This is a genomic window from Azospira inquinata (assembly GCF_018905915.1).
Classification (GTDB): Bacteria; Pseudomonadota; Gammaproteobacteria; order Burkholderiales; family Rhodocyclaceae; genus Azospira; species Azospira inquinata.
Map to the genome: position 1 here is coordinate 2,553,094 of NZ_CP064782.1, position 57,671 is coordinate 2,610,764.

The 57,671-nt window shown below is 63.4% G+C and carries 47 protein-coding genes and 1 riboswitch (2 of these 48 only partly in view); of the genes, 36 read left to right on the top strand and 11 right to left on the bottom strand.

Annotated elements, in window-relative coordinates; all coding sequences use genetic code 11:
* The 3 genes in view from rlmF to Azoinq_RS11720 are tightly spaced (at most 6 nt apart) and all read right to left on the bottom strand, a layout consistent with a single transcriptional unit that may run on beyond the window.
* Positions 1-667: the 5' portion of a 23S rRNA (adenine(1618)-N(6))-methyltransferase RlmF gene (gene rlmF / locus Azoinq_RS11710; protein ID WP_216128875.1), read on the bottom strand. It extends 350 nt beyond the left edge of the window; the window shows 667 of its 1,017 coding nt (coding positions 1-667); its start codon is at positions 665-667; its stop codon lies beyond the left edge, outside the window.
* Positions 668-673: 6 nt separating this feature from the next.
* Complete coding sequence (rsgA, locus tag Azoinq_RS11715) at positions 674-1,600, bottom strand: ribosome small subunit-dependent GTPase A (RefSeq protein WP_216128873.1); 927 nt, start codon at positions 1,598-1,600, stop codon at positions 674-676.
* A complete protein-coding gene (locus tag Azoinq_RS11720; protein ID WP_216128871.1) occupies positions 1,597-2,886 on the bottom strand; it encodes a M48 family metallopeptidase in 1,290 nt (429 codons plus the stop codon). Before Azoinq_RS11720 ends, rsgA begins: the two co-directional genes overlap by 4 nt.
* Positions 2,887-2,930: 44 nt before the next feature.
* Between Azoinq_RS11720 and orn the strand changes: the two genes are divergently transcribed.
* Together orn and Azoinq_RS11730 are read left to right on the top strand one after the other, a co-directional pair.
* Positions 2,931-3,476, top strand: a complete 546-nt coding sequence (orn, locus tag Azoinq_RS11725; RefSeq protein ID WP_216128869.1) for an oligoribonuclease — start codon at positions 2,931-2,933, stop codon at positions 3,474-3,476.
* 78 nt (positions 3,477-3,554) lie between these two features.
* Entirely contained in the window at positions 3,555-4,190 is a 636-nt protein-coding gene (locus Azoinq_RS11730) for a c-type cytochrome (protein WP_232368476.1), read from the top strand.
* Positions 4,191-4,609: 419 nt separating this feature from the next.
* Here the strand turns inward: Azoinq_RS11730 and Azoinq_RS11735 are convergent, their stop codons facing one another.
* The 4 genes from Azoinq_RS11735 to trxA all read right to left on the bottom strand — a co-directional run bounded on the left by Azoinq_RS11735 (position 4,610) and on the right by trxA (position 8,517).
* The gene (locus tag Azoinq_RS11735; protein ID WP_216128867.1) at positions 4,610-6,223 is read right to left on the bottom strand and encodes an ArnT family glycosyltransferase; all 1,614 of its coding nucleotides are present in this window, start codon (positions 6,221-6,223) and stop codon (positions 4,610-4,612) included.
* Positions 6,224-6,316: 93 nt separating this feature from the next.
* Positions 6,317-6,532, bottom strand: coding sequence for a 50S ribosomal protein L31 (rpmE, locus tag Azoinq_RS11740; RefSeq protein ID WP_216128865.1), 216 nt, complete (start codon positions 6,530-6,532; stop codon positions 6,317-6,319).
* Between the two features lie 127 nt (positions 6,533-6,659).
* Positions 6,660-7,919, bottom strand: coding sequence for a transcription termination factor Rho (rho, locus tag Azoinq_RS11745; RefSeq protein WP_216128864.1), 1,260 nt, complete (start codon positions 7,917-7,919; stop codon positions 6,660-6,662).
* A 271-nt stretch (positions 7,920-8,190) separates the two neighbouring features.
* Positions 8,191-8,517 carry a thioredoxin TrxA gene (gene trxA / locus Azoinq_RS11750; protein WP_216128862.1) on the bottom strand — a complete coding sequence of 109 codons (327 nt, stop codon included), beginning with the start codon at positions 8,515-8,517 and terminating at the stop codon, positions 8,191-8,193.
* Positions 8,518-8,720: 203 nt separating this feature from the next.
* Here trxA and fdxA point away from each other — a divergent pair, with 203 nt between their 5' ends.
* From fdxA to Azoinq_RS11815, 13 genes are all read left to right on the top strand, one after another.
* Complete coding sequence (gene fdxA / locus Azoinq_RS11755; RefSeq protein WP_216128860.1) at positions 8,721-9,044, top strand: ferredoxin FdxA; 324 nt, start codon at positions 8,721-8,723, stop codon at positions 9,042-9,044.
* A gap of 174 nt (positions 9,045-9,218) precedes the next feature.
* On the top strand, positions 9,219-12,137 hold the full coding sequence (locus Azoinq_RS11760) for a PD-(D/E)XK nuclease family protein (protein ID WP_232368477.1): 2,919 nt from the start codon (positions 9,219-9,221) through the stop codon (positions 12,135-12,137).
* A 210-nt stretch (positions 12,138-12,347) separates the two neighbouring features.
* Positions 12,348-15,701, top strand: a complete 3,354-nt coding sequence (locus tag Azoinq_RS11765; protein ID WP_216128858.1) for a UvrD-helicase domain-containing protein — start codon at positions 12,348-12,350, stop codon at positions 15,699-15,701.
* A gap of 278 nt (positions 15,702-15,979) precedes the next feature.
* Positions 15,980-16,429: a CBS domain-containing protein gene (locus Azoinq_RS11770; RefSeq protein WP_216128855.1), complete on the top strand. Its 450-nt coding sequence runs from the start codon at positions 15,980-15,982 to the stop codon at positions 16,427-16,429.
* A 460-nt stretch (positions 16,430-16,889) separates the two neighbouring features.
* Positions 16,890-18,608: an AMP-binding protein gene (locus Azoinq_RS11775; protein WP_216128853.1), complete on the top strand. Its 1,719-nt coding sequence runs from the start codon at positions 16,890-16,892 to the stop codon at positions 18,606-18,608.
* A gap of 108 nt (positions 18,609-18,716) precedes the next feature.
* A complete protein-coding gene (locus Azoinq_RS11780; RefSeq protein ID WP_216128852.1) occupies positions 18,717-19,340 on the top strand; it encodes a hypothetical protein in 624 nt (207 codons plus the stop codon).
* A 570-nt stretch (positions 19,341-19,910) separates the two neighbouring features.
* Positions 19,911-21,674 (top strand): acetolactate synthase large subunit, encoded by a 1,764-nt coding sequence (gene ilvB, locus Azoinq_RS11785; protein ID WP_216128850.1) that lies wholly within the window; start codon positions 19,911-19,913, stop codon positions 21,672-21,674.
* Positions 21,671-21,976 carry an acetolactate synthase small subunit gene (gene ilvN, locus Azoinq_RS11790; protein ID WP_216128848.1) on the top strand — a complete coding sequence of 102 codons (306 nt, stop codon included), beginning with the start codon at positions 21,671-21,673 and terminating at the stop codon, positions 21,974-21,976. Before ilvB ends, ilvN begins: the two co-directional genes overlap by 4 nt.
* Before the next feature lie 121 nt (positions 21,977-22,097).
* On the top strand, positions 22,098-24,788 hold the full coding sequence (locus Azoinq_RS11795) for a type VI secretion system Vgr family protein (RefSeq protein ID WP_216128846.1): 2,691 nt from the start codon (positions 22,098-22,100) through the stop codon (positions 24,786-24,788).
* Positions 24,789-24,796: 8 nt separating this feature from the next.
* A complete protein-coding gene (locus Azoinq_RS11800; RefSeq protein WP_216128844.1) occupies positions 24,797-26,485 on the top strand; it encodes an esterase/lipase family protein in 1,689 nt (562 codons plus the stop codon).
* Position 26,486: 1 nt separating this feature from the next.
* Complete coding sequence (locus Azoinq_RS11805; protein ID WP_216128842.1) at positions 26,487-27,461, top strand: T6SS immunity protein Tli4 family protein; 975 nt, start codon at positions 26,487-26,489, stop codon at positions 27,459-27,461.
* Positions 27,462-27,719: 258 nt separating this feature from the next.
* On the top strand, positions 27,720-28,124 hold the full coding sequence (locus Azoinq_RS11810) for a hypothetical protein (protein ID WP_216128841.1): 405 nt from the start codon (positions 27,720-27,722) through the stop codon (positions 28,122-28,124).
* Between the two features lie 8 nt (positions 28,125-28,132).
* Positions 28,133-28,699 carry a hypothetical protein gene (locus tag Azoinq_RS11815; protein WP_216128839.1) on the top strand — a complete coding sequence of 189 codons (567 nt, stop codon included), beginning with the start codon at positions 28,133-28,135 and terminating at the stop codon, positions 28,697-28,699.
* Between the two features lie 65 nt (positions 28,700-28,764).
* Here the strand turns inward: Azoinq_RS11815 and pepN are convergent, their stop codons facing one another.
* Both pepN and Azoinq_RS11825 read right to left on the bottom strand, forming a co-directional pair.
* Positions 28,765-31,386 carry an aminopeptidase N gene (gene pepN / locus Azoinq_RS11820; RefSeq protein WP_332460828.1) on the bottom strand — a complete coding sequence of 874 codons (2,622 nt, stop codon included), beginning with the start codon at positions 31,384-31,386 and terminating at the stop codon, positions 28,765-28,767.
* A gap of 377 nt (positions 31,387-31,763) precedes the next feature.
* Positions 31,764-31,919, bottom strand: coding sequence for a hypothetical protein (locus tag Azoinq_RS11825; protein ID WP_216128837.1), 156 nt, complete (start codon positions 31,917-31,919; stop codon positions 31,764-31,766).
* A gap of 51 nt (positions 31,920-31,970) precedes the next feature.
* Here Azoinq_RS11825 and aroC point away from each other — a divergent pair, with 51 nt between their 5' ends.
* The 19 genes from aroC (at position 31,971) to Azoinq_RS11920 (ending at position 53,422) form a co-directional block, all read left to right on the top strand.
* Positions 31,971-33,068, top strand: a complete 1,098-nt coding sequence (gene aroC / locus Azoinq_RS11830) for a chorismate synthase (RefSeq protein WP_216128834.1) — start codon at positions 31,971-31,973, stop codon at positions 33,066-33,068.
* A gap of 143 nt (positions 33,069-33,211) precedes the next feature.
* Positions 33,212-34,369 carry an MFS transporter gene (locus Azoinq_RS11835; protein WP_216128832.1) on the top strand — a complete coding sequence of 386 codons (1,158 nt, stop codon included), beginning with the start codon at positions 33,212-33,214 and terminating at the stop codon, positions 34,367-34,369.
* Positions 34,370-34,520: 151 nt separating this feature from the next.
* On the top strand, positions 34,521-35,927 hold the full coding sequence (gene leuC, locus Azoinq_RS11840; protein WP_216128830.1) for a 3-isopropylmalate dehydratase large subunit: 1,407 nt from the start codon (positions 34,521-34,523) through the stop codon (positions 35,925-35,927).
* A 17-nt stretch (positions 35,928-35,944) separates the two neighbouring features.
* Positions 35,945-36,067 carry an entericidin A/B family lipoprotein gene (locus Azoinq_RS11845; RefSeq protein WP_216128828.1) on the top strand — a complete coding sequence of 41 codons (123 nt, stop codon included), beginning with the start codon at positions 35,945-35,947 and terminating at the stop codon, positions 36,065-36,067.
* A complete protein-coding gene (gene leuD, locus Azoinq_RS11850) occupies positions 36,067-36,705 on the top strand; it encodes a 3-isopropylmalate dehydratase small subunit (protein ID WP_216128826.1) in 639 nt (212 codons plus the stop codon). The genes Azoinq_RS11845 and leuD overlap by 1 nt, the downstream gene beginning before the upstream one ends.
* Positions 36,706-36,780: 75 nt before the next feature.
* The gene (gene leuB, locus Azoinq_RS11855) at positions 36,781-37,839 is read left to right on the top strand and encodes a 3-isopropylmalate dehydrogenase (RefSeq protein ID WP_216128824.1); all 1,059 of its coding nucleotides are present in this window, start codon (positions 36,781-36,783) and stop codon (positions 37,837-37,839) included.
* Between the two features lie 104 nt (positions 37,840-37,943).
* Positions 37,944-39,077 carry an aspartate-semialdehyde dehydrogenase gene (asd, locus tag Azoinq_RS11860; RefSeq protein ID WP_216128822.1) on the top strand — a complete coding sequence of 378 codons (1,134 nt, stop codon included), beginning with the start codon at positions 37,944-37,946 and terminating at the stop codon, positions 39,075-39,077.
* A 219-nt stretch (positions 39,078-39,296) separates the two neighbouring features.
* Positions 39,297-42,215, top strand: a complete 2,919-nt coding sequence (locus tag Azoinq_RS11865; protein WP_216128820.1) for a FimV/HubP family polar landmark protein — start codon at positions 39,297-39,299, stop codon at positions 42,213-42,215.
* Between the two features lie 146 nt (positions 42,216-42,361).
* Positions 42,362-42,976, top strand: coding sequence for an energy-coupling factor transporter transmembrane component T (locus Azoinq_RS11870; protein WP_216128818.1), 615 nt, complete (start codon positions 42,362-42,364; stop codon positions 42,974-42,976).
* Positions 42,973-43,800: a tRNA pseudouridine(38-40) synthase TruA gene (gene truA / locus Azoinq_RS11875; RefSeq protein WP_216128815.1), complete on the top strand. Its 828-nt coding sequence runs from the start codon at positions 42,973-42,975 to the stop codon at positions 43,798-43,800. The genes Azoinq_RS11870 and truA overlap by 4 nt, the downstream gene beginning before the upstream one ends.
* Positions 43,797-44,435 carry a phosphoribosylanthranilate isomerase gene (locus Azoinq_RS11880; RefSeq protein ID WP_408627068.1) on the top strand — a complete coding sequence of 213 codons (639 nt, stop codon included), beginning with the start codon at positions 43,797-43,799 and terminating at the stop codon, positions 44,433-44,435. Before truA ends, Azoinq_RS11880 begins: the two co-directional genes overlap by 4 nt.
* Before the next feature lie 150 nt (positions 44,436-44,585).
* Positions 44,586-45,788: a tryptophan synthase subunit beta gene (gene trpB / locus Azoinq_RS11885; RefSeq protein ID WP_216128812.1), complete on the top strand. Its 1,203-nt coding sequence runs from the start codon at positions 44,586-44,588 to the stop codon at positions 45,786-45,788.
* 2 nt (positions 45,789-45,790) lie between these two features.
* A complete protein-coding gene (trpA, locus tag Azoinq_RS11890) occupies positions 45,791-46,594 on the top strand; it encodes a tryptophan synthase subunit alpha (protein WP_216128810.1) in 804 nt (267 codons plus the stop codon).
* A gap of 150 nt (positions 46,595-46,744) precedes the next feature.
* Entirely contained in the window at positions 46,745-47,611 is an 867-nt protein-coding gene (gene accD, locus Azoinq_RS11895; protein ID WP_216128808.1) for an acetyl-CoA carboxylase, carboxyltransferase subunit beta, read from the top strand.
* Positions 47,612-47,670: 59 nt separating this feature from the next.
* The gene (folC, locus tag Azoinq_RS11900) at positions 47,671-48,996 is read left to right on the top strand and encodes a bifunctional tetrahydrofolate synthase/dihydrofolate synthase (protein ID WP_216128806.1); all 1,326 of its coding nucleotides are present in this window, start codon (positions 47,671-47,673) and stop codon (positions 48,994-48,996) included.
* 12 nt (positions 48,997-49,008) lie between these two features.
* The gene (locus tag Azoinq_RS11905; protein WP_216128804.1) at positions 49,009-49,956 is read left to right on the top strand and encodes an SPOR domain-containing protein; all 948 of its coding nucleotides are present in this window, start codon (positions 49,009-49,011) and stop codon (positions 49,954-49,956) included.
* 12 nt (positions 49,957-49,968) lie between these two features.
* Positions 49,969-50,463 (top strand): CvpA family protein, encoded by a 495-nt coding sequence (locus Azoinq_RS11910; RefSeq protein ID WP_216128802.1) that lies wholly within the window; start codon positions 49,969-49,971, stop codon positions 50,461-50,463.
* A gap of 47 nt (positions 50,464-50,510) precedes the next feature.
* Positions 50,511-52,058, top strand: coding sequence for an amidophosphoribosyltransferase (gene purF, locus Azoinq_RS11915; protein ID WP_216128800.1), 1,548 nt, complete (start codon positions 50,511-50,513; stop codon positions 52,056-52,058).
* Between the two features lie 25 nt (positions 52,059-52,083).
* A riboswitch (SAM riboswitch) is annotated at positions 52,084-52,161 on the top strand.
* Between the two features lie 73 nt (positions 52,162-52,234).
* On the top strand, positions 52,235-53,422 hold the full coding sequence (locus tag Azoinq_RS11920; RefSeq protein ID WP_216128798.1) for an O-succinylhomoserine sulfhydrylase: 1,188 nt from the start codon (positions 52,235-52,237) through the stop codon (positions 53,420-53,422).
* A 107-nt stretch (positions 53,423-53,529) separates the two neighbouring features.
* On the opposite strand, the gene Azoinq_RS11925 is transcribed toward Azoinq_RS11920, so the two are convergent.
* On the bottom strand, positions 53,530-54,681 hold the full coding sequence (locus Azoinq_RS11925) for an ABC transporter substrate-binding protein (protein ID WP_216128796.1): 1,152 nt from the start codon (positions 54,679-54,681) through the stop codon (positions 53,530-53,532).
* 391 nt (positions 54,682-55,072) lie between these two features.
* Between Azoinq_RS11925 and Azoinq_RS11930 the strand changes: the two genes are divergently transcribed.
* Both Azoinq_RS11930 and Azoinq_RS11935 read left to right on the top strand, forming a co-directional pair.
* Positions 55,073-56,437 carry a DEAD/DEAH box helicase gene (locus tag Azoinq_RS11930; RefSeq protein ID WP_216128794.1) on the top strand — a complete coding sequence of 455 codons (1,365 nt, stop codon included), beginning with the start codon at positions 55,073-55,075 and terminating at the stop codon, positions 56,435-56,437.
* Positions 56,438-56,816: 379 nt separating this feature from the next.
* Positions 56,817-57,137 carry a hypothetical protein gene (locus Azoinq_RS11935; RefSeq protein WP_216128792.1) on the top strand — a complete coding sequence of 107 codons (321 nt, stop codon included), beginning with the start codon at positions 56,817-56,819 and terminating at the stop codon, positions 57,135-57,137.
* Positions 57,138-57,171: 34 nt separating this feature from the next.
* Here Azoinq_RS11935 and Azoinq_RS11940 read toward each other — a convergent pair whose 3' ends face one another.
* Positions 57,172-57,671, bottom strand: the final stretch of a protein-coding gene (locus Azoinq_RS11940) for a sensor domain-containing diguanylate cyclase (RefSeq protein WP_216128789.1). The gene runs 1,381 nt beyond the window's last position; 500 of the gene's 1,881 nt are visible here — the last part of the coding sequence; its start codon lies beyond the right edge, outside the window; its stop codon occupies positions 57,172-57,174.

The window sequence follows — 57,671 nt, forward strand, 5'->3', positions numbered from 1 at the left end:
TGAGGCGGGGAGCGGCGCCCCGGGGGGCTCCATGGCCCAGGTGCTTCTGCTTGCGCAGGGCGGCGGCCTGGGCTTCCGCCGGGGAGGCGTGGAAGGGGGGATTGCACAGGCTTAAATCAAACTTTTCCCCGGAACGGAGCACCCCGACGAAAATGTGTTCCGCCACGGGCTGGAGGCGCAGGGTGATGGTTTTGCCCAGGCCCGGATTGGCGGCCAGGATGCGCTTCACGTTATCCAGGGCCACCGGGTCCGTATCCACCCCCACAAATTGCCAGCCGTATTCCGCCTGGCCAATCAGGGGATAGACCCCGTTGGCCCCCACGCCGATGTCCAGCACGTGCAGGCCCGGTCCCCGGGGAATGTCCCCCCGCCGTTCCTCGGCGAGCAAATCCGCCAGATGGTGGATGAGATCCGCCCGGCCCGGGATGGGGGGGCATAGGTAACCCGGGGGAATGGTCCAGTTGTGTACCCCGTAGGCGGTTTCCAGGAGGGCCCGGTTTAAGGCTTTGACCGCCTTGGGTTGGGCGAAGTCGATGCTGGGGGTGCCCGCCGGGGTGGTGATTACATGGGCGGCCAGTTCCGGTGCGGCGGCGCAGAGGGTCGGGAAATCGTAGCCCTGGCCATGCCGGTTGCGGGAATGGAGCCCGGGTTTGGTGGGAGCGTTCATGGGAATTTATTCCTGGGCGGCCTGATACAGGCTGCGGAAGACGGACCAGCGCCGGGGATGGATGAGGCCAGCGTCCAGGGCGGTGTGCAGGGCGCAGTCCGGTTCCCGGTCGTGGCGGCAATCCCGGAAACGGCACTGGCCCAGATGGGCTCGTAGTTCGGGAAAGGCCTGCTCCAACTCGGCCCGGCTTAAATGGCCCAGGCCGAATTCCTGGAGTCCGGGGGAGTCGATGAGGTCGGAATGGGCGTCCAGATGGTAGAGCCGGGCGTGGGTGGTGGTGTGCTTGCCCGAATCCAGGGCGGCGGAAATTTCCCGGGTGGCGGCCTGGGCGCCGGGTACCAGGGCATTTACCAGGGTGGATTTGCCCATGCCGGACTGGCCCACCAGCACACTTACTTCCCCTTGCAGCAGGGGCCGCAGGGCGGCAGCCCCCTGGTCCCGGGCGGCCAGTTCCAGAATCGGGTAGCCCAGGGCGGCGAAGGGGGCCAGGGCTTGGCGGGCGGCGGGGAGCCGCTCCGCCAGGTCGCACTTGTTGAGGAGAATGTGGTGCTTCAGCCCCTGGCTTTCCGCCGCCACTAGGCAGCGGCTGATCAGGTCATCGCTGAAGGCCGGTTCCGTGGCGGCCACCACCAGCACCTGGGTCACATTGGCGGCGATGAGCTTTTCCCGGAATTCGTTGGAGCGGTAGAGCAGGGACTGGCGCGGGGCGATGCGCTCCACCACCCCCTGGCCCTTGGCCGGGAGGCTGATTTCCACCCGGTCGCCGCAGGCCAGCTCGCTTTTTTTGCCCCGGGTGAAACAGGGCAGGGGCGGGGCTTCCGGCTCGTCATCCAGTTCCACCAGATAGTGGCGGCCATGGGCGGCGATTACCCGACCGTTATGCCGTTCCCCAGGGGGGGCCGGGGAGCGGGGCGGGGCCTTGGGGGGGCTCAATGGGCGGTCCCCTGGGCCTTGAGAGCCCGGAGATGGCCGATGCGCAAGGCTGCCGGCGGGTGGGAATCGTAGAACAAGGAATGGAGCGGGTCCGGGGTCAGGGTAGAGGCGTTGTCCTCATACAGCTTCACTAGGGCGTGGATCAGTTCCTCTCCGTCCGCATGTTCCGCCGCATAGGCGTCCGCCTGATATTCGTGGCGCCGGGACAGGAGGCTGCCCAGGGGGGTGAAGAGGAAGGTGAAGACGGGCACCACCAGGAAAAAGAGAATCAGGGCCAGGGCCGTGTTCTGGGCCTGAACCCCCAGGCCGGCGTAGAACCAGGGGGCGCTGATGAGCTGGCCCAGCACCCAGAGAAAGCCCAGGGACATGAGGAACAGAAGGACGATGCGCTGCACGATATGGCGCCGCTTGAAGTGGCCCAATTCGTGGGCCAGCACCGCTTCCGCCTCCCGGGGGGCGAGCCGGTTGATCAGGGTGTCGAAAAAGACGATGCGCTTGTTGTTGCCGAAGCCGGTGAAGTAGGCGTTGCCGTGGGCGCTGCGCTTGGAACCGTCCATGACAAAGAGGCCGGAGGCGGCAAAGCCGCAGCGGCTGAGTAGGCCCAGGATGCGCTCCTTCAGCTCCCCGTCTTCCAGGGGGGTGAATTTGTTAAAGAGGGGGGCGATCCAGGTGGGGTAGATGAACAGGAGCAGGAGATTGAAGGCGCTCCAGAACAGCCAGACGTAGAACCACCAGTAGGCGCCCATGTGGGCCATGAGCCAGAGCACGGCCAGGAGCACCGGGGTGCCGATGACCAGGCCGATCAGGGTGCTTTTCAGCAAATCCCCGAAAAAGAGCCCCAGGCTCATGCGGTTGAATCCGAAGCGCTGCTCCAGGACAAACTGGCGATAGAGGCCGAAGGGCAGATCCACCAGGCTGGAGATGACCGTGACGCTGAAAATCAGGGCGATACCGTAGGCGTAGCCCGGCGCGGCGCCGGGGGCCACCAGTTGGCTGCTCCAGAAACCGTGCAGGGCTTCCAGGCCGCCTCCCAGGGTAAAGACCAGGAGCAGAGCCGTATCCGCCAGGGTTTGGTAAATGCCCAGGGTGCCCCGGGCCCGGGTGTAGTCCGCCGCTTTCTGGTGGGCGGCCAGGGCAATGCGGTCGGCAAATTCGGGGGGGACGGCCTGGCGGTGGGCCAGAACATGGGCCATCTGGCGCCGGGCCAGCCAGAGACGGACGCCCAGGCTGAGGGCCAGGGCCAGGAGGAAGAGGAGGCGGAAGGGGGAAATAAAGTCGTTGGGCATGAAGCTGTGCGAAAATATGGGCTTTGATAAGCAAGTGGCGAATTATGGCACAGGACGCAAACCACCTCGTCTGGCTGGATATGGAAATGACCGGTCTGGAACCGGATCGGGATCGGATTCTGGAATTGGCCATGATCGTGACCGACGGGAATCTCAATCCCCTGGCCCAATCCCCGGTGTGGGTGGTGCATCAGAGCGACACGGTGCTGGACGCCATGGATGACTGGAACAAGAACACCCATGGCAAGTCCGGCCTCATTGACCGGGTCAAGGCCTCGCCCCTGGACGAAGGGGCGGTGGAAGCCCAGGCCCTGGCCTTCATGGCCCAATGGGTGCCCGCCCGGGCCACCCCCATGTGCGGCAATTCCATCGGCCAGGACCGGCGTTTCATGGCCCGCTACATGCCCAAGTTGGAAGACTGGTTCCATTACCGCAACCTGGATGTGAGCACCCTCAAGGAACTGTGCCGCCGCTGGCGCCCGGACATCGCCCAGGGCCTGAAAAAGAAGGGCCTGCACACGGCCCTGGCCGATATTGAGGAATCCATCGAGGAACTGCGCTATTACCGGGAGCATTTTCTCAAGGTTTGAGGCAAGATACGGCCTAAGCGAAAGACATACTAAGAACCGATTAACTCAGGGGGCAAGACGATGAGATTTGTAGGACGAATGGGATTGGCCGCGGTGGCCTTGTTTGCAACCCTAGGCTTTTCCCCGGCCATGGCCCAGGTGACGGCCCAACAGACGGCGGCCCAGAACCGCCTTAAAACTGTCCTGGCCGATCCCAACGCCACCCGTGCGGCGGTGGTGGCAGGCAAAAAGGCCTCCTTTTTCTGCGCCAACTGCCACGGGGAAGACGGCAATAGCCGCTATCCGGAAGTGCCCAATCTGGCCGGCCAGCACCCGGTCTATCTGCTGGAACAGATCCGGAAATTCGGCTCCGGCCAGCGCAAAGACCAGTTCATGCAGGGCCTGATCAAGGTGCTGAGCGAAGAAGAACAGGTGCAGATCGCCGTCTATTTCGCCGAATCCAAGGTCAAGCCCGGGCGCTCCGACGCGGCGCTGGCGGCCCAGGGCAAGAACCTCTTCGGCAAGCTCTGCGTGCGCTGTCACGGAGAACAGGCCCGGGGCGCCGAGGCCATTCCCCGGCTGGCGGGCCAGCAGCGGGAATACCTGACCAAGTCCATTACCCGCTACCGGGACAAGACCGGGGAACGGATCAACACCCTGATGCAGATTGCCACGGCCCCCTTGAACAATGGGGACATTGCCGCCATTACCGCCTATCTGACCAGCCTCAAATAAGGATGGCCGGGCTGAACGCCCGGTTTCCCCTTTCCCTAAAACGCCCCGGAGCAATGCGCCCGGGGCGTTTTGTTTGGGGGGCGGAAGGCCGGTTGGGGGGGTGAGGGAGGGGCGGTCGTATTTCCAGGGGAAGCAGCGGCGTTTCGAATCGCGGAGACCGGCAGGTCTGGATGTATCGGATTGGGCGCCGGGCTGGCGGAGTCGGCAGGCCGCTTCGGTGGGAATGGCGGGGGTATGAATGTGGGGGGCTGGGGGCGGCTAAGACCCGTGGGTCTGGCGTTGGACCATGGGTTTCCTCCGCTTTGGCCGCTATCCGAGATTGGATGACTTGGGGCAGTTTCTCCCCGCCCCGCCCCCCGATCCCAGGCCCTTAGCTGGCTAGGGCCCGGATTGGGCGTTGGGGAGCGGCCCTGCTGGGGCTAGCGCTTATACAGGCGGAGTTTTTCCGAGCGGTCTCCAGGCCGGCTACCTTCCCAGACCGGTTGCCAGCCTTCTCCGGGGGAACGGTCGTCCCGGGGCTGGCCCAGGGTGATGAGCCAGCGGCATTGCTTGCCCGCGCTGCTATTGGCCCGCCGGGTGATGATGCCGGAAAAGTAATCCAGGGAGGCCCGCTGGGCTTCCCCCAGGCCCCGGGCTGCCACGCAGCCGTGGTTTGGCGGGAGCTGGGAGGACAGGGCTTCCGCCACCGGACGGTAGCTCTTGCCGTAGTCGATCCAGGGGGTCCACAACACCATGGTGAGGAGCCAGAACAGGGACAAACCGGCGGTCCACCGGGTCAGGCCCCGGAACGGGGAGCGGGGCGTGGCTCGGAGAAAGATCAGCCAGCCGATAGTGGCCACCAGGGCTACCCCGGCCTGGAGCCAGGAAAACTGGGCCATAAAGCCCGGTTCCAGCTTGGCGAAATTGAAGGCGATCTGCTTGGGGACTTGGAAGACCATGGCCACCCAGCCCAGCCAGATGAGTCCGGCGGCAAAGGTGAAGGTCATGATGCCGAACCAGTCCAGGGCGTTGGCGGCGCCCCGGCGCAGGCGCGTTACCCCGGCGGTGGCCAGCAGGGCCAGGGGCGGCAGGAGGGGCAGGGCGGAGGCGCTGCTAGGCACCTCCGTGGCGGCCTGTACCAGCCAGGCGGCCAGGAAAGCGAGGAGGGGCAGGAGCAGGGCGGGGCGGGACCATTCCCGGCGCAGGGTCCAGAGGGACCAGAGGGCCAGGGGCAGGGCGGGCCAGCCATACCAGGGCAGCATGGCCCCCAGTTCCCCGAAATGTTTGGCCAGGGCGGCGAAGCGGCCGATCTGCCGCCATTCCCCGGACCACCAGTAGGCCAGATGGTCCGGCGCCTGATAGTAGAGGGTGAGGGGCCAGAGGCCGCCGATGGCCAGGCCCAGGATCAGTCCCAATAGGGCGCCCAGGGCCGCCAGCCGGGCTTCCCGGGCAAACCAGGGGGCCAGCAGCAAGGGCGGCAGCAGGGCCAGGCTGGGGGCGATGCCCACGGACAGCAGGGCTAGACCCAGGCCGCCAGCGAAGACCAGTCCGCCCCCCAGGGGACGGCGCAACAACAGGCAGAGGCCCCAGAGGGCCAGGCTTTGTCCGGCCAGGAAGGCGATGCCCGGCTGAACCTGGTGAATGTGCACCAGGAGGCCCAGGGTGCCTGCCAGCATCAGGGGCGCGGCCCGCTGTTCGTCCCGGCCATAGAGTTCCCGGCCGGCGCCACCCAGGGCTCCCAGGGCCAGCAGGCCGAACAGGGCGGAGGCCAGACGGGCCCCGTCCGGGGGCAGGAGCAGCCAGGTGGTGGCTTTGGCGCAGAGGGCGGCGACGCCGTAATAGAGGGGGGCTTCCCGCCAGGGGCTGTCCGCCAGATGGGGGGTGAGCCAGTTGCCTTCCCGGAGCAGGTTCCAGACCACGCCGAAATGGGCGGCGTCTTCCAGTTTCCAGGGATCGTGGCCGATCAGACCGGGTAGAAGAAAGACAGCCAGCAACAGGCCCAGGGGCCAGCCGGCCAGGGGCAACGTCAATTCCTTACGGGGCGATGAAGTCATGGCAGGATGGGCGAGGGGAGACGGGGCGGGGCCCCAAACAAAAAAGGCAGCCCCAGGCTGCCTTTTTTAAACTTCGGTACTGGGAAAGCCGTATTAAGCGGACTTGCGCAGATTGCCGAACTTTTGGTTGAATTTTTCAACGCGACCGGCGGTATCCACAATCTTTTGCTTGCCGGTGTAGAAGGGGTGGCAGGCAGAGCAGACTTCCACGTGCAGGGGCTTGCCCAGGGTGGATTTGGTGGTGAAGGTGTTGCCGCAGGAGCAGGTGACCTGAAGGTCTTCGTATTCGGGGTGGATACCGGGTTTCATTTAAATGTCCTTTCGAATCTCTCGGCCGGCGGATGTGACCGGCCCCGGGAAACGCGTGATTATCCTGGAAAAAACCAGGATTGGCAAACGCTGTGTGAAACGTTGGGGGAAATGGAGCCAGGGCCCTTTAGCCACGCCGCATGGCGTCGAAGAATTCCCCGTTGGTCTTGGTGGCTTTCACCTTGTCCAGAAGGAATTCCATGGCTTCCAGGTCGTCCATGTTGTAGAGCAGCTTGCGCAGTACCCACATTTTTTGCAGCACGTCGGGCTTGAGCAGCAACTCTTCCCGGCGGGTGCCGGAACGGTTCACGTTAATGGCCGGGTAGATGCGTTTTTCCGCCATACGCCGGTCCAGGTGGATTTCCATGTTGCCCGTGCCCTTGAATTCTTCGTAGATCACGTCGTCCATGCGGGAGCCGGTTTCGACCAGGGCGGTGGCAATAATGGTGAGGGAGCCGCCTTCCTCAATGTTCCGGGCGGCGCCGAAGAAGCGCTTGGGCTTTTGCAGGGCGTTGGCGTCCATGCCCCCGGTGAGCACCTTGCCGGAGGCGGGCTGCACCGTGTTGTAGGCCCGGGCCAGACGGGTGATGGAGTCCAGCAGGATGACCACATCCTTTTTGTGTTCCACTAGGCGCTTGGCCTTTTCAATGACCATTTCCGCTACCACCACGTGGCGGGTAGCCGGTTCGTCGAAGGTGGAGGCCACCACTTCGCCCCGCACCGTGCGCTGCATTTCCGTCACTTCTTCCGGACGTTCGTCGATGAGCAGGACGATGAGATGGACATCCGGATGATTGGCCGTAATGGCGTGGGCGATGTGTTGCAGCATCACCGTCTTCCCGGACTTGGGGGGCGCCACCAGCAGGCCGCGTTGGCCTTTGCCGATGGGGGAAATCATGTCCACGATGCGGGAAGTGGTGTTTTCCTCAGCCCGAATGTCCCGTTCCAGCTTCAGGTGTTCCGTGGGATGGAGGGGGGTGAGGTTTTCAAAGAGAATCTTGCTCTTGCAGGCTTCCGGCGGCTCGTAGTTGATCCGATCCACTTTTACCAGGGCGAAGTACCGTTCTCCGTCCTTGGGGGTACGGATTTCCCCTTCGATGGTGTCCCCGGTGTGCAGATTGAAGCGACGGATCTGGGAGGGGGAGACATAAATGTCATCCGTACTGGCCAGATAGGAAGTGTCCGGGGAGCGGAGAAAGCCGAAACCGTCGGGCAGGACTTCCAGGACGCCGTCGCCGAAAATGCTCTCGCCGCGTTTGGCGTGCTTTTTCAGCAGGGCAAAAATCAGTTCCTGCTTGCGCAGGCGGTTGGCACCCTCGATTTCATTGGTGACAGCCATCTCCAGCAGTTGGCTGACATGGAGGGTCTTCAGTTCGGATAGATGCATGGCGCTACGAGCGTAATGGGGAGCTTTTCAGCAAAAGGCGCGGAGACTTCCGCGGTGGATGGGATATGGGTATGGCGTTAGGGCCGACGTCGCGGCGGACTACACAGGAATCAGAGAATCGGAAGAGAGGGTTCCCGGGCAGGAAGCGGGGGAACGGCCTGAAAGTCTTGCCGGGAAGTTGTTATTGGTTTCCGGGGAGGAGGGCGGATCTTTTTGGGATCAGGCGCCCCTACAGAGGGCGCAAGGCTTTCAGGCGCGGAGACTAAAGGCTTTACAGGTTGCTGTCAATAAAAGCGGTCAACTGGGATTTGGACAGGGCGCCCACCTTGGTGGCTTCCACGTTGCCGCCCTTGAACAGCATCAGGGTGGGAATACCACGGATGCCGTATTTGGCCGGCGTCTTTTGGTTTTCGTCGATGTTCAGCTTGGCCACTTTCAGCTTGCCGGCGTATTCGCCAGCCACTTCGTCCAGGATCGGGGCGATCATTTTGCAGGGACCGCACCATTCAGCCCAATAGTCCACCAGGACCGGTTCGGAAGACTGCAGCACTTCGGCATCGAAGGCGTCGTCGGTGACGTAATGGATGTGTTCGCTCATGAAAAAAAGTCCCTTCTGGTGTAACGCTTTGGGAAATATGGAAAATTATGCCGGAGGCCGACGGCCTGTCGGTCTGCCTCGGATTTGATACCGGGCTATGCTAGCGAAAATCATCCGGGTTGGGAAGTTGGCTGAACTTCTCCCCGCGCCCTGTTGCCAGAGGGGAAACCTGGGGTTTCTCCAATTATTCCGGAGGATAGGCCATGACCTATGTGGTGACCGAAAATTGCATCCGCTGTAAATACACCGACTGCGTGGACGTCTGTCCCGTGGATTGCTTCCGGGAGGGGCCCAATTTTCTGGCCATCGACCCGGACGAATGCATCGACTGCGGCGTGTGTGTACCCGAATGTCCGGCGGAAGCCATTTTCCGGGAGGATGACGTGCCCCTGGCCCAGCGTCCCTATATTGCCCTGAACCAGGAACTGGCCCAGTCCTGGCCCCCCATCCTGGCGCGCCACGCCGCCCCGGAGGATGCGGACGAATGGAACGGCAAGCCGGACAAGGGGCCCTTGCTGGAGCGCTGAGTAACGCGCTGATGCCTTTGTTTTTGCGGCCCTTGCCCACAGCTGGGGGCGCCTGATTTACCATTGGGCTTCACCCGACCTCGGCGCTGGAGGCATTGGCCCGGGCATTTTTTCGGGGGCCGGGCCCCGTTCCTAAAACTCCCATTCCTTCTTGTCACAGGCATTCTCCCGCCCATGGCCCGCTCCCCTGATACCCCCTCCCTGACCGGCGACCTGTTTGCTGCTTCCCTGCCCCTGGAGGACGGGGAGGCTCCGGCCGCCGGAGGCACCGGGGTGACCGCCCCCACCGCCGGGGTGGAGGAAATGGCCCTGGACGGGGGGGAAGATTTTCTCGCTGCCGTCTCCCGGGCGGTGCTGGATTTTATCGGCGGCGGACCGGATCTTTCCCGGCTGCGCTTAGTGGTGCCCGGCCTGCCCCTGGCCTCCCAGTTACGGCGGGAACTGGGGCGCACCTGGGGCCTTAGGGCCCCGACGGGGGTACCCCTGCTCCTGCCCCCTTGCGACACCCTGGCCCGCTGGGCCGCCGGGGTGGCCCTTACCCCCGCCCCCCTGCCCCCCGCCGAGCGGCTGGTGCTGCTTCGGGACGCCCTGGCGGAACGGGGCTGGTTCGAGGCGGGCAGCCTGTGGGGCATCAGCGAGGAAATGGCCGGACTCTTCGACGAGCTCACCACCCACGGGGTGACCTTGCCGGAGGACGAAGGGGATTTTCTCGCCCAGCTGGAAGGGGCCTATGCCCTGCGGGCCAGCCAGCCCCTGGCTTTTGAGGCCCGGGTAGTCCATGAGTTGTGGCGAGCCCTGGCCGGTCTGGGGCGGCCCGATGCCCCGGCGGCCCATGCCCTGCGTCTGGCTACCCTGGCGAAACAGGGAACGGTGCCCCTGGTGGCGGTGCTGGACGGTCCCCCCGCCGATCTGATTCCGGCGGAGCGGGCCTTTTACCATGCCTACGGGGAGCGCCAGCCCGTGCTGCTCCTCTATCCCCGTCCCCGGGATTTATCCCCGGCCCAGCCGCCCCTGGCCCGGCTGCTGGCAGCGGCTTGGCCTCGGAACGGCGCTGCGCCTGAAGATGGGGATACCCCCCTGGGGGAACGGGGCCAGGCCTTGGCCGGGGCCCTGGCCGCCTCGCCCCTGGCGGGCCGTCTGGAACTCCAGGCCACCCAGGGCCGGGAGCAGGAGGCCCGGGCCGCGGCGGCCACCGTGCTGGCGCTGCTGGCCGAGGGGCGCCAGCACATCGCCCTCATCGCCCAGGACCGGCTGGTGGCCCGGCGAGTCCGAGCCCTGCTGGAGCGGCGCCAGATTCTGGTGGCGGACGAAACGGGCTGGAAGCTTTCCACCTCCCGCTCCGGCGCCACTCTGGATGCCCTCCTGGAAACCGTGGCCGGGGGCGTCTATCACCGGGATTTGCTGGATTTGCTCAAATCCCCCCACCTTTTCGGCGACCTGGAGGACAAGGCCCGCAAGGGGGCGGTGTTCGCCCTGGAGCAGGCCATCCGCCGGGCCGGGGCCAAGTCCGGTCTGGCCGCCATGGAGCGGGCCCTGGAACAGGCCCGGCAGCGCCTTATCCGGGACGGGGCGGGGGGGGCCGGGACGGAAGACCGGCGTCAGGCCCTGGACCTGGCGGGCAGCCTGTTGCAGCGCCTGGGCCAGGCCCTGGTGCTCCTGGGGGACGGGGAGACCACCCTGTCCGCCTGGATCGACCGGCTGGAGCGGGCCCTGACCCTGCTGGACGCCCGGGGGCGGCTGGCCCGGGACACGGCGGGCCAGGTCATTCTCAGCCTCCTGGAACAGCGCCGGGATGAGTTGGCGGACACGGGCAGCCGCTTCCCCTTTGGGGTGTGGCGGGACTGGCTGAACCGGGAACTGGAAGGGGAAACCTTCCGGGACCGGAGTATTTCCAGTCCCCTGGTCATGACCCACCTGGCCGCCGCCCGGCTGCGGCCTTTTGACGCCGCCGTCATCCTGGGGGGGGACGGGGATACCCTGCGTCCCACCGAACCTTCCGCCGCCTTTTTCAACCAGGGGGTGCGCCGGGAACTGGGGCTGCCCACTCGGGAGGCGGCCCGGGAGCGGCTGCGTCTGGATCTGGCCCTGCTGCTCCAGACCGTGCCCCGGGTGGTGGTCACCTGGCAGCGGGAGCGGGACGGGGAAGCCTGCCTGCTGGCCCCGGAGCTGGATCGCCTCTCTGCCCTGCACCGCTTTGCCTGGGGGGACGATCTGCAACGGCCGCCCCGGCGTCTGGCCGATCCTCCGGAAAGCCCGGAAGCCCGTCCCGGCCCCACCACCCGCCCGGCCCCCTGCCTGGCGCCCGATGCCGTGCCCCTGCGCCTGTCCGTAAGCGCCTATGCCAGCCTGGTGGCCTGCCCCTACCGGTTTTTCGCCCGCCACGTGCTGGCCCTGGGGGAACTGGACGAGGTGAGCGAGGAAATGGAAAAGCGGGATTACGGGGAACTGGTGCACGGGGTGCTGGAGCGCTTCCACGCCCAATACCCGGTCCTGGCCCAAATTGACGATGAGGAGGCCCTGGCGGCCTTGCAGCGTCTGACGGAAGAAAGTTTCCGGGGGGCGGTGGGAGAAAACTACCTCTCCCTGGGCTGGCGCCTGCGCTGGGAAAAACACTGGCAGGCCTACCTGGACTGGCAGCGGGCCTGGGAGGGGGAGGGCTGGCGCTGGCAGCAGGCGGAGCAGACGGTGAGCTGCCAGCTGCCCCTGCCCGACGGCGCCAGTCTGGAATTCCACGGCCGTATCGACCGGCGGGATGCCCAGGCGGATGCCCCGGACTGCCTGGCCCTGCTGGATTACAAAACCCGCAGCCGGGCGGCCCTGCGCCAGGGGCTGGGGGAAGACGTGCAACTGGCCTCCTATGCGGTGCTGGTGGGGGAAAAGGCCCGCCAGGCGGCCTATGTGGCCCTGGACGACAGCAAGGTGGAAGCGGTGACGGCGGCGGAGGATTTGCAGGGGGCGGCCGCCGCCAACCGGGAGCGCCTCATCCACAGCGTGGCCGCCCTGCGCCAGGGCGCGCCTCTGCCCGCCCATGGGGCGGACCGGGTATGCGCCTTTTGTGAAATGGCCGGCCTGTGCCGGCGGGAGTATTGCTGATGCAGGGCTGGAAAAATACCGGGAAAGGCTTGCTAAAAGCCAATCTTAAAAATGAGGGGCGGGAGAAGGGCGATAGCCGGGGAAGTAGGGCTGGCAAGCTTGGAAAAGCCCTATTCATGGGCCTCTCCAAAGGAAGCCCTTGGGCCATGCCGATTTCTCTCCCTCTCCAGGCCCCTGCCCTGAAGCGCCCCTGCCCACGGGAGGCCGCCCATGGTTGATGCTCTCATTGCCCAGGCCCTGGACCCCCACCGGTCCGTGGTGGTGGAAGCCTGCGCCGGGAGCGGCAAAACCTGGCTCCTGGCTTCCCGCATCCTGCGCCTGCTCCTGGAAGGGACGGCCCCCGGGGACATTCTGGCCATTACCTTCACCCGCAAGGCCGCCCGGGAAATCGAAGAACGGGTCATGGGCTGGCTGGGCCAGCTGGCCGCCATGGAAGATAGGGAAGCCGCGGCCTTCCTGGAAGAGCGGGCCATGGACGCCACGCCGGCCCGGCTGCGGGCGGCTCGGGGCCTTTACGAGCGGGTGGCGGACGCCCAGCCCGGCCTCTCCGTGCATACCTTCCACGGCTGGTTTCTCCAGCTGGTGGGGGCCGCCCCCCTGACCAGCGGCCTGGCCGGGACTTCCTTGGTGGATTCGGGCAAACGCCTGCTGGATGAGCTGTGGCAGGGCTTTGCCGGGGACTTGCAGCAGGCCCCCGAAAGCCCCCCCGCCCAGGCCTTTGTCGCCCTGCTTCGGGAACTGGGGCTGGAAAGCCTGAAACATCTGGTTTTCCAGGTGGTGGCCCGGCGCGGGGAATGGCTGGCCTACGGCACGGGGGCGGCGAGCAGTCTGGACCGGGCCCTTACTGATCTGGGCCATTTTCTCGGCGCCGGGGCGCCGGGTCAGGCCTTGGCCGGCTTTTTCAAGCCCGGCTGGGACCTGGAATTCCAGGCCTACCTGGGGCTTTTGGAACAGAACGACACGGCCACGGACAAGGGCCTGGCCGCTACCCTGGCCCAAGCCCTAGCCCGGGGGGAAGCCCTGACCCAGGCCGGGGAACCAGTGATGGTGGGGGAGGAGGAGGGGAGCGAGGCCGGTGAGGTCGGTGAAAACGCCTCCTGGCTGGCCTGCTTCCAGGCTTTACGAGGGGTGCTCCTGACCCAGAGCGGCACGGTGCGGGCCCGTAAGTCCAGCAAGGCCCTGGATAAGCGCCTCGGAGCCGGGGGGGCGGCGCGCTTTCTCAGCCTCCACGCCCAGCTGGCGGAGGCCCTGCTGGGGGCGGAGGAGGGGCGGCTGGCGGAGCGCATTCTGGCCTTTAACCGCCGGGGCCTGACCCTGGCCCAGGCCTTTCTGGATAAGCTGGAAGCCCACAAGGGGAGCCGCCGTCTCATCGACTTTACGGACGCGGAATGGCAGGTGCTGCGCCTCCTGCGGGACGATAGCCAGGCTGCCTTTCTCCTCGCCCGCCTGGATTCCCGCTACCGGCACATTCTTCTGGACGAATTCCAGGACACCAATCCCCTCCAGTGGCAGATTCTCCTGGCCTGGCTGGACGCCTACGGCCCCGGGGAAACGGCCCCCACCCTGTTCCTGGTGGGGGACCCGAAACAGTCCATCTACCGCTTTCGCCAGGCCGAACCCCGGCTTTTTTCCCGAGCCAAGGATTTCTTGCTGGAGCGTTTCCAGGCGGTCTTCCTGGCCCAGGACCGGACCCGGCGCAATGCTCCGGCCCTGATCCGGGTGGTGAATGCCCTGTTTGGCCCGGAGGAATTGTTCCAGCCCTTCCGGAACCAGGAATCCCTGGCCCTGGGGCTGCCTGGCCGGGTGGAATTGCTGCCCCTATGTGCCGGGGAAGAAGGGGAACCCGAGGCCCCCACGGCCCTGCGGGACCCCCTCACCGAGCCGGAGGCGGAGGCGGTGGATCCCCGTCGGGCCCGGGAAGGGGCGGCCCTGGCGGCCCGGCTCCAGGCCATGGTGGGCCACTGGCAGGTGGTGGACGGAACGGGCCAGCGGGCGGCCCGCTATGGGGACGTGATGCTTCTGGTGCGTAAGCGTACCCAGCTGGCGGAATACGAGCGGGCCCTGCGGGCCGCGGGCATTCCCTATCTGGCGGCTTCCCGGGGGGGCCTGCTGCACACCCTGGAAGCCCGGGACATGGGCGCCCTGCTGGAATTTCTGGTGCTCCCCGCCGCCGACCTGAAGCTGGCCCATGTGCTGCGCACCCCCTTGTTCGCCTGCACCGACCCGGATCTGCTGGCTCTGGCCCACCAACCCGAGCCCACCTGGTGGGAAGGGCTCCAGGGCCTGGTGGCCCGGGGCCAAGCCTCCCCCCGGCTGGCCCGGGCCGCCCGGCTCCTGGGCCAGTGGCTGGAAGGGGCGGACCGGTTGCCGGCCCACGATCTGCTGGACCGCATTTACCACCAGGGGGAAGCCCTGGCCCGTTACCGGGAAGCGGTGGCCCCCGCCGTCTGGCCCGGGGTGGAAGCCAATCTCCAGGCCCTGCTCCAGCTGGCCCTGGATCTGGACGGGGGGCGCTACCCCAGCCTGCCCCGGTTTATCGACGAGCTGGCGGAGTTGCGTCAGGCGGACCCGGACGAAGCCCCGGACGAGGGGCTGGTGGAAGGGGAAGACGATGGCCAGGGCCGGGTGCGCATTCTCACCATCCACGCCGCCAAGGGCCTGGAAGCTCCCATTGTCTGGCTCCTGGACGCCAATGCCCCGGGCAACGGTCGCCAGGATGCCTACGAGGTGCTCACCGAATGGCCTCCGGAGGCGGATCGGCCCACCCATTTTTCCCTCTACGGGCGCAAGGAAGAGCGGGGCCGGGCCCGGGAGCCCTTGTTTGAGACGGAGGCGAATCTGGCGGCCCGGGAAGAGCTGAATCTGCTCTACGTGGCCCTGACCCGGGCCAAGCAGGTCTTTGTGGCCAGCGGCAGCGAAAACAGCCGGGCCGTGGCGTCCCCCCCGCCCTATCAGCGCCTGTCCCAGGCCCTGGCTACCCTGGGGGTGGAAGGGGGGGGCGAGGGCCAGGTCTACGGGGAGGAACTGCCCTGCACCCAGGACGGGGACGAGGTCAGTGTCCCCGCTGCGGTTTCTCCGGAAGCCGGGGCGGAGGCGGCTCCCCTGGGCCTGCGCCGGGAAGCGCCGGAAGGGGGCGCCCTGTTCGGCGTGCTGCTCCACGCCATCCTGGAACAGCGTACCGGGGGCATTACCCCGGCCCCGGGCTGGTGGCGGGCCCTGGGGGCGGAAGACGGGGAGGCCCGGGCGGCGGAAAAAGCCGCCCAGACCCTGTTGCAGCGGCCCGAACTGGCTCCCTTCCTTTTCCCTGGGCCGGAGGTGCGGGCCTGGAACGAGGCGGAGGTGGTGGATGGGGAAGGCCAGGTGCGCCGGGTGGACCGGCTCCTGGAAACCCCCACCCAGGTGTGGGTGGTGGATTACAAAAGCTCGTCCCCCGAGACGCCCCGGCTGGCGGAATACCAGCAGCAGGTGGGGGAATACTGCGCCCTCCTGGCCCCCGTGTTTGCCCCCAAGCCGGTCAAGGGCTGGCTCCTGTTTGCCGCCGGGGCCCTGGTGCCCGTGGTCTAGGCGGGCCAGGGCTATTCCCCCAAACCCGGGTGGGAGGCGCGCCTCGTGCCGGGCGGAGCTGGCGCCTTGGACTTAGCGGCCGCCTTGGCGGTCTCGCCCGAAAATCATGACGCGCCACAAAGGGCCCCCTGGGCCGGTTCTAGGGGGGTTAGGGAAAACACTTATTTCCAAACCCTTTCCCTGGGGGGAGGGATGCTCTAACATCCCCTCCATTATTTCAGCCACATTGTCCCGGTCGGACCGTTTGCCATCGGCCCCGGGAAAGAAGGGAATACATCATGCAAGTGCGGGAAATTCTGCGCATTAAGGGCAAGGTGCTCTTCACCACCACGCCGGACCACTGTCTGGCCGATGCCGTGGCCGCCATGGCGGAAAACGACGTGGGTTCCCTGGCGGTGATGGGTGAAGGCAAGATGCAGGGCCTGCTCACCTTCCGGGAAGTGCTGAAAGCGGTGGATGAAAGCAAGGGCAATATTGCCGCCATGCGGGTGGAAGAGGTGATGATGCGTAACCCCATGACCGCCCATCCCAGCATGGAAACCAACGAGGTCCGCCGTCTGCTGCTGGCCAACCACCAGCGCTATGTGCCGGTCATGGACGGCACCACCCTGATGGGGGTTCTGTCCCTCATGGATGTGGCCAAATCCGTGCTGGAAGACCAGACCTTTGAAAATGAGATGCTGAAGACCTATATCAAGCATTGGCCGGCGGAAGAACGGGTGGGCTAAGTCCCCGACTTGCCCGCCCCGGGCCGCCACTAGCAGCCCCGCCCCCCAAAACCCGCTTCTTCGGAAGCGGGTTTTTTATTGCTCGGCGTTGGAGGAGCTGGGGCAATGGAGGGGAAGGGCGAGGGGGCAGAGCGGAGCGTTCTCCGGGCTCAGGGGAGCGCCGGGCCCTGTTGCCAAAAAAGAATGAAGAGGCGCGGGCGATGGATGGGGACATGCCTCCGGGTGAGGCGCGCCAGGGGGGGCGGGCAAAGGGCCGATAAGGCGGCCACCAGCCACCGGCAAAGGCAAAGAAGCCTGAAAACATGCCGGGTAGGGGGTGTTTTTCCGGGCTGGGCCAGGTGGGGAAAAAAGTTGGGAGGTGGCCCTTCCGCCCATGGATTTATCCCGATACAATGAATTTAAACGATCGTTTGAATCGTAAATATCATATCCATGGCTGCACCCTTGGAGGAGACCTTCGATGGACAAAATCTGGCTGCAAAGCTATCCCCCCGGCGTGCCGCCGGAAGTTGATCTGCATGAGTTTTCCTCCCTGGGCCAGCTCTTTGAGCGCAGCTGTCAGCGCTTCCGGGAGCGCACCGCCTATATCAGCATGGGGGTGGGCCTCACCTACGGGGAGCTGGATCGGCAGGCTCGGGCGTTCGGGGCCTACTTGCAGCAATGCCTGAAACTGGCGCCCGGGGCCCGGATCGCCCTGATGATGCCCAACCTGCTCCAGTATCCCATCTGCCTGTTTGGCGCCCTGCGGGCTGGTTATACGGTGGTGAATTGCAATCCCCTCTATACCCATCGGGAGCTGGAACACCAGTTGGGGGATGGGGAAGTGTCCGCCATCGTCATTGTGGAAAACTTTGCCCATACCCTGGAGCAGGCCCTGCCCCGGCTGCCTACCCTGAAGCAGGTGATTGTCACGGGAATTGGGGACCGGCTGGGTTTCCCCAAGGGGCCGGTGGTGAATTTCGTCCTTCGCCACGGCAAAAAAATGGTGCCGCCCTGGACCATCCCGGGGGCCCGGTCCCTGAATGGGGTGCTGGCGGAAGGCCGCCGTCACGTGCTGCAGGGGGTCAAAGTCACCCAGGAGGATGTGGCCTTTCTCCAATACACGGGGGGCACCACCGGCGTGGCCAAGGGGGCCATGCTTACCCATGGCAATGTGATCGCCAATCTGCAACAGGCCCATGCCTGGATCGCCCCCTTTCTCCACGAGGGGGAGGAGATTATTGTCACCGCCTTGCCCCTCTACCACATCTTCGCCCTCACCGCGAACTGCCTCACTTTCTTGAAAATTGGCGCCACCAATCTGCTCATCGCCAATCCCCGGGATATTCCGGGCATGGTCAAGGAACTGGGAAAATACCGCTTCACCACCATTACGGGGGTGAATACCCTGTTCAATGCCCTGCTCAATCATCCGGATTTTGCCCAGCTGGATTTTTCCCGCCTCCATGTAACCCTGGGAGGCGGTATGGCGGTACAGAAGGCGGTGGCCCTGCGCTGGAAGGAAGTGACCGGGCGGCCCCTGATCGAGGCCTACGGACTGACCGAAACTTCCCCGGCGGTGACCATTAATCCCCTCAATCTGACGGACTACAACGGGGCCATCGGCCTGCCCATCAGTTCCACGGAGGTGGCCATTCGGGATGACCGGGGCTTTGATCAACCCTCCGGGGTTTCCGGGGAAATCTGTGTGCGGGGGCCCCAGGTGATGAAAGGCTATTGGCGCCGCCCCGATGAGACCGCCGGGGTCTTTTACCCGGACGGCTTTCTCCGGACCGGGGACGTGGGAGTCATGGACGACCAGGGTTTTGTACGCATCGTGGACCGGAAGAAGGACATGATCCTGGTTTCCGGCTTCAACGTGTATCCCAACGAGGTGGAAGGGGTGGTGGCCATGCTCCCCGGGGTGCTGGAAGTGGCGGCGGTGGGGGTGCCGGATGATCGCACAGGGGAAGCGGTGATGCTCTTCATCGTGCCCAAGGGCCCGGGTCTGACCCGGGAGGCGGTGTTGGCCCATTGCCGGGAAAATCTCACCGCCTACAAGGTGCCTCGCCGGGTGGAGTTCCGCCAGGAACTGCCCCGGACCAATGTGGGCAAAATTCTGCGCCGGGCCCTCAAAGAAGAGGCCCTGGCCGCCTGCCACCAGACTCCAGCGAGGGAAGGAAAGCAGGCGGCCGCCTAGGGGACGGGAAAGGGGCGTTCCTTTCCCCCGGGGGCGGCAAATCGGGCCAGCCCCCAGGGTCTGGCATCCCTTTTGCGTTGAGCTCCGGGACTTTATGAGGAGTTCCGGGTGTTATCCAGCCTGTCCCCGTTCGATTATTCGCCGACCGCCGCCTATCGCAGCTTGGCCTCCCTGGGCCAGGGGGGCGGGGCTGTGGCTGCCCAGGCCCAGGGGGACGGGGCGAAGGCGGCGGCTACGGCGGCCCTGGACAGCGCCGCCACCCCGGTTTCCAGCCAGACCACCAGCCTCCTGACCGACCCTACCGGGGCCGGGGGCGGTAGCGCCTGGGTGCAGGCGGCAACGGCGGAATTTGCCGAAACCCTCGGCAACTATTTCCGCAGTTCCGGCCTGTCGGACGTGGGGGAACCCATGCTGGCGGTCACCTCCTCCGGGGAAGTCCGGGTCATCAACGCCCATCCCAGCGCCCAGGCCATCCAGGCCCTGTTCCAGGCCCATCCCGAATTGAAGCAGCAGTTGGAAGCCATTGGGGTGGCCGCCGGTCAGTCCGCCAATCTGGTGCGCTCCGGCTTTGTCTCCTACGGGGAGGCCAACGCCCGGGGGACCGCCAGCGCTCCGGCCGGGGCCTATCAGCAGGCCAGCCAGGGGGGCGGGGAAAGCGTGAATTTCTGTCTGGTGCTCACTCCCACCGGGCCGGAAATGCTTTTCCCCGGTTCGGTCCGGGCCATGGCCTAAGGGTCTCCGATCCCGGGCATGGACTGCCTGATTTTTAGGCGGGGTAAGCTAAGTCCTCACCATAAATAGGGTTTATTCCCTTCCTCACCGGACTTCCACAGACTTATCCACAGAAATTGTGGATGAAAGCTTGCCCAAGTCTCCGGGGCTGTCCATAATCGTTCCCTTAGCCCCAACGTCTTTTCCCTGGTGGGGAGGCCGGTAAAAGGCGCTGTTTCCGATCTAGATCGGAAAGCGCCGCTAGCCTCACTCCCGGGCCGGATGAAGGGCCTAGGTGTAAACCCGAATATTGTTTTTACAGAAATTGCTTTAAATTTTCTCCATGCCTCTCTCCTACGCCCTTTCCGGTCAGAACATTGCCACCGCCTCCCTCGGGAAGGCGGTCGTAGTCGTTTCCGTCGTCGGCGTATCCGTAGTCCGTGTAGTCGTAGCGGCCTTACGGCGGAGTTTCCGGAGAGACTAGGACCCACAGCATTCCCCCCGAAAACCCCCGCCGGAGCGGCCAGCCCGGCGGGGGTTTTTGTTTTTGGACCCGCCAGGCCCCCGGAGCACACTGAAGGAGCTGTAGTGATGAAACTCAACGATATCCCCCCCACAGCCACCGCCTCCCTGGCGGCGGATTCCGTCCCGGCGGGCGGCGAAACCCTGTCCGGAGCCCAAATCCTGGTGCGTCTCCTGGAGCGCCAGGGCATTCAGGTGGTGGCCGGCATTCCCGGCGGGGCCATCCTGCCGGTCTACGACGCCCTGTCCCATTCCACCCAGATTCGCCATGTGCTCGCCCGCCATGAGCAGGGGGCGGGCTTTATCGCCCAGGGCATGGCCCGGGTGACTGGCCTGCCCCAGGTGTGCATGGCTTCCTCCGGGCCCGGGGCCACCAATCTGCTTACCGCCATTGCGGATGCCCGGCTGGATTCCATTCCCCTGGTGGCCATCACGGGCCAAGTGTCCCAGGCCATGATCGGCACCGACGCCTTCCAGGAGGTGGATACCTACGGCCTTTCCGTGCCCATTACCAAGCACAATTTCCTGGTCAATTCGGTGGCGGAACTGCTCACGGTGATTCCCCAGGCCTTCCGCATCGCCGCTTCCGGTCGGCCCGGCCCCGTGCTCATCGACGTGCCCAAGAACGTGCAGACCCAGACCCTGACCGTGGCAGCCTGGCCCGAGCCGGGCCGGGCCACCCCCCGGGCCAAGAATGGCGCCACGGAAGGCCTGGAGCTGGATCGCCGGTTGCAGGAGGCCGCCGCCCTGATTAATGGGGCGGAGCGGCCCGTGCTCTACCTGGGGGGCGGGGTGATCCACGCCGGGGCTGCCGATCTGGCCCTATCCCTCATGGAAAAGGCCTCCCTGCCCACGGTGATGACCCTCATGGCCCTGGGCGCCGTGCCCACGGACCATCCCCTGTCTCTGGGCATGCTGGGCATGCACGGGGCCCGCTACACCAATCTGGCCCTTCAGGAATGCGACCTGCTCATCGCCGTGGGGGCCCGCTTCGATGACCGGGCCACGGGTAAGGTGGCGGAATTCTGCCCCGGGGCCCGGGTTATCCACATCGACATCGACCCCTCCGAGCTGGCCAAGCTCAAGGCCGTGGAGGTGGGGATTGTGGGTGATGTGGGGGATGTGCTGAAGGCCCTCACGCCCCGGGTGGAAAGCCATTTGCGCAAACGCTGGCTGACCCATCTGGCCGGGCTCAAGGCCCGCTATCCCCTGGCCATGCCCGGCCGGGAAAATCCCCGCACCCATTACGGTCTGATCCAGGCCGTGGCGGACCGGCTGGATGAAATCGCTCCCCAGGGCGCCATCATTACCACGGACGTGGGCCAGCATCAGATGTGGGTGGCCCAGGCCTTTCCCCTGCGCCATCCCCGGCGCTGGCTCACCTCCGGTGGCCTGGGCACCATGGGCTTCGGCCTGCCCGCTGCCATTGGCGCCGCCCTGGCGGCCCCGGATAAGCCTGTGGTGTGCTTCAGTGGCGACGGCAGCATTCTCATGAATGTGCAGGAGCTGGCCACGGCGGCGGAGTTGGGGGTGAATGTAAAGGTGGTGCTGCTCAACAACGGGGCCCTGGGCCTGGTCCAGCAACAGCAGCAACTGTTCTACGGCCAGCGGGTGTTTGCCTCCCAGTTCCAGGGCCAGCCCCAGTTTCTGCGCCTGGCGGAAGCCTTCGGCCTGCGGGCGGTGGATCTGGACGGGGCGGCGGATCCCCGGGCGGCGCTTCACGATGCCCTGGCCACCCCGGGCCCCTGCTTAATCCACGTGGCCATTGACCCCCAGGAAAACGTTTTCCCCATGGTGCCTCCCGGCGCCGCCAATTCGGAGATGATCGGATGAGTAGCCTAATGAATCAGCCCCACGCCGTGCTGGCCGTGGATGTGAATAACCACCCGGGGGTCATGTCCCACGTGGTGGGCCTCTTTTCCCGCCGCGCCTACAACGTGGAAGGCATTTTCTGTATGCCCGTGGGGGATGGGGCCACCAGCCGCATCTGGCTTCTGGTGGGGGAAAACGAGCCCCTGGAGCAGATGATCCGCCAGGTGGAAAAGCTGGAAGATGTGCTCACCGTCACCCGCCACCCGGGGGACCACCCGGTGTTCGCCCGGCAGGAGGAGTTTTTTTTGGTCCAGGCTAATTAAGGTGGGTTTTCCCCAAAAATTTTGAAAATATATTGAGTGACCTATCACATTTTTCCTATGTCATAAATGAATTAATTGTCATAGACTCGGGCCGGTTCAAAAATAGCGAACCGGCCTTAGCATGACCTCCCTCAGCGACCTGCTTCCCAGTTATGGAAGCGCCTTTCGTCAGACCCATCGTTTAATCACCCTCTCGGTTTCCGGTTTAGAAGCAGAAAAGCTTTTGCCCCTGGAGGTGAGTGGCACGGAAAGCCTGGAAACCGACTACCGGATTCAGGTGACCTGCCTGTCGCCGGACACCCAGATGGAACTCAAGCAGCTGGTAGGGCGGGCGGCCCAAGTGTCGGTACTGCTGCCTGAGGGTTCCTACCAGCCCCGGTCCGGCTTAATCAGCCAGGTGGGACAGGTTGGCAGTGACGGGGGATTTGCCCGATACCAACTGGTTATCGAGTCCGGCTTCAGCCTGCTGACCCATCGGACCAACAGCCGTATCTTCCAGGACCAGAGTGTTCCGGAAATTCTGGATACGGTGCTAGGCGAACATCGGGCCCAGGGTGGTCCCTGGGCCACGGCTTTCCATTGGCAGAACCGGCTCACTAAAACCTATCCCCCCCGCTCCTACTGTCTCCAATACCAGGAATCCGACTACACCTTTCTGCGTCGTCTCCTGGCCGAAGAGGGCATTGCCACCCGCTACGAATTTCAAGGGGAAGAAGCGGACAGTCCTGCCCATACCCTGGTTCTCTTTGACGATCCCTACGACGCCCCCGCTGCCGGGCAGCAAGCCATTCGCTATCACCGGGACGACGCCACGGAGGAAGATGACACGCTCACCACCTGGGATGGCGTCCGTCGGGTACGCAGCAGCCAAAGCACCCTGGCCACCTACGACTACAAGCCCGTGGCCCCCCTGCAAGGGGAATCAGGTACCCGGATCGACCAGGGAGAAATGGGCAACGCCCTGGAAAGCCAGCTCACGGCCTATACCCCCCTGACCCACTACTACGGCAGCGACACCGACGATCTCTCCCGCTACACCCAGCTCCGTCAAGACCGGCTGGACCGTGAGGCTAAGGACTACGAAGGGGCAGGAAACGCCCGGGGCATGGCCGCTGGCACCTGGTTCCAGCTGGAAGACCACCCTCGTCATGAAGGGCAGGATGCAGACAGTCGGCGCTTTCTCGTCAGAAGCCTGGACTGGCAGGCCCAGAACAACCTCCCCACTGACCTGAAACAAGGCCTGGCCCAGTTGCTGGGCCAGGCCAAAGCAGCATCGCCAGAGGGGCAAGCCCCCTACCGCGTTCGTTTTCACGCCGTCCGCCGGGACACCCCGGTTCTTCCCGGCTTTGCTTCGGCGATCAAACCCACGGCCCCCGGACTACAAAGCGCCACGGTGGTGGGCCCGGCAGGAGAAGAAATCCATACGGACGACCTGGGACGCATCAAAGTGCAATTTCATTGGGCCCGGAACCAGGACCATCCCAATGGCGGAGCCGCCCTGGATGACCGGTCCAGCTGCTGGATTCGGATCTCCACCCCCTGGGCGGGGTCCCAATGGGGCAACCAGTTTCTGCCCCGGGTGGGCCAGGAAGTGCTGGTGGACTTCCTGGAAGGCGACATTGACCGGCCCATCGTCACCGGCGCCGTCTACAACGGACGCCACCGCCCCCCCGACTACTCCGGGCTAGGCTCACTACCCGCCAATCGGACCCTGGCGGGGATTAAGACAAAAGAATACAAAGGGGGCGGTTACAACGAACTGCTCTTTGACGATAGCACGGGACAAATCCGGGCCAAGCTTTCCAGCGAACACGGCAAAACCCAGCTGAACCAGGGCTACCTGATCCACCCCCGTAGCGAAGGCAAGGGGGATCCCCGGGGCGAGGGGTTTGAACTCAGAACAGATAACGCTGGAGCCCTTCGGGCCGCTCAGGGCCTGCTGCTGTCCGCCGATGCCAGAATAAGTGCAAAAGGCAAACAGCTGGATCGTCAGGAACTCATTGGCCTAATGAAATTGCTGGAGAGCGTACAGCAGAATCTCTCCAAACTATCCGCCCAGCATTCTGCCGAAGACACCGATACGGCAAAACTAACGGAAACCCGGGAAAACCTGGAAAACTGGGAAATGGGCAGTAATACCCAACCCAAAGGGGATGCAGCCAAAGGCGGGCGTCCTCTTGTCGCCATTACCGCTCCGGCCGGTATTGCCCTGGCCAGTGCGGATAACCTGACATTAGGTGCCAACAGCCATCTGGATATCGCCAGTGTCAAAAACACCCAACTTTCCGTCGGGCGGAAATTCCTGGTACGGGCCGCAGAACAGATCAGCCTGTTTGTCCACGACCTGGGTATGAAGCTTTTTGCCGCCAAAGGAAAGATCGAAATCCAAACCCATGGCGACAGTATCGAAGTCACCTCGGCCAAAAAGATCATCCTTACCGCCCAGGAAGAAATTGTCATTCAAGCCCCCAAAGTCACCTGGATTGCCGACGGTGCAAAATTTGACATGGGAGGAGGCGCCATTACCGGCCAATGCAGTGGCCCTTACACCCAAAAGGCGGCAACCCATGCCCTGACGGGGCCCGGAGGAGGCTCCCCGGACAAGCCCCACCTGCCTACTAGTGAGCTCAAGTCTGATGAACGCTTCATCGTCCACTACCGTGGCAGCAACGATCCGGTGAAAGACCGCCGCTACGAAATAAAACTGGATAACGGCAAAGTCATTCAAGGCAAAACCGATGCCCAAGGCCGTACCTCTTTGCTCAAAGAAGAGCAAATGCGTATTGCCCAAATTACTTTATTTAAAGACTGATGTTTCCCATGGCTGACGAAAACAATACCCCCGAACCTGTGCGTCCTCTGGCGATAACGCAAGACAAAGACGGCAATACCAAAGCGACTTCCAACACCTCCCCCGAAGGTTTCAAAGTCCGGGGCATGATTCATCTGTGGCCAAAAATTGTCATCCCCGTCATTTTTGTTCCTGGGGTCATGGGGACTAATTTGAAGGTCAAAGACGATACAGCTAAAGCCTGGGTTGCCCCTACCGGCACCTTCAGTAAGCTAGGCGCTTTGTGGAAATACAAGGGGCAAGATGCCGCTACGCGCCAGAAAATTCTGAACCCCAATACGACCGAAGTAGACCCGGGTGGCAGCATTAACGTGTGGCCTCAAAACGCGGGACTAATGCATGCTCCAGGGAAAGGAAAAACTCCGAAGGAGGTGGCCCACTGGCGGGGGTGGGGGGAAGTACACGAAGAAAGCTACCGCAGTATTCTCAACGAGCTGGAACAACAATTAGGAAACATGCTGCATGAGGGGGAGCCGACCCAGTATTGGCGAGACTATGTGCTCCACCCCAGTGCCAGCGAATTCGGGGCACGAAAGCCATGGCAGCCCCTAACGGAGGAAGAAATAAAGAAAGCAGCAAAAGCTGCCTATCCGGTGCATGCCTGCGGCTATAACTGGCTCCAATCCAATCGGGATTCGGGGCAACATCTCAAGGCCCGCATTCAGGAGATCATCGACTATTACCAGGGGCAGGGGCACCTCTGCGATAAGGTCATTCTGGTGACTCATTCCATGGGAGGCCTAGCCTCCCGTGCCTGCGTCAAGATGGCGGGAGGCGAGGACCTGATCCTAGGCATTCTGCATGGCGTAATGCCAGCGATTGGCGCTCCAGCGGCCTATAAGCGCATGCGTGCTGGGTTTGAGGGGGCGGAGAGCGTCATTCTGGGGCGCAATGCTGCTGAAGCTGCCGCCGTATTAGGCAACGCTCCGGCAGGCCTTGAGCTACTGCCTACCGCTGAATACTTCACCAAGATAGAGGAAAAGCAACGCCCGTGGCTGCGGGCTACCGGCAAGAGTCAGGACACCCTCCTGGGCGTAGGAGATCCCTATGAGACGATTTATCGGGATCAGGACCCTCAACACTGGTGGCGAATGATTAAGGTCGAATTGCTTAATCCACTGGGAAGAGAGAAGAAAGAAAGTGGTTATAAAAAAACGTCGCTGCCGATAAAAAACCCAAGAATTGATGAGGGAGAAGGAGATTTTGAATCTTTTTCTGAATTATTAAATATCGCTAAAGATTTTCACCAGGAGCTCAAAGGGGCTTACCACAAAAAAACATTTAGTTTTTATGCGGCGGATGCGGACTGCAAATCCTGGAACGAAGTCCAATGGCTCACGAAAGATGCCACCGAGGCTCTCCCCGAAGGAGAAATTATTGCGGATGACCTAGTCGGTAATATTACTGTCCAACTTCCTAATGGTCCGGCAAAATTCAAAATTCAATCGCCGAAAGGGCGGGGGGATGGCACGGTTCCAGAAGAATCGGGAGAGGCCCCGTTGGAAGCCTCCATTCAATGTTTTAGGCATGAAGGCACCGCCAAGGGACACATCAGCTACGAACATCAGTATTGTTACAACAACAACCTAACCAAAGGGGTTGCGCTGTATTCCATTGTGAAACTGGCAATTGCTTCGCCTATTTTTGAAAAAGAATAATATGCGCCTACTAGCTAATTATGTTCTTCTGATCTTTGTATCCTTTTTGATGACATGGGATTTTGCAATGGCACAACAAAACGAGAAAAATAAAACTTGGTGTATCGGGCGGTTTATGGTGACATTGCCTGCCAACGCAGAAATAAAGATGGAACGGGATTCTTATTTCTTTTATACCGTTGAGTCAAAAAAGTCGTCACGTCCGGAATTTAACTCTTTTGTTAACGGGCGAGAGGAGACTCTGCGTAAGGAACGACATAAATCCGGAACGCCATTATTGCAAAAAACAATTCCGGTGGGAAGTGATGGGAGATTGCTAACGTTTTGGGGAAATCGTTCTGCGAGTAGATTGGTTAATATTGAAGGCTATCGGTACCTAAACGGTAGGCAATTTTCTATTTCTGACAGATTCTCAATATCTAAAGAACAAATAGCACTCACATCGACAAAAGCCACGCTTTTGTCAATACGATCTCGTGACCGTTCTGAAATTCCCAGTGCCCCCGGTTTTTGTATCGATTATGGTTTTATCCCGGATGAAGGTTATAACAACGAAGAACTCAACGTGTCGTTTGTTTTTAAAGGCCAGCCTGACATGCATCTTCATATTGATACGTTAATCAAGGAGCCGGGGCCGACCCTGTTGGAGCGTACCAAGGATGTTTTATCCTCCCTAGGGTCACTGGCGGGATATATTCATACCGTCCGTTCTGGAAAAAGAGCCTTGGGCCCCCTGGTGGGCGAAGAATCGTTGGTTAAAGTGCCGACCGAGGGCGGTAACACAGGCCATCAATTCACCTGGGAAACCCAGGGAGAAGATCGATCTGACTACCCCTTTATTTCCATCGTATTTGAAACAGCGTTAAAGGGCGATAGTCTCGATGGCCGCCCCTCCAGTTTGAATGACAAGCAAGCCCTAGAACTCTGGGATTCTATCTTGTCCAGCTTCCGTCTCCGTCCTACGACAAAACCTTAGCCCAGAAGGATTTCGGCTTGCCACGCCTTCTAATCAATGGCTAGGGGATTTGTAGTGCGGAAGGCGTGGCCCCCCCTTAACAGGGAGAGAAATAACGAAAGCAGACAAAGTCGATTATCTGGTTTCGGCCTGTGGCTATAACTGGTTGCAATCCAATTGCTCACGGAGGAAATGCTTTAAAGCGGACATTGAAAAAATACGCCTATCGTCATGAACTAAGGGGCTATTTGCATTTTATTTAATTTTTTAGGAGGGAGTATGCGCTCGTTTGTTTTTAAAAAAAATTTCAATTTTGGTGGGTTCGCTGTATTGCTTTGTTTGTTCCTGTCGTTATCCGCCTGCGTTGAGGTTGTCCCGAAGAAGGTTACCGAAGTGATTACGGTATCCGACGATGGAAAAATTGACGTCACGTATAAAGGCAGTTTCGGTGATTTATACGACATAGCGATGGTGCTAAATGCATCAAAATTTGAAGATGGGGACGAAGAGCGGCCACCCCGGAGTATGCTGGAGTCCCAGATACTGGAAAAATTCAAGGGTCAGTCTGGTGTAAAAGAAATTCATAAAGAGGGGCCGAGTTCATATTATATTGAATATTTTGAGTCGGGTTCGCTGAATGAGGATGATACTTTTCCCAAGTTGCTACAAAAAAGTCGCAAATAAATGATCGGATGCCTGGGCTTGTTGGTGTGGAGGAATGGGGGGGAAGATATGTAATACAGCCCTTAATTTCATCGAAGGATTTTAAAGATATTTTTTCTAAGAATGATTCAGAGCCGTTGGCAAAAGAAATTAATAAAATTATTTCAAAGGTCGATGGTGAGGTTGTGGTTAAAATAAACCATCAATATGTTTTAGAGAGTAATGCTAGCGCAATATCGAAAGATAAGGATGGACGGTCAGTTTACAGATGGAAATTCAACGCAAAAAGCTATCCGAATATGAAAATGATATTTTCTTTTAGCCCCTCGGGTGCAAAGGAGGGAGAAGAGGGAGAGGCCAAGGAAGGGGCTGATTGCGTAAAACTGTTTGGAAAAAAATGCAAGTGCGGTCCTTTTCGAATGGCATATCCTAGTGGGGAAGTACAAAAAAATATGCCTTACGTATTGTCTGCCGGAGAAAATCGCTATGAGGGCTGCACCGATGAAAATGGGGATACGATGAGTGTGGATTTGGATAAGGTAGGGAAATGCTCTTTGGGGTTTGCGGCTAAAGATAAGTCTTGCGCGAAGAAATAAACCACAAGTATTAGGGTAGTTTTAAAGCCGGAGCCAGTAAGGGGCTCCGGCTTTTTATACGAGATTTACTGCAAAGCCTTGCCCACCACTTCCCGCACATCCGCTGACAGCCCGGCCTGGGTCAGGATGTCCCGGAGGGCGGCCTGGGCGTGGGCCTGGTGGGCTGGGTCGAACTTTTTCCAGCGATCAAAGCAGCGGGCCAGGCGGGAGGCGACCTGGGGATTTTTCGGGTCCAGGCGGCAGATCCATGCGGCGATAAAGCGGTAGCCGCTGCCGTCGGCGGCGTGGAAATGCCGGTGGTTGGCGCCAAAGCTACGGATCAGGGCGTAAATTTTGTTGGGATTGGCGGCGTCGAAGGCCGGGTGGGCGGTGAGGGCCCGTACCCGCTCCAGAACGTCGGGTTGGCGGCTGGTGGCCTGGACGGAGAGCCATTTGTCCATGACCAGGGCTTCGTCCTTCCAGCGTTCCCGGAACTGGGCCAGGGCCGTTTCCCCCAAGGCCCGGGCGGCGGGGGCCAGGGCATTGACCAGGACGGCCAGGGCGGCGAACTGGTCGGTCATGTTGTCGGCCCCGTCGAACTGGGCCTTGGCCAGTTCCCCGTAGCGGGGATCGTCCAGTTCATTGAGGTAGGCCAGACAGCAATTTTTCAGGGCGCGGCGGGCCATGGCCGGGCTGTCGATGGTGTAGGCCTTGCCGTCATGGAGGGCCCGGTAGCGGGCCAGCAGCTCACTCTCCAGGTTTTCCGCCAGGAAGCGGCGCAGGCCGTTGCGGGCGGCGTGGAGGGCTTCCGGCTGGACCTGGCCCATGGCTTCCGCCAGGGTGGCCTCCGTGGGCAGGGTCAGGGCTTCGGTGATAAAGGCCGGGTCCGCGTCCGGGGCGGTGAGCACGGCCCGGGCGGCGGCCGCCACGCTCTCTGGCCACTGGGGCGCTACGCCCTGGGTGATGTGCCGGATGGCGTCCAGAATCAGGTGGCCGTAGAGGCGTTGCCCCGCTTCCCAGCGATTGAAGGGATCGCTGTCGTGGGCCAGCAAATGGGTGAGCTGGGCGTCGCTGTATTCCGCCTCCAGAATCACCGGGGCGGAGAAATTGCGCAGCAGGGAGGGCACCGGGGCCGCCGGAATGGCTTCGAAGACGAAGCTCTGTTCCAGGGCGGAAAGTTCCAGCACCCGGGTGGTGGCGCCGCCCCCCAGGTCCATGTCCTGGCCGTCCGGGCCCACCAGGCCCAGGGCCACGGGCATCAGGTAGGGCTGGCCGCCTTCCGGGGGCAGCTGGCGCAGGGTCAGGGTGTAGCGCTGGGCGGCCCCATCATACTGGCCCCGGGCCTGGAGCCGGGGAGTGCCGGCTTGGTGATACCAGGTCATGAAGGGGGCGAAATCGTAGCCGTTGGCGTCTGCCATGGCAGCGACAAAATCCTCGCAGGTCACGGCCTGGCCGTCGTGGCGCTGGAAGTAGAGGTCCAAGCCCTTGCGGAAGCCGTCTCGGCCCACCAGGGTCTGGATCATGCGGATCACTTCCGCGCCTTTTTCATAGACCGTGGCGGTGTAAAAGTTGTTGATTTCCTCATAGACCCGGGGCCGGATGGGGTGGGCCATGGGGCCCGCGTCTTCCGGGTACTGGGCCGCCCGCAGGCCCCGCACTTCCCGGATGCGGGCCACCGTGGGATTGTGCCGGTCAAAGCCGAATTCCTGATCCCGGAAGACGGTCAGGCCTTCCTTCAGGGTGAGCTGGAACCAGTCCCGGCAGGTGACCCGGTCCCCGGTCCAGTTGTGGCAATACTCGTGGGTGACGACCCGGTCGATATTTTCAAAATCCCCGTCCGTGGCCACGTCCGGCCGGGCCAGCACGTATTTGGTGTTGAAAATGTTGAGGCCCTTGTTTTCCATGGCCCCCATGTTGAAATCCCCCACGGCCACGATCATGTAGTGGTCCAGGTCACATTCCAGGCCGAAGCGTTCCTCGTCCCAGGCCATGGCTTTTTTCAGGGCGGCCATGGCGTGGTCGCACTGGTCTAGCTTGCCCGGTTCCACGAACACGGCCAGCTGCACTTCCCGGCCAGAGGCGGTGGTGTACCGGTCCCGTAGCACCTCCAGGTGGGCCGCCACCATGGCGAACAGGTAGCTGGGCTTTTTGAAGGGGTCTTCCCAGGTGGCGAAATGGCGACCGCCGTCTTCCTCGCCCCGGGTCACCGGATTACCGTTGGCGAGCAGTTCCGGATAGGTGGCTTTGTCCCCGTGCAGGGTCACGGTGTAGCGGGCCATCACATCGGGCCGGTCCTGGAACCAGGTGATGCGGCGGAAGCCCTGGGCTTCGCATTGGGTGAAATAGCCGTTCTTGCTGCGGTAAAAGCCGGAAAGCTGGGTGTTCTGGTCCGGCTGGATGCGCACCCGGGTTTCCAGGGTGAATTGGTCCGGCAGGCCGGAAAGGGTCAGGCTTTCCCCGTCCAGTTGGTAATCCTGCTGGGCGAGCAGGCGACCGTCCAGCACCACGGCCAGGGTTTCCAGGTCCTCCCCGTCCAACACCAGGGGGAGGCCCGGGGCGGCCGCCGGATTGCGGCGGCAGGTCTGGGTGGTGGTGACCAGGGTGCCTTCGGGACGGATATCCACGTCCATGGTGACCGTGTCCACCAGGAAGGGGGGCGGGGTGTAATCCTTGAGATAAATGGGGGTAGGGGTTTCAGTACGCATCATGGCTTCTTTTCTGTGAATTCAATTAATTCAATGCAGGGGGCGGCCCTGGGGCCGGGGCCCAGGCCGGACCGGCAGGGTTCGGCTAGTCCAGGGAGGCTGGCCACCCCCGGCGTTGGGGGGGCGCGGCAGATTCCCGTGGGAACGGGCCGGTACGGCGTCTAGATTTATCCCAAGCCGGAGCGTTTGCCAAGCCGCTGCCCCCAATTCTCTGGGGATGGGACCGGCTTTAGACCTCGGAGTTCGCCCCTGGGAAGGGCCAACGGGGGAGCGCGGGGAGGGCAGGGGCGCCGTCGGGGCAGGGGGAAGGCCGGGCCATGGCCTCAGGAAAGCGCGGAAGGATTGGTTTCGACTGCCTGTCCGGGCGTTTGCCAGGGCCTTTAGCGTCGCCCGCCCTTGGCGCCCCCTTTGTCCCAGCCATAGCGCACTACCCGCTGCCAGCGGTTGTCCCCCTGCAAGCGGGGATTTTGCCAAGCCGGGGTCGGAAAGTCGGACCGGCGGCGGGGCGAAGTGGGGGAGGGGGGCTTGGCTTTCATGGGGGGGCGCTGTGTTAAACTTCAAGGCCATTTTAGCCTCCCCTTCCCCCCATGTCTGGCAATACCATCGGCACCCTGTTTACCGTCACCTCCTTCGGCGAATCCCACGGCCCGGCCATCGGCTGCGTGGTGGATGGCTGCCCTCCCGGGCTGGCCCTGTGTGAAGCGGATATTCAGGCGGAGCTGGACCGGCGCAAGCCGGGCACGTCCCGCCATGTGACCCAGCGCCGGGAGCCGGACACGGTGGAAATTCTTTCCGGGGTGTTCGAAGGCAAGACCACGGGAACCCCCATCGGCCTTCTGATCCGTAACCAGGATCAGCGCAGCAAGGATTACGGCAATATCGCCACCACCTTCCGGCCCGGCCATGCGGACTACGGCTATACCCAGAAATACGGCTTTCGGGATTACCGGGGCGGCGGTCGTTCCTCCGCCCGGGAAACGGCGGTGCGGGTGGCGGCCGGGGCCATTGCCAAAAAATGGCTGAAGGAACGTTACGGGGTCACGGTGCGGGGCTGGATGTCGGCTCTAGGGCCGATCCAGATTCCCTTCACGGACCCGGCCCAGATCGATCAGAATGCTTTTTTTGCCCCTGATGCGGCCATTCTGCCCGAGCTGGAAGCCTACATGGACCAGCTGCGCAAGGCCCTGGATTCGGTGGGGGCCCAGATTACGGTGACCGCCACCGGGGTGCCCCCGGGCTGGGGAGAACCGGTCTATGACCGGCTGGACGCGGAAATCGCCTACGCCATGATGGGCATCAATGCGGTGAAGGGGGTGGAAATCGGTGCCGGTTTCGCCGCCGTGGCCCAGAAGGGCAGCGAACATGGGGACGAATTGACGCCCCAGGGTTTTCTCTCCAATAACGCGGGGGGGGTGTTGGGGGGCATTTCCACGGGCCAGGACATTGTGGTGAATATGGCCATCAAGCCCACTTCCTCCATCGCCCAGCCCCGCCGCTCCATCAATCTCCAAGGGGAGCCGGTGGAAGTGGCGACCCAGGGCCGTCACGACCCCTGCGTGGGCATTCGGGCCACCCCGGTGGCGGAAGCCATGCTGGCCCTGGTGCTCATGGACCACGCCCTGCGCCACCGGGCCCAGTGCGGCGACGTGGTGAGCCCCACCCCGGTGATTCCGGGCCGGGTTTAAGGGGGCGAGCCCCGGTCGCCGTCGGGCCGGGGGTTTAGCGTTGCGCCACGGGGCTGGGGCGGGAACGCCCCTTCCCTTAGCCGTTGCCGTTCTGCCTTGTGGGCTTTGCCCTTTTTGCCCCGATTCTTTGCCTCGAGTCCGTCTTGCCTGCCTCCCTGTACTGGCGCCTGTCCGGCTACTACTTCTGCCACTTTGCCTTCATCGGCGTCTTTTCCCCCTATTTCAGTCTGTACCTGAAATCCCTTTCCCTGTCGGCCTGGGATATTGGCTTGGTGGCGGGGCAGATGCAGCTCATGCGCATGTTCGCCCCGGCGTTCTGGGGCTGGCTGGCGGACCGTCAGGCCCGGCGTATTTCCCTGGTGCGTCTGGCCGCCGGGGTCAGTGTGCTGGCGGTCACCGGCCTTTACTACGCTCGGACTCCCTGGCCCCTGCTGGGGGCCGTGGGCCTGCTCTCCTTCTTTTGGGCCGCCTCCCTGCCCCTCATGGAAACCCTGGTGTTCAACCACCTGGGGGCCCATCCCCAGGGCTATAGCCGGATTCGCCTGTGGGGTTCGGTGGGCTTTATCGTCACCGTTCTGGGGGTGGGAGCCTGGCTCGACCACGCCGGTCCCTGGGTGGTGCCCACGGCCTTTCTGGTGCTGATGAGTGGGGTGTTCCTCTTTTCCCTGGTGGTGCCGGAAGGCCGGGGAATGGTGCGCAAGGGGACGGCGGTCTCCCTCAAGGCGGTGCTGGCCCAGCCCCGGGTGCGGGCTCTGCTGGGGGCGGCCTTCTGCATGTCGGCGGCCCACGGGGCCTATTACGTCTTTTATTCCATTCACCTCACCGAACACGGCTATAGCAAGACCCTGGTGGGCCTGCTGTGGTCCCTGGGGGTGGTGGTGGAAATTGGTGTTTTCTATTTTCTGCACCGCCTGCTCAAGCGCTTCAGTCTGCGTTTTTTGCTGCTGCTGGCCTTTGCTGCGGCGGTGCTGCGCTTTGTTGCCATCGGTTGGGGCGCCGGCTGGCTGGTGGTGCTGCTCCTGGCCCAGACCTGCCACGGCCTGACCTTCGGGGCCCATCACGGGGTTTCCATCAGCGCCATCAACCGCTGGTTTCCCGGTCAGTGCCAGGCCCGGGGCCAGGCCCTTTATTCGGCCCTGTCCTTCGGTGCCGGTGGGCTACTGGGCAGCGTGGTAAGCGGCTGGACCTGGACGGCCTGGGGGCCGGCCTGGACCTTTAGCTTAAGTGCCCTGTTTGCCCTGCTGGGCTGGGCCCTGGTGGCCCTTTGGGTCCGGGATGGGGAAGGAGAAGGGGCCCGCTGAAACCCGGGCTAGACCTGGGGGAAATGGGGCGGAAAATGCCTAGGGATTTCCCTAGCTGGAGGGGGTTTTGGCCGGGGAAATCGGCAGATGCTAGGACTTTTGCTATAACATTACGGGTTTTACTGGTTCATTCCAACGAAAAGTACTCAAAATGCCCCAAACCCTCTACGACAAGCTCTGGCAGAGTCATGTGGTCCATCAGGAAGCGGATGGAACCGCGCTGATTTACATCGACCGTCATCTGGTCCACGAAGTCACCAGTCCCCAGGCCTTTGAAGGTCTGAAGCTGGCCGGGCGCAAGCCGTGGCGGGTTTCCTCCATTGTCGCCACGGCCGACCACAACACCCCGACCAACCATTGGGATCTGGGCATTCAGGACCCGGTTTCCCGGCAACAGGTGGAAACCCTGGACCATAACATTCGGGAAGCGGGCGCCCTGGCCTACTGGCCCTTCAAGGACCCCCGGCAAGGCATCGTCCACGTGGTGGGCCCGGAAAATGGCGCCACCCTGCCCGGCATGACCGTGGTTTGCGGTGACTCCCATACCTCCACCCACGGCGCCTTCGCCTGTATGGCCCACGGCATCGGTACCTCCGAAGTGGAACATGTGCTGGCCACCCAATGTCTGATTCAGAAGAAATCCAAGGCCATGCAGGTTCGGGTGGAAGGCCGCCTGGGCAAGGGCGTTACCGCCAAGGACGTGGCCCTGGCCATTATCGGCAAAATCGGCACAGCCGGCGGCACGGGCTATGCCATTGAATTCGCCGGTTCCGCCATTCGGGGCCTGTCCATGGAAGGGCGTATGACCCTTTGCAACATGGCCATCGAAGGGGGCGCCCGCATGGGGTTTGTGGCGGTGGATGACACCACCATCGAATACCTGAAGGATCGCCCCTTCGCTCCCAAGGGCGAAATCTGGGACAAGGCGGTGGCCCACTGGCGCACCCTGAAGTCCGACGACGGCGCCAGCTTTGACCGGGTGGTGGATCTGCGGGCGGAAGACATTACCCCCCAGGTGACCTGGGGAACGTCACCGGAAATGGTGGTGGGCATCGGCGCCAATGTGCCCGATCCGGCCAAGGAAACCGATCCGGTGAAGCGGGAAGGCATGGAGCGGGCCCTGCAATACATGGGCCTCACCCCCAATCTGCCCATGCAGAGCATTAAGATCGACAAGGTCTTCATCGGCTCCTGCACCAATTCCCGCATTGAGGATCTGCGTCAGGCCGCCGCCGTGGTGCGGGGCCGTCGCAAGGCGGACAACGTGAAACTGGCCCTGGTGGTGCCGGGTTCCGGTCTGGTCAAGCGTCAGGCGGAAGCGGAAGGCCTGGATAAGATTTTTGTCGCCGCTGGTTTTGAATGGCGGGAACCGGGCTGTTCCATGTGCCTGGCCATGAATGCGGACAAGCTGGAACCGGGGGAACGCTGCGCGTCCACCTCCAACCGTAATTTCGAGGGCCGCCAAGGCCCGGGCGGACGCACCCATCTGGTGAGCCCGGCCATGGCGGCGGCGGCGGGCATTGCCGGCCATTTTGCCGATGTGCGGGATATTCTTTGAGCCGAGGAGCCTGGCGTATGAAAACTTTGACCCTCTTGCTGGTGACCCTTTCCTTTTTCCTGGCCGGTTGCAACACGGTGCACGGCCTGGGCCAGGACATCGAAAAGGGCGGTGAAGCAATTCAAAAGGCGACCAAGTGATGCAAGCATTTACCAAGCTGGACGGGCTGGTGGCGCCCCTGGACCGCAACAACGTGGATACGGATGCGATCATCCCCAAGCAGTTCCTCAAGTCCATCAAGCGTTCCGGCTTCGGCCCCAACGCCTTTGACGAATGGCGCTACATGGACCATGGGGAACCGGGCATGGACAATTCCAAGCGCCCCCTGAACCCCAATTTCGTCCTTAATCAGGCCCGCTACCAGGGCGCTTCCGTGCTCCTGACCCGGGCCAACTTCGGCTGCGGCTCTTCCCGGGAACACGCCCCCTGGGCCCTGCTGGACTACGGCTTCCGGGTCATCCTGGCCGAGTCCTACGCGGACATTTTCTTCAACAACTGCTTCAAGAACGGCATTCTGCCCATCGTCCTGCCAAAAGCGGAAATCGACGCCCTGTTCGGTCTCACCGAATACACCCCGGGCTTCAAAGTGACGGTGGACCTGGCCCAGCAAAAGGTGATCCGCCCCGACGGCCATGCCATTCCCTTCCAGGTGGACCCCTTCCGCAAGGAATGTCTGTTGAACGGCTGGGACGACATTGGCCTGACCCTGCGTCACGCCGACGAAATCAAAGCCTTCGAGGAACGTCGCCGGGTCGAACAGCCCTGGCTGTTCGCCTGATCGTCCATAACCGCCGGGACCGGCCTGTCGCCCCTGGGGCGGGGCCGGTTTTCGGCTTTTAGGTGGTGAGAAAAGATGAGCAAAAAAATCTGTGTGTTGCCCGGTGACGGCATCGGTCCTGAAATTATGGCGGAAGCCGTGCGGGTGTTGCAGGCCCTGGATCTGGGCTTTGAAATGGAAGAAGCTCTGCTGGGCGGCGCCGCCGTGGATGCCACGGGTAAGCCTTTCCCGGAAGCCACGGAAAAGCTGGCCAAGGAAGCGGATGCGGTGCTGCTGGCCGCCGTGGGTGGTCCCAAGTGGGACAGCCTGCCCCGGGAACAGCGTCCGGAACGGGGCCTCTTGGGCATCCGCAAGGGCCTGGGCCTGTTCGCTAACCTGCGTCCCGCCATCCTTTACCCGGAACTGGCCAATGCCTCCACCCTGAAGCCGGAAGTGGTGGCCGGGCTGGACATCCTGATCGTCCGGGAACTCACCGGGGACATCTATTTCGGCCAGCCCCGGGGCATCGAAATGCGGGACGGGGAACGGTTCGGCTTCAACACCATGCACTACAGCGAATCGGAAATCCGCCGCATCGGCAAGGTGGCTTTTGAAGCCGCCCAGAAGCGCAATAAGCGGCTCTGCTCCGTGGATAAGATGAATGTGCTGGAAACCACCCAGCTGTGGCGGGATGTGATGAATGAACTGGCGCCCCAGTACCCGGACGTCCAGCTTACCCACATGCTGGTGGATAACGCCGCCATGCAGTTGGTGCGGGCCCCCAAGCAATTTGACGTGGTGGTCACGGGCAACATGTTCGGCGACATTCTTTCCGACGAAGCCTCCATGCTCACCGGTTCCATCGGCATGTTGCCCTCCGCCTCCCTGGACGCCAACAACAAGGGCCTCTACGAACCCTCCCACGGTTCCGCTCCGGATATCGCCGGCAAGGGCATCGCCAATCCCCTGGCCATGATTCTGTCTGCCGCCATGATGCTGCGTTACACCTTCAATCTGGAAGAAGCCGCCAGCAAGGTGGAAGGGGCGGTGAAGCAGGTGCTGGCCCAGGGTTATCGCACCGGCGACCTGTACGAAGCCGGGACCCGGAAAGTGGGCACCCGGGAAATGGGTGACGCGGTGCTGGCCGCCCTGTAAGCTCTCCCTCTCGGTCGGGCGCGCCGTCCTTGGGGCGGGGCGTTCGGAGCGCCTTTGACGTCCGGGGATCCGGGTCTTAATTTTTCGGTTTTTCGAGGTTGAACATGAAGCGAGTCGGTCTGGTAGGTTGGCGTGGCATGGTGGGTTCCGTGCTGATGCAACGCATGGTGGAAGAAGGAGACTTCGCCGCCATCGAACCGGTCTATTTCTCCACGTCCAACGCCGGTGGCAAGGCGCCGGCCTTCGGCGGCAAAGAAGCCGCCCTGCCCTTGCAGGACGCCAAGTCCATCGAAGCCCTGAAGGCCATGGACATTATCGTCACCTGCCAAGGGGGCGATTACACCAAGGAAATTTTCCCCCAACTGCGGGCGGCGGGCTGGCAAGGTCACTGGATCGATGCCGCTTCCACCCTGCGCATGGCGGAAGATGCGGTGATTGTGCTGGACCCGGTGAATAAGTCGGTGATCCTGGACGCCCTGGCCAAGGGCGGCAAGAACTGGATCGGCGGCAACTGCACCGTGTCCCTCATGCTCATGGGCCTGGGCGGCCTCTTCCAGCACGGGCTGGTGGAGTGGGTGTCAGCCATGACCTATCAGGCCGCCTCCGGTGCCGGAGCCCAGAATATGCGGGAACTGATTGCCCAGATGGGCTACATCCATGCCGCCGTGGCGGATCAGCTGGCCGATCCGGCTGCCGCCATTCTGGACATTGACCGCAAGGTGGCCGCCGCCATCCGTTCCGACGCTCTGCCCAAGAAAAATTTCCGCAACACCCCCCTGGCGGGCAGCCTGATCCCCTGGATCGACGTGCCGGTGGCGGAGGGGCAGTCCAAGGAAGAATGGAAGGGGGGGGCGGAATGCAACAAGATTCTCGGCAATCCGGCCTTCCGTACCCCGGGCAGCATTCCCATCGACGGTCTGTGCGTGCGCATCAGCTCCATGCGCTGCCACTCCCAGGGCCTGACCATCAAGCTCAAAAAGGATGTGCCCCTGGATGAAGTGTCCCAGATCATCGCCGGGGCCAACCAGTGGGTGAAGGTGGTACCCAACGAACGGGAAATCACCGAGCGGGAGCTGACCCCCGCCGCCGTAACCGGAACCCTGTCCGTACCCGTGGGCCGTCTGCACAAGATGGCCATGGGGCCGGACTATTTGGCTGCTTTCACCGTGGGCGACCAGCTGCTGTGGGGGGCCGCCGAGCCCCTGCGCCGCATGCTGGGTATTTTGCTGACGGCCTGAGCAGGTCTATGTTGTATGGCATAAAACAAACCGGGGAGCGTCCCCGGTTTGTTTTATGAGGGGAGGGGAGTAAGCTGATAATGCAGGTTAGCTTGCACCGCTAACTGCATGATGTTATTTTGCTTATTCCAATTGGACGCTCAGGGTGGCGCCGTGGCAAAAACTAAATATTCGACTATGAAAATACGAGCCTCGCTGCTGGCTACCGCACTTGCGTGTATGCCGTTCGCCGCCAATGCGGCGGGTTTGGGGAAAATCACCGTCTTGTCCGGCCTGGGGCAGCCCTTGCGGGCTGAGGTGGAGGTGTCGGCCACCAAGGCGGAACTGGAAAAAATGACCGCCCGTCTGGCCTCCCGGGAATCCTTCCAGGACGCCGGGTTGGAATACACCACTTCCCTGAGCGGATTGCATTTCGCCCTGGATAAGAAAAATGACGGACGGGCGGTGATCCGCATTACCTCCGATCACACCATCAACGATCCCTTCATGGACATGTTGGTGGAAGTGAATTGGAGCTCCGGCCGTCTCACCCGGGAATACACCTTCCTCCTGGATCCTCCGGAAGTGGGGGCCAAGGCCGCCACCCAGGTGGCTACCGTGGAAGCCCGCAGCCCGGCCCGGGTGACCCGGACCGAGGCTCCCGTGGCCATGACCGCTCCGGCCAAGGTCCAGGTCCATACCCGGAACAAGCCCCGGGTGGCGGAGGAGGGGAGCGCCGCTCCCGCCCCGGCGCCCGCTCCTGCTCCGGAAGCCAGTGCCGCCGCCAGCCACAAGGTAAAGCGGGGCGAAACCCTGCATCAAATCGCCGCCCAAACCCAGCCGGAAGGGGTTTCCCTGGAGCAGATGCTGGTGGGCCTGTACCAGGCCAACAAGGGGGCCTTTGAAGGGGGCAATATGAACCGGCTGAAGGCCGGTCGTATTCTTTCTGTGCCGGAAAAGGGCGCCCTGACCCAGGTTTCCCCTGCCGAAGCGAAAAAGATCGTCCTCGCCCAGTCTTCCAACTGGAACGCCTACCGTCGCAAGCTGGCCGCTGCGGCCACCCAGGCCCCCGCCCGGGATGAAAACACCAGCCAGTCCGCTGGAGGCAAGGTGAGTGCCAAGGTGGATGACAAGGCCGCCCCCGCCAACCAGAACAAGGACCAGGTCCGTCTTTCCAAGACCGACAGCCATGGTGCCGGCGCCGCCGGAGCCAAGCCCGGGGTGGAAGACAAGGTGGCCGCCAACAAGGCCCTGATGGACGCCAATGAGCGCATCGCGGCCCTGGAAAAGAATGTGAGTGAGCTGAAAAAGCTCCTGGAAATGAAGAACCAGAACTTGGCGGACCTGCAAAAGCAGGCCAGCGCCAAGCCCCAGGCGCCGACTCCCGCACCGGCTCCGGCCAAGCCCGCCGAACCCGCCCCGGCGCCCAAGCCCCAGGCGGATGCGGCTGTGAAGCCCAGCACCGCTGTCCCGGAAACTTCCACGGAAGCTGCCAAGCCGGAAGCCAGCGTGCCCCCGGAAGCCGCCAAACCTGCCACGCCGCCCAAGCCGGTGACGCCGCCCAAACCCAAGGCACCGCCTCCTCCGCCTCCGGAAGAACCCAGCCTGGTGGACGACCTGTTGGACAATCCCCTGGTGCTGGGTGGGGCCGGGGCCGTGGTACTGGGTCTGGGAGCTATTGCCGTGCTGCGTCGGCGGCGAGCCAAGAGCGATGGGGAGAGCGTTTCCCTGGCGCCGGACAGCGCCGCCGATTCCTCCCTTTCCCAGCCCAGCCTGGGGGCCAATTCCGTGTTTAAGAGCACGGGGGGCCAGAGCGTGGATACCTCCAACACTCCGGCCACGGATTTCAGTCAAGCCGGGCCCGGCACCATCGACACGGACGAAGTGGATCCGGTGGCGGAAGCCGATGTGTACATGGCCTACGGCCGGGACGCCCAGGCGGAAGAAATCCTCCTGGAAGCCATGCAGAAGGATCCCAAGCGCTTTGCCATCCACCTCAAGCTGCTGGAAATTTACGCCAACCGTAAGGCGGTGAAGCAGTTCGAAACCCTGGCCAGCGAGTTGTATGCCCAGAGCGGCGGCGCCGGGGCGGAATGGGAAAAGGCGGCGGCCATGGGCCTCAAGCTGGATCCCTCCAATCCCCTTTACGGTGGCAAAGCCCCGGAAACCCCGGCCCTGGCCGTGCCTCCCGTGGCGGACGACTTCCAGGCCCTGGCGCCGGAAGTCCCTGCCACCCCCGAGGCCGATCTGGCAGATACGGCCATTCGCCCGGCGGACGCGGGCACCCCTGCCCCCGCAGCGGACGAAGCGCCGGTCAGCCTGGATTTCGACCTGGGTCTGGACAGCCTGAACGAGCCCGCCCCCGCTGAGGCCGAGACCGCCAGCCCTGCTGCCGCCGGGCCGGTGACCCAGGCGCCCGTGGATTTGGACAACGGTCTGGACTTCAATCTGGACCTGGGGGCCCCCGAGGTTCCGACAGACGAAGCTGCGGCCGAACCGGAAGTGGATTTGCCCAACGCCCTGGACTTCCAGCTGCCGCCGCCGGTGGAAGCCGTGCCCGAGGCGCCTGCCGTTCCCGAACTGCCGGTGGAAGCTCCTGCTGGGGTGGAAGAAGCCGCGCCCGCCCCTGCCAGCCCTGTGCTGGACTTTGACCTGGATACCCCCGTGGCCGCGCCGGCGGATGAGGCGCTGCCGCCTCTGGAAGAAAAAATCGACCTCACCCTGCCTGAAGGACCGGAAGGGGAAGAAGAGGTGCCCCTGGGGGATGAAACCCTGGTGGCGGGGACCAATGCCCCGGCTTTCGACCTTTCCGGCATTGACCTGGACTTGGACAAAAACCCGGATGACACCCTGGTGCTGCCCGAACTGGGGGCGGACCTGACCCAAGCGCCGACCCCTGAAGCGGAAGCACCTGCACCTGCTCCTGAAGCTGCCGTACCCGAGGCCCCTGGGCCGGAAACCGGGGCGGAAGAAGAAGGGGAGGCCGAAGGGGAAGACCCCCATTACCAGGAAGTGGCGACCAAGCTGGATCTGGCCAAAGCCTACGAAGAAATGGGGGACAAGGAAGGGGCCCGGGAACTGCTCCAGGAAGTGCTTTCCGAAGGCAACGAAGAACAGCAGCAAAAGGCCCAGGAACTCATGACCCTGGTGAGCGCCTGAGTCTGGCTTTCCCTGGCCCTGCCGGGCCGGGGAAAGATTCGGGACGCCGCGGTCCTTACGGACGGCGGCGTTTTGTTTTACAGTCTGACCTCCTGAAACGGGGCGCCTACCGTCGGTGCCCCTTTCCCCTGTGCTCCGTTTGACCTATGTTGCGTCCCCTTTCTTCTTTCCTGCCCCCCCACCCCCTGGTCCGCCTGGCCGCCTGCGTCTGGGTGGCCCTGGCCGTCCAATGGGCGCCCTGGCCCGGACTGTTGCTCCTGGCCCTGTGGCCCCTGGCCTGGCCCCGGGTGGGGCGTCAATACCTGGTCCTGCTGCGGCGCAGCCGGTTTTTGCTTGCGTCCCTGGTGCTGTTTTTTGTCCTTGGGACGCCGGGGGATTCCTGGTTCGCCGGGCTGCCCTGGGTTAGCCGGGAAGGCCTGATTCTGGGCCTGGAACAGGGGGGGCGGCTGTGCGCCATGCTGGCGGCAGTGGCCGGGCTGCTGGCCACCACCCCGCCGGCGGCTATTGCCACCGGCCTCCTGCCCTTGCTGGCGCCCCGGGGCCAGCTGGGGAGGGGGGCGACCCAGGCCCTGGTCCGTCTGTTGCTGGTTTTGGAAGAGGGGGCTGGACCCCGGCCCCGGGGCCAATGGCGGGAACTGTTGCGGGAGCCGGAGCCTACCGGGCTGACCCGCCTGGAAGTGGCCGCCCATCCCCTGTCCTCTGGGGATATGGCCTGTCTGGGGCTGCTGGGCGCCGGCGCTTTGGGACTGGTGTTGGCATGAGCACGAACGCCCTTGCCCCCACCCGCCGCATTGCCCTGGGTCTGGAATACGACGGGGCCGCGTTTCGCGGCTGGCAATCCCAGCCTGGCGGGGTGGGAGTCCAGGATGCCCTGGAATCCGCCCTATCCACCATCGGGGACGGGAAGATTCAGGTGAGTTGTGCCGGGCGTACGGATGCGGGGGTCCATGCCACGGTCCAGGTCATCCATTTCGATACCGCCGCCAAGCGACCGGACACGGCCTGGGTGCGGGGGGTAAATGCCCTGCTGCCCGACGGGGTGGCGGTGCGCTGGGCCCGGGTGGTGCCGGGGGATTTCCACGCCCGCTTTTCCGCCTGGGGTCGTCATTACCGCTATCTGCTCATTAACCGGCCGGTGCGCCCCGCCCTGGCTCGGGGGCGGGCCGGCTGGTACCACGGTCCCCTGGATGCGGAGGTGATGGATCAGGCCTGTGCCTATCTCCTGGGGAAGCACGATTTCACTGCCTTCCGGGCCTCCGAATGCCAGGCTAAATCCCCCATAAAAATACTGCGCCAGGCCCGGGTTCAGCGTCACGGGGACTGGCTGATTTTCGATTTCTGGGCTTCTGCTTTCCTCCACCATATGGTGCGTAATCTGGTGGGCAGCCTGGTCTATGTGGGCAACGGCAAACATCCCCCGGCCTGGATTGGGGAGGTGCTGGCGGCCCGGGACCGTTCCCTGGCTGCCCCCACCTTTGCCGCCGCTGGCCTGTATCTGGTGGGGGTGGATTACGAAGACCGCTGGGGCCTGCCCCCCACGGTGGCAGGGGAATTACCCGACCTTTTCCCGGGAGTGTGTTTATGACCCGCATTAAGATTTGTGGCCTGACCCGGGGGGAGGACGTGGATGGGGCCGTGGCTGCCGGGGCCGACGCCATCGGCTTCGTCTTCTATCCCCCCAGTCCCCGCTATGTGGCGCCGGAAGCGGCGGCGGCCCTGGTGGCCCGGCTGCCCCCCTTTGTGACGGCCGTGGGCCTGTTCGTGAATCCGGCGCCGGAGGCGGTGGAGGCCGTGCTGGCCCAGGTGCCCTTGGGCCTGCTCCAGTTCCACGGGGACGAGACGGAAGCCCTTTGCCGGAGCTTTCACCGCCCCTATCTCAAGGCCGCCCGGGTGAGGCCGGAACTGGATTTGGTACAATACGCGGCGGCCTATCCTTCCGCCCAGGGCATTTTGCTGGACGCCTTTGTCCAGGGCTACGGGGGAGGCGGCAAGACCTTTGACTGGACCCTGGTGCCCGCCCATCTGGGCAAGCCCCTGGTGCTTTCCGGCGGCCTGGACCCGGACAATGTGGGCCAGGCCCTGGCCCGCTTAAAGCCCCAGGCAGTGGATGTGTCCTCCGGGGTGGAACAGGCCAAAGGGATCAAGGACCGGGCCAAGATCCAAGCCTTTGTGGCGGCGGTCAGGGCGGCTGACCGGGCGGCCGGTCCGGATGGAGATTAAGACGGAAGCTATGCGCAAAACTCCGGGTGGTATCACCCGCAATTTCTGGCGTCGGCATGTGGCCGATCACCCCTGAAAGGGAAACGGGCCGTTCCGGGCAAAGCCCCGGGCGGTAGCCTTTGCTTTTCCCTTTTTTCTCAGGAGTGTGTGATGTCCAGTCCCTACAATTTGCCAGACGCCCAGGGCCATTTCGGCCCCTACGGCGGTAGTTTTGTGTCCGAAACCCTGGTGGCGGCCCTGGCCGAGTTGAACCAGGCCTATGCCGCAGCCCAGCAGGACCCGGCCTTCCAGGCCGAATTCGCCTACGAATTGAAGCACTACGTGGGCCGCCCCAGCCCGGTTTTCCACGCCAAGCGCTGGTCCGAAATCCTCGGTGGCGCCCAGATTTATCTGAAGCGGGAAGACCTGAACCACACCGGTGCCCACAAGGTAAATAACTGCATCGGCCAGGCCCTGCTGGCCCGGCGCATGGGTAAGCCCCGGATCATCGCCGAAACCGGCGCCGGTCAGCACGGGGTGGCCAGCGCCACCGTGGCCGCCCGCTACGGCATGGAATGTGTGGTCTATATGGGCAGCGAGGACGTGAAGCGCCAGGCCCAGAACGTCTATCGCATGAAACTTCTGGGGGCCTCCGTGGTGCCCGTGGAGTCCGGCTCCAAGACCTTGAAGGACGCTCTGAACGAGGCTATGCGGGACTGGGTGACCAATGTGGAAAACACCTTCTACATTATCGGCACCGTGGCCGGTCCCCATCCCTATCCCATGATGGTGCGGGACTTCCAGTCCGTGATCGGCACCGAAGCCCTGGTGCAGATGCCCGAAATGATTGGCCGTCAGCCCGATTACGTGATTGCGGCGGTCGGCGGCGGTTCCAACGCCATGGGTATTTTCTATCCCTACATTCCCCATGAGGACGTCAAGCTGATTGGGGTGGAAGCGGCTGGGGACGGCCTGGAAACGGGGCGTCACGCCGCTTCCCTGTCCGCCGGTAAGCCCGGGGTGCTGCATGGCAACCGGACCTATCTGCTCCAGGACGCCAACGGTCAGATCACGGAAACCCATTCCATTTCCGCCGGTCTGGATTACCCCGGGGTCGGGCCGGAACACGCCTGGCTGAAGGATACGGGCCGGGCCCAGTACGTGGGCATTACGGATGAAGAAGCCCTGGATGCCTTCCACAAGCTGTGCCGCCTGGAAGGCATCATTCCCGCCCTGGAATCGTCCCACGCCTTGGCCTACGCGGCCAAGCTGGCGCCGACCCTGCCCAAGGACAAAGTTCTGCTCGTCAATCTCTCCGGCCGGGGCGACAAGGACATGCATACCGTGGCCGAAAAATCCGGAATCAAGTTCTGATCATGGCCCGCATTCAAGACACTTTTACCCGCCTCAAGGCCCAGGGCCGCAAGGCGCTCATTCCCTTCGTTACCGCCGGGGACCCGGATCCGTCCCTCACCGTGTCCCTGATGCACACCCTGGTGGAAGCCGGGGCGGACATTATCGAGCTGGGGGTGCCCTTTTCCGATCCCATGGCCGACGGTCCCACCATCCAGCGGGCTTCCGAACGGGCTCTGGCCAAAGGCATGAGCCTCACCCAGGTGCTCGCCCTGGTGGCCGAATTTCGCCGTCAGGACAGCCAGACCCCGGTGGTGCTCATGGGATATGCCAACCCCATTGAAGCCATGGGGGCGGAAGCCTTCACCCAAGCCGCCCACGGGGCCGGGGTGGACGGGGTGCTGGTGGTGGATTACACCCCGGAGGAAAGCGGGGAATTCGCCCGGGCCATGGCGGCCCAGGGCATGGACCCCATCTACCTCCTGGCCCCTACCTCCACGGATGCCCGCATTGCCCAGGTGGCGGCCATCGCCCGGGGCTACGTCTATTACGTCTCCCTCAAGGGAGTGACCGGCTCCGCCAAGCTCAATCTGGACGAGGTGGCGGCCCGTATTCCCCACATCCGGGAAAAGACTGGCCTGCCCGTGGGGGTAGGGTTCGGTATCCGGGACGCGGCTACGGCGGGGGCCATTGGGGCCTTTGCCGATGCCGTGGTGGTAGGCAGCCGGATCATTGAGGAAATGGAAAAAAATCCGGAAGACCCCCTGGTCAAGGTCCGGGCCCTGGTGGCGGAATTGCGCCGGGGCGTGGATGGGGTCAAGGCCTAAGACTGGGAAAGGAAGTAAGCGGTTGTAGTACCCGTGTTTCAAGGGGCGGGGCGCCCGCCAGGTGCCCCGCCGAATGCAAGGCCCATCAAGGCAACGGAGCCGACGGATCGCCACAAGCGACGCCCCGTCGGCCTAAACAAGGAGAACGACATGAGCTGGTTGCAGAAACTCCTGCCGCCTAAGATCAAACGGGAGGGTGCCCCCCACCGTTCCAATCTGCCGGAAGGGCTGTGGCGCAAGTGCCCGGCGTGCGAGGCCGTCCTTTATGCCTCGGACCTGGAAAACAATCTCAACGTCTGTCCCAAGTGCGGACACCACCACCGGCTCTCTTCCCGGGCCCGGCTGGACCTGCTGCTGGACCCGGAAGGCCGGTTCGAGATCGGTGCCGAGGTGCTGCCCATGGACAGCCTGAAGTTCAAGGACAGCCGCCGTTATCCGGAACGCCTCCATGCCGCCACGGAAGACACGGGGGAAACGGATTCCCTGGTGGTCATGCAGGGAGCCATCAAGACCCTGCCCGTGGTGGTGGCCTGTTTTGAATTCGATTTCATGGGCGGTTCCATGGGCTCGGTGCTGGGGGAACGGTTTGTCCGGGGCGTGCGTACGGCCCTGGAGCAGAAGACGCCTTTCATCTGCGTCACCGCTTCCGGCGGGGCCCGGATGCAGGAAGGCCTGTTTTCCCTGATGCAGATGGCCAAAACCACCGCTGCCCTGACCAAGCTGTCGGAAGCCGGGCTGCCCTTCATTTCCGTGCTTACCGATCCCACCATGGGGGGGGTGTCCGCCTCCTTTGCCTTCCTGGGGGATGTGGTCATGGCCGAACCCAAGGCTCTGATTGGCTTTGCCGGTCCCCGGGTGATTGAGCAGACGGTGCGGGAAACCCTGCCGGAAGGCTTCCAGCGCTCCGAATTCCTGGTGGAAAAGGGCGCTATCGACATGATCGTGGATCGTCGGGAAATGCGGGATAGAATCGCCGCCCTCCTGACCTTGCTGCAAAAGCTGCCTGCGGCCGCCTGATCCTGTTTTCCGTATTGCCGGGGAGGGATTTTCCCTCCCTTCTTTTTTGCGAGTCTCCCGTGTCCCTTACCGCCTCCTCCGACCTTTCTGCTTGGCTGCAACATCTGGAATCCCTCCATCCCAAGGGTCAGGCCGGGATCGAGCTGGGCCTGGAGCGCATCCGTCGGGTCAAGGAGCGCCTGGGCCAGACGCCCTTCTGCCCCCTCATCCTGGTGGGGGGGACCAACGGCAAGGGCTCGGTGTGCGCCTACCTGGAGGCCATGCTGGACCGGGCCGGTTACAAGGTGGGCTGTTATACCTCCCCCCATTTGTTGCGCTACACCGAGCGGGTGCGGGTGGGCGGCCAGGAAGTGGCCGAAGACGCCCTCTGCGCCGCCTTCGCCCGGGTGGAGGCGGCCCGGGGTGAGGAACACCTGACCTATTTTGAATTCGGCACCCTGGCGGCCTGGGAAGTATTCGCCGCCGCCGGGGTGGAAGCCCTGATCCTGGAAGTGGGCCTGGGAGGCCGCCTGGATGCGGTAAATGTGTATGAGCCGGATGTCTCCGTGGTGACCGGCATCGCCCTGGATCACACGGACTGGTTGGGCCCCACCCGGGAACATATCGGTCGGGAAAAGGCGGGGATTTTCCGCCCCGGCAAGCCCGCCGTCTGCGGCGACCCCAAGCCCCCCCAAAGCCTGCTGGACCAGGCCGCCGCCCTGGGCACCGATCTGCGCCTCCTGGGGCGGGACTACGGCTATGAAAAGACCCAGGAAGAACGGCTGCAATGGCGCTACTGGTGCCGCTTTCCGGCCCGGGAAGGGGCCCAGGCCGAGCTGTTGCGCCGCACCCTGGCCTATCCGGGCTTACGGGGCAGCGCCCAGTTGGCCAACGCCAGTACCGCCCTGACGGCCCTGGAATGCCTGCGGGAGCGTCTGCCCGTGACCATGGGGGCGATTCGCCAGGGCCTGATCGAAACCGAGCTTACCGGGCGCTTCCAGGTGCTGCCGGGGAAACCGGCCCTGGTCCTGGATGTGGCCCACAATCCCCAGGCCGCCGCCGTGCTGGCGGACAATCTGGGCTCCATGGGATTTTTCGACCACACCTGGGGCGTGGTGGGCATGTTGGCGGATAAGGACATTCCTACCACCCTGGCCTGCCTCAAGGGCAAGGTGGATCGCTGGCTCCTGGCGGACCTGGCGGTCCCCCGGGGAGCCAAGGCGGAGGTGCTGGCGGAGGCGGTGGCCGGACTGGGGGGCGAGGTGGAAAAATTCCCCGATCCGGCGGCGGCCTATCAGGAGGCTCTGAAGCGGGCGGGAGAGAATGATAGAATCCTGGTTTTCGGATCGTTCCACACCGTGGCCGGGGTACTGCCCCGGCTGGCCGATCGCCACGCCAGGAGCTAAGGGAAAGCGGGCATGCAAGTCACCGAAAGCGACGCCCAGTTGCAACTGAAGAAACGCGCCAGGCGCCGCCTGGTGGGGGCAGTGGCCTTTGTGGCCTTTGCCGCCATTGTGCTGCCCCTGGTGATGGATCAGGCGCCGCCGCCCCCCAACCCGGATGTGCAGATCCGCATCCCCGGTCAGGATCAGCCCGCCCTGAAGGCCCCGGTGGCCCCCGCCGCCGTGCCCCTGGTGGCCCCTGCCGAGCCCACCCCCGCGCCAGCGGCCGAACCCGCTCCGGCTCCCGCCACCACCCCAACTCCGCCCCCAGAACCGGCCCCGGCGCCTGCCCCGGTCGCCAAGGTGGCGCCGGAAGCCAAGGTGGATAAGCCCGTTGATAAGGATGCCAAGGCCAAGGCGATGGATAAAGCTGCGGCGGACAAGGCAGCCGCCGACAAAAAAGCGGCGGACAAAAAGGCCGCCGATAAAAAAGCCCAGGCGGAAAAGGACAAGGCCCAGAAGGATAAGGCTGACAAGGCGGAGAAGGACAAAGCCGAAAAAGCCGACAAGGCAGCCAAAGATAAGGCGGATAAGGCAGACAAAGCCAAGGCCGATAAACCCGACAAGGACAAAGCTTCGGATAAGGGCGCCGACAAATCCAAGACCAAGGCCGATGCGGACGCCAAGCGGGCCGCCGCCATCCTGGGGGGCAAGGAAGAGAGCGCCTCGGCGGCTTCCTCCAGCGCCTCCGGTAGCGGTTCCCAAGTAATTCTCATCGGTTCCTTCGCCAATGCGGCCAATGTGAAAAATCTCCAGAGCAAGCTGGCCGAAGTGGGGGTGAAAACCTACACGGAAACCATGAACTCCGCCCAGGGCACCAAGACCCGGGTGCGGGCCGGTCCCTTCCCGAGCAGGGAAGCGGCGGAAAAGGCCCTGGAAAAGATGAAGAAAATCGGTGTGGGCGGCGTCATTGCCGGGAAGTAAGACGCGCTTTTCATGACTTTTTTTGATTACGCCACCCTGGCTATTCTGGCGGCGTCCCTGTTGTTGGGCCTCTGGCGCGGTGTCATCGGCGAACTGGTGGCCCTCCTGGCCTGGGTCATCGCCTTTCTGGCGGCCAAAGGCTTCGGCCCGGAAATGGGGGAGACCTTTTTCAGCCACGCGGTCAAAGACCCGGTGTGGCGGCTGGTGGCCGGTTATGTGGCGGTTTTTGTCGGCGTCCTGATTTTGCTGGCCCTCCTGCGCCTGGCCGTTCAAGGTCTGGTCAAAGCCCTGGGCTTAAGCGTGGCGGACCGTTTCCTGGGGGTGCTGTTCGGCCTGGGACGGGGCGCCCTGATCGTTTTTCTGCTGGTGGCCGTGGGGGGCATGACCTCCCTGCCCAAGCAGCACTGGTGGGTGGAGGCCAAGCTGGCGCCCCCCTTTGAAACGGCGGTCCTGATGAGCAAACCCTGGCTGCCGGAAACCATGGCCAAGCGGATTAAGTACCGGTAGCCTGGGCTGCCGGCGAAATAGTTTTGTAACTGACAGGTGGTGTCTCTATGTGCGGTATTCTCGGGGTTGTCGCAACCACGCCGGTTAACCAGTTGCTTTACGATGGTCTCATGGTGCTCCAGCACCGGGGCCAGGACGCGGCGGGCATCGCCACGGCCGAAGGCAACACTTTTCACATGCACAAAGGACCGGGGCTGGTGCGGGACGTATTCCGCACCCGCAATATGCGGGCCTTGCCGGGCAATGCGGGGATCGCCCATTGCCGTTATCCCACGGCCGGTTCCGCTTTCAATTTCGCGGAAGCCCAGCCTTTCTACGTCAATTCCCCCTTCGGCATTGTGCTGGGCCACAACGGCAACCTGACCAATTCCGCCGAACTGCGCCAGGAAATGTTTGAGCAGGACCTGCGCCATGTGAATACCAATTCCGACTCGGAAGTGCTGCTCAACGTGCTGGCCCACGAGCTGCAAGCGGCGGCCAAGGGTGTGCGTCTGGATACGGACACCATTTTCCGGGCCGTGGCCGGGGTCCATCGCCGGGTGCGAGGCGCCTACGCCGTGGTGGCCCTGATTGCCGGTTATGGCCTGCTGGCCTTCCGGGACCCTTACGGCATCCGTCCCCTGGTCATTGGCCGCAATGTGACCCCTGCCGGCACCGAATACCTGATCGCCTCCGAATCCGTGGCCCTGGACACCCTGGGCTTTGAAGTGATGCGGGACGTGGCCCCCGGGGAAGCGGTGTTCATCGACCAGGAACGCAACCTGTCCAGCCACCAGTGCGCTGACAAGCCCGCCTACGCTCCCTGTATTTTCGAATACGTCTATCTGGCCCGGCCCGATTCCGTCATTGACGGGGTCTCCGTCTATGAGACCCGGCTACGCATGGGGGAATTCCTGGCGGACAAAATCCGCCAGTGCATGGACCCGGCGGACATCGACGTGGTCATTCCCATCCCCGATTCCTCCCGGCCCTCCGCCATGCAGCTGGCCAAGGCCCTGAAGCGGCCCTACCGGGAAGGTTTTGTGAAAAACCGCTATATCGGCCGCACCTTCATCATGCCGGGCCAATCCACCCGGAAAAAGAGCGTGCGCCAGAAGCTCAATTCCATTTCCCAGGAATTCAAGGGCAAGCGGGTCCTGCTGGTGGATGATTCCATCGTGCGGGGCACTACCAGCCGGGAAATCGTGGAAATGGCCCGGGCTGCCGGGGCCCTCAAAGTTTATTTCGCCTCCGCTGCGCCCCCCGTGCGTTACCCCAACGTGTACGGCATCGATATGCCGACCCGGGCCGAGCTGATCGCCACCGGTCGCAACGACGAGGAAATCGCCAAGGAAATCGGGGCGGACGCCCTGGTGTATCAGGATCTGGACGCCCTGAAGGATTCGGTTCGGGCCCTCAATCCGGCTTTGACCTGCTTCGATACTTCCTGTTTCGACGGCAAGTACATTACCGGGGACGTGACCGCCGAATATTTGGATCAGGTGGAAAACGGCCGGGGCACTAAGGCCAAGGCTGGCAGCGGGGAAGAAGACAGCAGCGCTTCCCAGCAGATGGACCTGAATCTGGTGGATAACGAAGCCGGGGCGGAGCGTTGACCTGAAGCCCGTCCGGTTCTAGCATTCAATCCACGGCGCCGATTTGACCGACAGCTTGCGGGCGCCTCACAAATACCGCTAAAGCGCGCCGGAAACAGCCCACCGTTTCAAGCCCGCTTTGGCTTTTGGCCCTGGCGGGCTTTTCGTTTTATGTGACCTCAGCGACAGAGAAAACGATGGACAACCAAGAACAGAATTCCTGGCAACAGGACACCCTGGCCATCCGGGCCGGAACCCAGCGCAGCCAGTTCAACGAACACAGCGAAGCCCTCTATCTCACCTCCAGCTTTGTCTTCGAAAGCGCCGCCCAGGCGGCGGCCCGCTTTGCCGGGGAAGACGAAGGCTGCGTTTATTCCCGCTTCTCCAATCCCACGGTGAGCCTGTTCCAGGAACGGCTGGCGGCCCTGGAAGGGGGCGAAGCCGCGGTGGCCACGGCCAGCGGCATGTCCGCCATCCTCTCCCTGGTCATGGCGCACCTCAAGGCCGGGGACCACATCGTGGCCTCCGCTAGCCTGTTCGGCTCCACCATCCAGCTCTTCGGCAATATCATGAGCCGGTTCGGCGTCACCACCACCTTTGTGCCGGCCACGGACCCGGGGGCCTGGGAAGCTGCCATTCGTCCAGAAACACGGCTCTTTTTCCTGGAAACCCCTTCCAATCCCCTGACCGAAGTGGGGGACATCGCCGGCCTGGCCGAACTGGCCCACGCCCACGGCATTCTTCTGGCGGTGGATAACTGCTTCTGTAGCCCGGTGTTGCAACAGCCCCTGGCCCTGGGGGCGGACCTGGTGGTCCATTCCGCCACCAAATATTTGGATGGCCAGGGCCGGGTGCTGGGGGGCGCGGTAGTAGGCCCCAAAGCCCTCACCGACGAGGTGTATAAATTTTTGCGTACCGCCGGTCCCACCCTCTCCGCCTTCAATGCCTGGGTGCTGGCCAAGGGCCTGGAAACCCTGAAAATCCGCCTCTTCAGCCAGTCCGCCAACGCCCTGGCCCTGGCCCGGTGGCTGGAAGCCCATCCCCAGGTGGCCCGGGTCTATTACCCGGGGCTGGAGTCCCATCCCCAGCACGCCCTGGCCCAGCGCCAGCAAAAGACCGGGGGCGCCATTCTTTCCTTTGAGGTCAAAGGGGGGCGGGAAGGGGCCTGGAAGGTGGTGGATTCCTGCCGCCTGCTGTCCATTACGGGCAATCTGGGGGATGTGAAGACCACCATCACCCACCCCGCTACCACCACCCATGGCCGTATCAGTCCGGAAGCCCGGGCGGCGGCAGGCATTTCCGATGGCCTGCTGCGGGTCGCCGTGGGCCTGGAAGCCCTGGAAGACCTCCAGGCCGACCTGTCCCGGGGGCTGGATGCCGCCTGAAGACGGTTCCGGGAATACCCAATAAAAAACCGCCCTAGAGGCGGTTTTTTATTGGGCGACAGGGCGACAGGGCGACAGGGCGGGCCGTTCCGATGCCGCCTTGCCGATCAACGCAGCAGCTGGCCATTGCGGCTCACCACGGTCACTTCTACGAAGTTGGAGGGGCGAGGGCTTTTGCCGAAGTTCAGGTTAAAGCCTCCCAGGTCCAGGCGGCCTGATTCCCGCAGGGCCTGCTGGATGCCGCTATGGGACAGGTCCCGGGTGCGGCGCAGGCTCTGCACCAGGGCCTTGGCGGCGAGAAATCCTTCCAGAGTGGCCTGGGACACGGGCTCGTCCGTGTAGATGCCCATCAGCTTCACATGTTCCCGGGTCACCGGGAGAATGGCGTGGGGGTCGGGCACCACCTGGGTGACGATCAGGCCCCGGGCCGTCTGGGGGCCCACAATGCTGATCAGGGTGCGCACATTGACCTGGGAGGGGGCGCAGAGAAAGGCCCCCGGGTCTGCCGCCCGGTAGCGTTTGACGAACTGGGCCACGGCCAGGGTATCCGCCAGGACCAGCACGGCCTGGGGCCGGGAGCGGAGCAGCTCCTGGGCGGCCCGGTCCGGCCCGTCCCCCTGGAGGCTCATGTGGGCCCGGCCCAGGAGCCGGGCTTGGTGGGCCTTGAGTTCCCCTTCCAGGAGGCGCACCGCATTGCGGCCGTAATCATCGTCCGTGGCCGCCACGCCGAAGCTTTTCACCCCCACGGTGGTGAGATGGGAGACCAGGGCGCGGATTTCCTGGCCCAGGTCGCTACGCAGAAAATACACCCCCTCCTTGGGCCCCACGGGGGAGGCCCCGGCCACCGGGGCAAAGAGGGGGACTCCGGCGGCCCGGATACCGCTGTCCCGGGCCAAAGCCGCCACCGTGTCGTCCCCGGTGAAGCCGAACAGCACATCCGCCCCGTCCCGGAGGAAATCCCGGGCCTCCGCCACGCTGCGCTGGGGCGAGCCCCCCGAATCCTTGTAGCGATAGACGATGCGGCGGCCGTTGATGCCTCCGTTGCCGTTCACATAGTCAAAATAAACCTTGGCCCCGGTGGTGTAGTCCCGGCCAAAATCCGCCCCCAGACCGGTCAGGTCCGCTGCCTGCATGACCCGAAGGGTCTGGGATTCGGCGGTGTGGGCAGGTACGGGCAGGCTGGCCGCCCCCAGGGTGAGGAGGAGGGCCCGGGGCAGCCAGTGACGCCAGCGCCGGGCCAGAGTAGCAAGGGAGGACATGGAGACTCCAGGTCGCAGGGATAAGGGGCGCTACCCTAACAGGGGCAGATTGCAGGGGTATTGCGATGCACAATGAGGGGGCGGGCAGAAAGCCAGGAAGGCGGGGTAAGGGCCTAGGCGAGGGCGAGGCGCCGCCCGCTCCGAGCCCCCCTTCCCCCTGGCCCATTTACCCGGGTCTTGCCGCTTCATTCCGGGCAGCAAAGGTGGGGACGGCGGGGCGGGGAAAGGTTATACTTCGCCCCCCTACAGTGCCGCCCGTCAGTCACGGCACTTTCGGTTCCCCCCGGGGAACCTGTCAGACCCGGAAGGGTCCATCGGTGGTCCCTTTGCTTGCCCGGACTGGTTCATGTTGCGGCATGAGGCATCAGCGGGCCATGTTCCAGGAGTTTCCATGAATTTTTCCGATCTCGGCTTGCGGGCCGAAATCCTGCGTGCTGTGGACGCCCAAGGCTACGACACGCCCACCCCCATTCAACGGGATGCCATTCCCGTGGTACTGCAAGGCCGAGATTTGATGGCCTGTGCCCAAACCGGCACGGGCAAGACCGCCGGTTTTACCCTGCCCATTCTGCAAAAACTGGCAGGGGAAAGCGTTAGCCCCCTGACCAAGCCGGGACGTAAGCCCCGGGCTCTGATCTTAGCGCCCACCCGGGAACTGGCCTTGCAGGTGGAAGAAAACGTCCGCTCCTACAGCCAGTTCCTGCCCTTCAAGTCCCTGGCCATGTTCGGCGGCGTGGGCATGAATCCCCAGATTGCCGCCCTGCGTCGCGGGGTGGATATCCTGGTGGCCTGCCCTGGGCGGCTCCTGGACCACCTCAATCAGCGCACCCTGGACCTTTCCGCGGTGGAAGTGCTGGTGCTGGATGAGGCGGATCGGATGCTGGACATGGGCTTTATCCGGGATATCCGGAAAATCCTTCTCTCCCTGCCGAAAAAACGCCAGAACCTGCTCTTTTCCGCCACCTTTTCCGAAGACATTCGGGAACTGGCTGGGACCTTCCTCCATGAGCCCGTGTCCGTGGAAGTGGCCCGGCGCAATGCGCCGGCGGAAAGCGTCACCCAGAAGGTGATCCGGGTGGATCGGGACAAGAAAAAAGAACTGCTGCTGCACCTGTTCGAAACCCGGGGCTGGCATCAGGTGCTGGTCTTCACCCGCACCAAATACGGGGCCGACGCCCTGGCCCGCAAGCTGGATAAGGCCGGAGTACGGGCTGCCGCCCTGCACGGGGACAAGACCCAGGGCGCCCGGGTGCGGGCCCTCAATGATTTCAAGGACGGCAAACTGGCGGCCCTGGTGGCCACGGACATCGCTGCCCGGGGCATCGACATCGACCAGCTGCCCTACGTGGTCAATTTTGAGCTGCCCAATGTGGCGGAAGATTACGTGCACCGTATCGGCCGTACCGGCCGGGCCGGGGCGGAAGGGGAAGCCATTTCCCTGGTCTGCGCCGACGAGGCGGACAACCTGCGGGGCATCGAACGGCTGATTAAGCGGGATCTGGAAAAGCTGGTGCTGGAAGGCTATGAGCCCACCGCCACGGCCAGCGCTCCGGCGCCCAAGCCCGCTGGTCGGCGGGGCGGCAGCGGCCGGGGGAGCAATCCCCAGGGCCGCAGCGGCCAGGGTGGTGAGCGGAACCGGACGGGGCGTCCCGGCGGTCAAGGCGCCCCCCGGGGCGAAGGCGCTGGGCCTGCCCGTAGCGGCCAAAACCGTCCTCAGGGGAGTGGCGGACGGCGTAGCGGCAGTCGCAGCCACTAAGCGTCGCGTTCCTTTGAATAAGAAAAAAGCCGGGTTTTCCCGGCTTTTTTCTTTGGGGCGCCCAGTTAGGGGCAAAAAAAACGCCCCAGAGGGGCGTGGAACCTAGTCGTTGATCCCGGCAGGAGTACCGGATTGGTGGCCATCTTAGCCGCCCCCTTCCCGGGGCGATAGTGACCGAATGTCGCAGGCCCTGGAAATGCAATGGGCATCAGTTGGATAGACGGGAGAGGTGATGGGGCCGGTGTCGGGCTGGGTCTGGAGCTTAGGTGTTGTTATGTTTAAAATGGAATAAAGAAAAAATAAAACGATATTTTTGATTATTAATCTCGGGGCGCAAGCTTCTTCCCAGGAACAATTCTCCTGTTTTAAGGAGCTTGGGATGACGCAAGAAACGACAGGCAATACCCTGCTGGTGGTGGGGGCGGATAAGGTGGATGGGGTGCGGGAGGAACTGGCCCGGGCGCCCCATCTGGCGGGCCTGACCCGAATCGAGCATTGGTCCGGGCGGAGACCCGGGGATTCCCGCCGGGTGATGCCGGCGGTCACCGGGCTGGTGCTGGTGATCTGTACCCAGGTCAGCCATGAGCTGCTCCACCACGTGAATCGGGAAGTACAGAAGCGGCGGGTGCCCGTGCTCTATTGCCGCCACTCACTTGGGGATATCCGGCGCAAGTTTGCCGCCCTGGCGGCTCAGGCCTAGATCGCCAGCAGACGGGCTTTCCAGCCCGGAAGGCTCAGCTGGCCGTTGCTCCCGGGAGGGACGGGGTCAGCTCACTGCCCGCCTCCGGCCCCGGGCAGACCCGGTTGCGTCCGGCGGCCTTGGCGGCATAGAGCCGCTCGTCCGCGTGGCGCAGCAAATCCCCCAGGGTAGTGCCATCCGGCCCCAGGAGGGCGATGCCGAAGGAGGCGGTAATGGGCACCCGATTTTGCTGGTGGTGCAGCTCCAGGGCGGCAATCTGCTCCCGCATGCGCTCCGCCACGGCCCGGGCTTCCTCCATGCCCGTATTGACCGCCAGCAGCACAAATTCCTCCCCACCGATGCGGGCCAGCAGGTCATTTTGCCTAGCGCTTTGCTGGCAGCAGGTGGCGGTGGCGGCCAGCACCCGGTCCCCAGTTTCATGGCCGTAGCAGTCGTTTACCACCTTGAAATGGTCCAGGTCGTACATGATCAGGGCTAAAGGCTGGGGATAGCGGAGGGCCCGGGCGATTTCCTGCTCCGCCGCCAGGACAAAGG

Coding starts and splice junctions, on each gene's coding strand:
- Azoinq_RS11720 (WP_216128871.1), bottom strand. CDS start 2,886: ATGCCCAACGACTTTATTTCCCCCTTCCGCCTCCTCTTCCTCCTGGCC.
- orn (WP_216128869.1), top strand. CDS start 2,931: ATGGCACAGGACGCAAACCACCTCGTCTGGCTGGATATGGAAATGACC.
- Azoinq_RS11730 (WP_232368476.1), top strand. CDS start 3,555: ATGGGATTGGCCGCGGTGGCCTTGTTTGCAACCCTAGGCTTTTCCCCG.
- Azoinq_RS11735 (WP_216128867.1), bottom strand. CDS start 6,223: ATGACTTCATCGCCCCGTAAGGAATTGACGTTGCCCCTGGCCGGCTGG.
- rpmE (WP_216128865.1), bottom strand. CDS start 6,532: ATGAAACCCGGTATCCACCCCGAATACGAAGACCTTCAGGTCACCTGC.
- rho (WP_216128864.1), bottom strand. CDS start 7,919: ATGCATCTATCCGAACTGAAGACCCTCCATGTCAGCCAACTGCTGGAG.
- trxA (WP_216128862.1), bottom strand. CDS start 8,517: ATGAGCGAACACATCCATTACGTCACCGACGACGCCTTCGATGCCGAA.
- fdxA (WP_216128860.1), top strand. CDS start 8,721: ATGACCTATGTGGTGACCGAAAATTGCATCCGCTGTAAATACACCGAC.
- Azoinq_RS11760 (WP_232368477.1), top strand. CDS start 9,219: ATGGCCCGCTCCCCTGATACCCCCTCCCTGACCGGCGACCTGTTTGCT.
- Azoinq_RS11765 (WP_216128858.1), top strand. CDS start 12,348: ATGGTTGATGCTCTCATTGCCCAGGCCCTGGACCCCCACCGGTCCGTG.
- Azoinq_RS11770 (WP_216128855.1), top strand. CDS start 15,980: ATGCAAGTGCGGGAAATTCTGCGCATTAAGGGCAAGGTGCTCTTCACC.
- Azoinq_RS11775 (WP_216128853.1), top strand. CDS start 16,890: ATGGACAAAATCTGGCTGCAAAGCTATCCCCCCGGCGTGCCGCCGGAA.
- ilvB (WP_216128850.1), top strand. CDS start 19,911: ATGAAACTCAACGATATCCCCCCCACAGCCACCGCCTCCCTGGCGGCG.
- ilvN (WP_216128848.1), top strand. CDS start 21,671: ATGAGTAGCCTAATGAATCAGCCCCACGCCGTGCTGGCCGTGGATGTG.
- Azoinq_RS11795 (WP_216128846.1), top strand. CDS start 22,098: ATGACCTCCCTCAGCGACCTGCTTCCCAGTTATGGAAGCGCCTTTCGT.
- Azoinq_RS11800 (WP_216128844.1), top strand. CDS start 24,797: ATGGCTGACGAAAACAATACCCCCGAACCTGTGCGTCCTCTGGCGATA.
- Azoinq_RS11805 (WP_216128842.1), top strand. CDS start 26,487: ATGCGCCTACTAGCTAATTATGTTCTTCTGATCTTTGTATCCTTTTTG.
- Azoinq_RS11810 (WP_216128841.1), top strand. CDS start 27,720: ATGCGCTCGTTTGTTTTTAAAAAAAATTTCAATTTTGGTGGGTTCGCT.
- Azoinq_RS11815 (WP_216128839.1), top strand. CDS start 28,133: ATGCCTGGGCTTGTTGGTGTGGAGGAATGGGGGGGAAGATATGTAATA.
- pepN (WP_332460828.1), bottom strand. CDS start 31,386: ATGATGCGTACTGAAACCCCTACCCCCATTTATCTCAAGGATTACACC.
- Azoinq_RS11825 (WP_216128837.1), bottom strand. CDS start 31,919: ATGAAAGCCAAGCCCCCCTCCCCCACTTCGCCCCGCCGCCGGTCCGAC.
- aroC (WP_216128834.1), top strand. CDS start 31,971: ATGTCTGGCAATACCATCGGCACCCTGTTTACCGTCACCTCCTTCGGC.
- leuC (WP_216128830.1), top strand. CDS start 34,521: ATGCCCCAAACCCTCTACGACAAGCTCTGGCAGAGTCATGTGGTCCAT.
- Azoinq_RS11845 (WP_216128828.1), top strand. CDS start 35,945: ATGAAAACTTTGACCCTCTTGCTGGTGACCCTTTCCTTTTTCCTGGCC.
- leuD (WP_216128826.1), top strand. CDS start 36,067: ATGCAAGCATTTACCAAGCTGGACGGGCTGGTGGCGCCCCTGGACCGC.
- leuB (WP_216128824.1), top strand. CDS start 36,781: ATGAGCAAAAAAATCTGTGTGTTGCCCGGTGACGGCATCGGTCCTGAA.
- asd (WP_216128822.1), top strand. CDS start 37,944: ATGAAGCGAGTCGGTCTGGTAGGTTGGCGTGGCATGGTGGGTTCCGTG.
- Azoinq_RS11865 (WP_216128820.1), top strand. CDS start 39,297: ATGCCGTTCGCCGCCAATGCGGCGGGTTTGGGGAAAATCACCGTCTTG.
- Azoinq_RS11870 (WP_216128818.1), top strand. CDS start 42,362: ATGTTGCGTCCCCTTTCTTCTTTCCTGCCCCCCCACCCCCTGGTCCGC.
- truA (WP_216128815.1), top strand. CDS start 42,973: ATGAGCACGAACGCCCTTGCCCCCACCCGCCGCATTGCCCTGGGTCTG.
- Azoinq_RS11880 (WP_408627068.1), top strand. CDS start 43,797: ATGACCCGCATTAAGATTTGTGGCCTGACCCGGGGGGAGGACGTGGAT.
- trpB (WP_216128812.1), top strand. CDS start 44,586: ATGTCCAGTCCCTACAATTTGCCAGACGCCCAGGGCCATTTCGGCCCC.
- trpA (WP_216128810.1), top strand. CDS start 45,791: ATGGCCCGCATTCAAGACACTTTTACCCGCCTCAAGGCCCAGGGCCGC.
- accD (WP_216128808.1), top strand. CDS start 46,745: ATGAGCTGGTTGCAGAAACTCCTGCCGCCTAAGATCAAACGGGAGGGT.
- Azoinq_RS11905 (WP_216128804.1), top strand. CDS start 49,009: ATGCAAGTCACCGAAAGCGACGCCCAGTTGCAACTGAAGAAACGCGCC.
- Azoinq_RS11910 (WP_216128802.1), top strand. CDS start 49,969: ATGACTTTTTTTGATTACGCCACCCTGGCTATTCTGGCGGCGTCCCTG.
- purF (WP_216128800.1), top strand. CDS start 50,511: ATGTGCGGTATTCTCGGGGTTGTCGCAACCACGCCGGTTAACCAGTTG.
- Azoinq_RS11920 (WP_216128798.1), top strand. CDS start 52,235: ATGGACAACCAAGAACAGAATTCCTGGCAACAGGACACCCTGGCCATC.
- Azoinq_RS11925 (WP_216128796.1), bottom strand. CDS start 54,681: ATGTCCTCCCTTGCTACTCTGGCCCGGCGCTGGCGTCACTGGCTGCCC.
- Azoinq_RS11930 (WP_216128794.1), top strand. CDS start 55,073: ATGAATTTTTCCGATCTCGGCTTGCGGGCCGAAATCCTGCGTGCTGTG.
- Azoinq_RS11935 (WP_216128792.1), top strand. CDS start 56,817: ATGACGCAAGAAACGACAGGCAATACCCTGCTGGTGGTGGGGGCGGAT.